Source organism: Marinobacterium sp. xm-a-152, from assembly GCF_013282965.1.
In the GTDB taxonomy this organism is placed as follows: domain Bacteria; phylum Pseudomonadota; class Gammaproteobacteria; order Pseudomonadales; family Balneatricaceae; genus Marinobacterium_E.
In genome coordinates this window covers 1-57,671 of sequence record NZ_WBYI01000005.1, presented here as the reverse complement: position 1 = coordinate 57,671, position 57,671 = coordinate 1, and the positions used below count along the sequence as shown (strand labels likewise).

55 protein-coding genes (1 of these 55 running past the window's edge) are annotated in these 57,671 nt (G+C 49.4%); 37 read left to right on the top strand and 18 right to left on the bottom strand.

Annotated features, from left to right (window positions below):
- Nucleotides 1-1,185, bottom strand: the 5' portion of a protein-coding gene (locus XMA152_RS05925; protein WP_173483030.1) for a CoA-acylating methylmalonate-semialdehyde dehydrogenase. 315 nt of this gene lie to the left of the window's left edge; only the first 1,185 of its 1,500 coding nucleotides appear in the window; it begins with the start codon at nt 1,183-1,185; its stop codon lies off the left edge, out of view.
- A gap of 111 nt (nt 1,186-1,296) precedes the next feature.
- Between XMA152_RS05925 and XMA152_RS05920 the strand changes: the two genes are divergently transcribed.
- Together XMA152_RS05920 and XMA152_RS05915 are read left to right on the top strand one after the other, a co-directional pair.
- On the top strand, nt 1,297-2,175 hold the full coding sequence (locus tag XMA152_RS05920) for a LysR family transcriptional regulator (protein WP_173483029.1): 879 nt from the start codon (nt 1,297-1,299) through the stop codon (nt 2,173-2,175).
- A 5-nt stretch (nt 2,176-2,180) separates the two neighbouring features.
- The gene (locus tag XMA152_RS05915; protein ID WP_173483028.1) at nt 2,181-3,122 is read left to right on the top strand and encodes a ketopantoate reductase family protein; all 942 of its coding nucleotides are present in this window, start codon (nt 2,181-2,183) and stop codon (nt 3,120-3,122) included.
- An 8-nt stretch (nt 3,123-3,130) separates the two neighbouring features.
- Here XMA152_RS05915 and XMA152_RS05910 read toward each other — a convergent pair whose 3' ends face one another.
- Entirely contained in the window at nt 3,131-3,322 is a 192-nt protein-coding gene (locus XMA152_RS05910) for a hypothetical protein (RefSeq protein ID WP_173481213.1), read from the bottom strand.
- 105 nt (nt 3,323-3,427) lie between these two features.
- Here XMA152_RS05910 and purU point away from each other — a divergent pair, with 105 nt between their 5' ends.
- Nucleotides 3,428-4,297 carry a formyltetrahydrofolate deformylase gene (gene purU, locus XMA152_RS05905; RefSeq protein WP_173481212.1) on the top strand — a complete coding sequence of 290 codons (870 nt, stop codon included), beginning with the start codon at nt 3,428-3,430 and terminating at the stop codon, nt 4,295-4,297.
- Nucleotides 4,298-4,306: 9 nt separating this feature from the next.
- On the opposite strand, the gene XMA152_RS05900 is transcribed toward purU, so the two are convergent.
- Nucleotides 4,307-5,374, bottom strand: a complete 1,068-nt coding sequence (locus XMA152_RS05900; protein ID WP_173483027.1) for a substrate-binding domain-containing protein — start codon at nt 5,372-5,374, stop codon at nt 4,307-4,309.
- Between the two features lie 85 nt (nt 5,375-5,459).
- On the opposite strand from XMA152_RS05900, the gene XMA152_RS05895 reads away from it, so the two are divergent.
- The 5 genes from XMA152_RS05895 to XMA152_RS05875 are packed head-to-tail and all read left to right on the top strand — an operon-like array spanning nt 5,460 to nt 11,430.
- Nucleotides 5,460-5,996 carry a formate dehydrogenase subunit gamma gene (locus tag XMA152_RS05895; protein WP_173483026.1) on the top strand — a complete coding sequence of 179 codons (537 nt, stop codon included), beginning with the start codon at nt 5,460-5,462 and terminating at the stop codon, nt 5,994-5,996.
- Nucleotides 5,989-7,539, top strand: a complete 1,551-nt coding sequence (locus XMA152_RS05890; protein WP_173483025.1) for an NADH-quinone oxidoreductase subunit NuoF — start codon at nt 5,989-5,991, stop codon at nt 7,537-7,539. Before XMA152_RS05895 ends, XMA152_RS05890 begins: the two co-directional genes overlap by 8 nt.
- Nucleotides 7,539-10,397: a formate dehydrogenase subunit alpha gene (gene fdhF / locus XMA152_RS05885; RefSeq protein WP_173483024.1), complete on the top strand. Its 2,859-nt coding sequence runs from the start codon at nt 7,539-7,541 to the stop codon at nt 10,395-10,397. Before XMA152_RS05890 ends, fdhF begins: the two co-directional genes overlap by 1 nt.
- 6 nt (nt 10,398-10,403) lie before the next feature.
- Entirely contained in the window at nt 10,404-11,204 is an 801-nt protein-coding gene (fdhD, locus tag XMA152_RS05880) for a formate dehydrogenase accessory sulfurtransferase FdhD (RefSeq protein WP_173483120.1), read from the top strand.
- Nucleotide 11,205: 1 nt separating this feature from the next.
- The gene (locus tag XMA152_RS05875; protein WP_173483023.1) at nt 11,206-11,430 is read left to right on the top strand and encodes a formate dehydrogenase subunit delta; all 225 of its coding nucleotides are present in this window, start codon (nt 11,206-11,208) and stop codon (nt 11,428-11,430) included.
- On the opposite strand, the gene XMA152_RS05870 is transcribed toward XMA152_RS05875, so the two are convergent.
- The 8 genes from XMA152_RS05870 to XMA152_RS05835 form a co-directional block, all read right to left on the bottom strand.
- A complete protein-coding gene (locus XMA152_RS05870) occupies nt 11,407-11,964 on the bottom strand; it encodes a molybdenum cofactor guanylyltransferase (protein WP_173483022.1) in 558 nt (185 codons plus the stop codon). The two genes, XMA152_RS05875 and XMA152_RS05870, sit on opposite strands and share 24 nt — an antisense overlap.
- Nucleotides 11,965-12,006: 42 nt before the next feature.
- Nucleotides 12,007-13,551 carry a cryptochrome/photolyase family protein gene (locus XMA152_RS05865; protein WP_173483021.1) on the bottom strand — a complete coding sequence of 515 codons (1,545 nt, stop codon included), beginning with the start codon at nt 13,549-13,551 and terminating at the stop codon, nt 12,007-12,009.
- Nucleotides 13,548-13,691 (bottom strand): DUF2256 domain-containing protein, encoded by a 144-nt coding sequence (locus XMA152_RS05860; protein ID WP_173481210.1) that lies wholly within the window; start codon nt 13,689-13,691, stop codon nt 13,548-13,550. The genes XMA152_RS05865 and XMA152_RS05860 overlap by 4 nt, the downstream gene beginning before the upstream one ends.
- Nucleotides 13,691-14,995: a DASH family cryptochrome gene (locus XMA152_RS05855; RefSeq protein WP_173483020.1), complete on the bottom strand. Its 1,305-nt coding sequence runs from the start codon at nt 14,993-14,995 to the stop codon at nt 13,691-13,693. Before XMA152_RS05855 ends, XMA152_RS05860 begins: the two co-directional genes overlap by 1 nt.
- A 67-nt stretch (nt 14,996-15,062) precedes the next feature.
- Nucleotides 15,063-16,025: an SLAC1 anion channel family protein gene (locus XMA152_RS05850; protein WP_173483019.1), complete on the bottom strand. Its 963-nt coding sequence runs from the start codon at nt 16,023-16,025 to the stop codon at nt 15,063-15,065.
- A gap of 57 nt (nt 16,026-16,082) precedes the next feature.
- Entirely contained in the window at nt 16,083-16,763 is a 681-nt protein-coding gene (gene tsaA, locus XMA152_RS05845) for a tRNA (N6-threonylcarbamoyladenosine(37)-N6)-methyltransferase TrmO (RefSeq protein ID WP_173483018.1), read from the bottom strand.
- Between the two features lie 4 nt (nt 16,764-16,767).
- Nucleotides 16,768-17,583: an SDR family oxidoreductase gene (locus XMA152_RS05840; RefSeq protein WP_173481206.1), complete on the bottom strand. Its 816-nt coding sequence runs from the start codon at nt 17,581-17,583 to the stop codon at nt 16,768-16,770.
- A 60-nt stretch (nt 17,584-17,643) separates the two neighbouring features.
- A complete protein-coding gene (locus XMA152_RS05835) occupies nt 17,644-18,342 on the bottom strand; it encodes a ComF family protein (RefSeq protein WP_173483017.1) in 699 nt (232 codons plus the stop codon).
- A gap of 99 nt (nt 18,343-18,441) precedes the next feature.
- On the opposite strand from XMA152_RS05835, the gene bioD reads away from it, so the two are divergent.
- Complete coding sequence (bioD, locus tag XMA152_RS05830; protein ID WP_173483016.1) at nt 18,442-19,104, top strand: dethiobiotin synthase; 663 nt, start codon at nt 18,442-18,444, stop codon at nt 19,102-19,104.
- On the opposite strand, the gene XMA152_RS05825 is transcribed toward bioD, so the two are convergent.
- Genes XMA152_RS05825 through xseA form a run of 4 tightly spaced genes read right to left on the bottom strand, consistent with a single transcriptional unit; the run spans nt 19,093 to nt 22,728 of the window.
- A complete protein-coding gene (locus XMA152_RS05825; RefSeq protein WP_173483015.1) occupies nt 19,093-19,851 on the bottom strand; it encodes an alpha/beta fold hydrolase in 759 nt (252 codons plus the stop codon). The genes bioD and XMA152_RS05825 overlap by 12 nt on opposite strands.
- Before the next feature lie 3 nt (nt 19,852-19,854).
- Nucleotides 19,855-20,481 carry an FKBP-type peptidyl-prolyl cis-trans isomerase gene (locus tag XMA152_RS05820; RefSeq protein ID WP_173481202.1) on the bottom strand — a complete coding sequence of 209 codons (627 nt, stop codon included), beginning with the start codon at nt 20,479-20,481 and terminating at the stop codon, nt 19,855-19,857.
- Between the two features lie 49 nt (nt 20,482-20,530).
- Nucleotides 20,531-21,343: a peptidoglycan DD-metalloendopeptidase family protein gene (locus XMA152_RS05815; RefSeq protein WP_173481201.1), complete on the bottom strand. Its 813-nt coding sequence runs from the start codon at nt 21,341-21,343 to the stop codon at nt 20,531-20,533.
- Nucleotides 21,344-21,372: 29 nt separating this feature from the next.
- Nucleotides 21,373-22,728, bottom strand: coding sequence for an exodeoxyribonuclease VII large subunit (gene xseA / locus XMA152_RS05810; RefSeq protein ID WP_173481200.1), 1,356 nt, complete (start codon nt 22,726-22,728; stop codon nt 21,373-21,375).
- 170 nt (nt 22,729-22,898) lie between these two features.
- On the opposite strand from xseA, the gene guaB reads away from it, so the two are divergent.
- The 7 genes from guaB to tadA all read left to right on the top strand — a co-directional run bounded on the left by guaB (nt 22,899) and on the right by tadA (nt 28,768).
- Nucleotides 22,899-24,368: an IMP dehydrogenase gene (gene guaB / locus XMA152_RS05805; protein ID WP_173481199.1), complete on the top strand. Its 1,470-nt coding sequence runs from the start codon at nt 22,899-22,901 to the stop codon at nt 24,366-24,368.
- A gap of 90 nt (nt 24,369-24,458) precedes the next feature.
- Nucleotides 24,459-26,039: a glutamine-hydrolyzing GMP synthase gene (gene guaA / locus XMA152_RS05800; protein ID WP_173483014.1), complete on the top strand. Its 1,581-nt coding sequence runs from the start codon at nt 24,459-24,461 to the stop codon at nt 26,037-26,039.
- Between the two features lie 3 nt (nt 26,040-26,042).
- The gene (locus XMA152_RS05795; protein WP_173483013.1) at nt 26,043-26,588 is read left to right on the top strand and encodes an NnrU family protein; all 546 of its coding nucleotides are present in this window, start codon (nt 26,043-26,045) and stop codon (nt 26,586-26,588) included.
- Between the two features lie 30 nt (nt 26,589-26,618).
- The gene (locus tag XMA152_RS05790) at nt 26,619-27,170 is read left to right on the top strand and encodes a hypothetical protein (protein ID WP_173483012.1); all 552 of its coding nucleotides are present in this window, start codon (nt 26,619-26,621) and stop codon (nt 27,168-27,170) included.
- A 2-nt stretch (nt 27,171-27,172) separates the two neighbouring features.
- A complete protein-coding gene (locus tag XMA152_RS05785; RefSeq protein WP_173483011.1) occupies nt 27,173-27,724 on the top strand; it encodes a hypothetical protein in 552 nt (183 codons plus the stop codon).
- A gap of 135 nt (nt 27,725-27,859) precedes the next feature.
- Complete coding sequence (locus tag XMA152_RS05780; RefSeq protein WP_173483010.1) at nt 27,860-28,162, top strand: hypothetical protein; 303 nt, start codon at nt 27,860-27,862, stop codon at nt 28,160-28,162.
- 102 nt (nt 28,163-28,264) lie between these two features.
- Nucleotides 28,265-28,768, top strand: coding sequence for a tRNA adenosine(34) deaminase TadA (tadA, locus tag XMA152_RS05775; protein ID WP_371731755.1), 504 nt, complete (start codon nt 28,265-28,267; stop codon nt 28,766-28,768).
- On the opposite strand, the gene mltF is transcribed toward tadA, so the two are convergent.
- The gene (gene mltF, locus XMA152_RS05770; protein WP_256368515.1) at nt 28,752-30,164 is read right to left on the bottom strand and encodes a membrane-bound lytic murein transglycosylase MltF; all 1,413 of its coding nucleotides are present in this window, start codon (nt 30,162-30,164) and stop codon (nt 28,752-28,754) included. The genes tadA and mltF overlap by 17 nt on opposite strands.
- 104 nt (nt 30,165-30,268) lie before the next feature.
- On the opposite strand from mltF, the gene purL reads away from it, so the two are divergent.
- Complete coding sequence (purL, locus tag XMA152_RS05765; RefSeq protein WP_173483008.1) at nt 30,269-34,171, top strand: phosphoribosylformylglycinamidine synthase; 3,903 nt, start codon at nt 30,269-30,271, stop codon at nt 34,169-34,171.
- Nucleotides 34,172-34,258: 87 nt separating this feature from the next.
- Here purL and XMA152_RS05760 read toward each other — a convergent pair whose 3' ends face one another.
- Nucleotides 34,259-35,218 carry an outer membrane protein assembly factor BamD gene (locus tag XMA152_RS05760; RefSeq protein WP_173481191.1) on the bottom strand — a complete coding sequence of 320 codons (960 nt, stop codon included), beginning with the start codon at nt 35,216-35,218 and terminating at the stop codon, nt 34,259-34,261.
- Nucleotides 35,219-35,345: 127 nt separating this feature from the next.
- Here XMA152_RS05760 and rluD point away from each other — a divergent pair, with 127 nt between their 5' ends.
- The 7 genes from rluD to XMA152_RS05725 all read left to right on the top strand — a co-directional run bounded on the left by rluD (nt 35,346) and on the right by XMA152_RS05725 (nt 43,551).
- A complete protein-coding gene (gene rluD, locus XMA152_RS05755) occupies nt 35,346-36,314 on the top strand; it encodes a 23S rRNA pseudouridine(1911/1915/1917) synthase RluD (protein WP_173483007.1) in 969 nt (322 codons plus the stop codon).
- A complete protein-coding gene (gene pgeF / locus XMA152_RS05750; RefSeq protein WP_173483006.1) occupies nt 36,311-37,051 on the top strand; it encodes a peptidoglycan editing factor PgeF in 741 nt (246 codons plus the stop codon). Before rluD ends, pgeF begins: the two co-directional genes overlap by 4 nt.
- A complete protein-coding gene (locus XMA152_RS05745) occupies nt 37,041-38,108 on the top strand; it encodes a nitronate monooxygenase family protein (protein WP_217364010.1) in 1,068 nt (355 codons plus the stop codon). Before pgeF ends, XMA152_RS05745 begins: the two co-directional genes overlap by 11 nt.
- Nucleotides 38,109-38,194: 86 nt before the next feature.
- Nucleotides 38,195-38,626 carry a translesion error-prone DNA polymerase V autoproteolytic subunit gene (gene umuD / locus XMA152_RS05740; protein WP_173481187.1) on the top strand — a complete coding sequence of 144 codons (432 nt, stop codon included), beginning with the start codon at nt 38,195-38,197 and terminating at the stop codon, nt 38,624-38,626.
- On the top strand, nt 38,626-39,891 hold the full coding sequence (umuC, locus tag XMA152_RS05735) for a translesion error-prone DNA polymerase V subunit UmuC (protein WP_371740264.1): 1,266 nt from the start codon (nt 38,626-38,628) through the stop codon (nt 39,889-39,891). The genes umuD and umuC overlap by 1 nt, the downstream gene beginning before the upstream one ends.
- 134 nt (nt 39,892-40,025) lie before the next feature.
- A complete protein-coding gene (gene clpB, locus XMA152_RS05730; protein ID WP_173483005.1) occupies nt 40,026-42,602 on the top strand; it encodes an ATP-dependent chaperone ClpB in 2,577 nt (858 codons plus the stop codon).
- Between the two features lie 109 nt (nt 42,603-42,711).
- Entirely contained in the window at nt 42,712-43,551 is an 840-nt protein-coding gene (locus tag XMA152_RS05725; RefSeq protein WP_173483004.1) for a 23S rRNA (adenine(2030)-N(6))-methyltransferase RlmJ, read from the top strand.
- Nucleotides 43,552-43,576: 25 nt separating this feature from the next.
- Here XMA152_RS05725 and XMA152_RS05720 read toward each other — a convergent pair whose 3' ends face one another.
- A complete protein-coding gene (locus XMA152_RS05720) occupies nt 43,577-43,846 on the bottom strand; it encodes a hypothetical protein (protein ID WP_173481184.1) in 270 nt (89 codons plus the stop codon).
- A gap of 419 nt (nt 43,847-44,265) precedes the next feature.
- Between XMA152_RS05720 and XMA152_RS05715 the strand changes: the two genes are divergently transcribed.
- From XMA152_RS05715 to XMA152_RS05655, 13 genes are all read left to right on the top strand, one after another.
- The gene (locus XMA152_RS05715; protein ID WP_173483003.1) at nt 44,266-45,981 is read left to right on the top strand and encodes an acetolactate synthase 3 large subunit; all 1,716 of its coding nucleotides are present in this window, start codon (nt 44,266-44,268) and stop codon (nt 45,979-45,981) included.
- Nucleotides 45,982-45,984: 3 nt separating this feature from the next.
- The gene (gene ilvN / locus XMA152_RS05710; RefSeq protein WP_173482278.1) at nt 45,985-46,476 is read left to right on the top strand and encodes an acetolactate synthase small subunit; all 492 of its coding nucleotides are present in this window, start codon (nt 45,985-45,987) and stop codon (nt 46,474-46,476) included.
- Between the two features lie 153 nt (nt 46,477-46,629).
- On the top strand, nt 46,630-47,634 hold the full coding sequence (locus XMA152_RS05705; protein ID WP_173482279.1) for a BMP family protein: 1,005 nt from the start codon (nt 46,630-46,632) through the stop codon (nt 47,632-47,634).
- Between the two features lie 20 nt (nt 47,635-47,654).
- The gene (locus tag XMA152_RS05700; RefSeq protein ID WP_371813284.1) at nt 47,655-49,241 is read left to right on the top strand and encodes an ABC transporter ATP-binding protein; all 1,587 of its coding nucleotides are present in this window, start codon (nt 47,655-47,657) and stop codon (nt 49,239-49,241) included.
- Nucleotides 49,238-50,353 carry an ABC transporter permease gene (locus XMA152_RS05695; RefSeq protein ID WP_173482280.1) on the top strand — a complete coding sequence of 372 codons (1,116 nt, stop codon included), beginning with the start codon at nt 49,238-49,240 and terminating at the stop codon, nt 50,351-50,353. The genes XMA152_RS05700 and XMA152_RS05695 overlap by 4 nt, the downstream gene beginning before the upstream one ends.
- Complete coding sequence (locus XMA152_RS05690) at nt 50,353-51,327, top strand: ABC transporter permease (protein ID WP_173483002.1); 975 nt, start codon at nt 50,353-50,355, stop codon at nt 51,325-51,327. The genes XMA152_RS05695 and XMA152_RS05690 overlap by 1 nt, the downstream gene beginning before the upstream one ends.
- Before the next feature lie 2 nt (nt 51,328-51,329).
- Nucleotides 51,330-52,289: a nucleoside hydrolase gene (locus XMA152_RS05685; protein WP_173483001.1), complete on the top strand. Its 960-nt coding sequence runs from the start codon at nt 51,330-51,332 to the stop codon at nt 52,287-52,289.
- A gap of 4 nt (nt 52,290-52,293) precedes the next feature.
- Nucleotides 52,294-53,139: an isopenicillin N synthase family oxygenase gene (locus XMA152_RS05680; RefSeq protein WP_173483000.1), complete on the top strand. Its 846-nt coding sequence runs from the start codon at nt 52,294-52,296 to the stop codon at nt 53,137-53,139.
- Between the two features lie 98 nt (nt 53,140-53,237).
- Nucleotides 53,238-54,101, top strand: a complete 864-nt coding sequence (locus tag XMA152_RS05675) for an A24 family peptidase (protein WP_173482284.1) — start codon at nt 53,238-53,240, stop codon at nt 54,099-54,101.
- A gap of 39 nt (nt 54,102-54,140) precedes the next feature.
- The gene (pssA, locus tag XMA152_RS05670; protein ID WP_173482285.1) at nt 54,141-54,905 is read left to right on the top strand and encodes a CDP-diacylglycerol--serine O-phosphatidyltransferase; all 765 of its coding nucleotides are present in this window, start codon (nt 54,141-54,143) and stop codon (nt 54,903-54,905) included.
- Between the two features lie 97 nt (nt 54,906-55,002).
- Nucleotides 55,003-55,995, top strand: a complete 993-nt coding sequence (msrP, locus tag XMA152_RS05665) for a protein-methionine-sulfoxide reductase catalytic subunit MsrP (RefSeq protein ID WP_173482286.1) — start codon at nt 55,003-55,005, stop codon at nt 55,993-55,995.
- Entirely contained in the window at nt 55,986-56,594 is a 609-nt protein-coding gene (locus XMA152_RS05660; RefSeq protein ID WP_173482287.1) for a sulfite oxidase heme-binding subunit YedZ, read from the top strand. The genes msrP and XMA152_RS05660 overlap by 10 nt, the downstream gene beginning before the upstream one ends.
- A 90-nt stretch (nt 56,595-56,684) precedes the next feature.
- Complete coding sequence (locus XMA152_RS05655) at nt 56,685-57,287, top strand: Yip1 family protein (protein WP_173482288.1); 603 nt, start codon at nt 56,685-56,687, stop codon at nt 57,285-57,287.
- The last annotated feature ends 384 nt before the right edge of the window (nt 57,288-57,671 follow it).

The following is a 57,671-nucleotide window of genomic DNA, read 5'->3' as shown; positions in this document are numbered from 1 at the left end:
AACACGAACAACCGAAAGCACAGGACCAAAGATCTCTTCGTTATAGATGAGCATGCCAGGCTTAACGTTATCGAACAGCGTTGGGCCAACGAAGTAACCATTGTCGTGATCAACCACTTTGAAGTTACGGCCGTCAACGACAAGCGTTGCTCCTTCTTCTACACCTGAATCGATGTAACCCAATACTTTGTCAGCGTGAACACGGCTAACTAGAGGGCCCATGTGTGGCTCTGGTGAAGACATACCGTTGCCTACAGACATCTTCTCGATCTCTGCAGTCATATCTTTGATCAGGTGGTCAGCAACCGCATCGCCTACACAGACAGCAACAGAGATCGCCATACAACGCTCGCCTGCAGAACCGTATGCAGCACCCATTAGAGAGCTAACAACCTGTGATGGCTCAGCATCTGGCATTACGATCATGTGGTTCTTAGCACCGCCAAGAGCCTGAACACGTTTGCCGTGTGCACTCGCTGTTGAGTAGATGTACTCAGCGATTGGCGTAGAGCCTACGAAGCTTACTGCCTGAACTGCTTCATCTGTAAGAAGAACGTCTACTGCCTCTTTGTCACCGTTTACGATGTTGAATACACCATCTGGTAGGCCCGCCTCTTTAAGCAGCTCTGCTAGACGCATAGTCGTTGATGGATCTTTCTCAGATGGCTTCATTACGAAGGTGTTACCGCAGGCAATTGCTACTGGGAACATCCACATTGGAACCATTGCTGGGAAGTTGAATGGGCTGATACCCGCACACACACCCATAGGCATCATCTGACTGTAGCTGTCTACGCCACGGCCAACGTTTAGGCTGTGCTCGCCTTTCTGAAGGTGAGGGATACCACAAGCAAACTCAACAACTTCAAGACCACGAGTTAGTTCGCCTTTCGCGTCAGAGAAGACTTTACCGTGCTCAGAAGTAATTAGCTCAGCAAGTTCATCAGCGTTAGCTTCTACTAGCTCTTTAAACTTAAACATGACGCGAGCGCGCTGAAGTGGAGTCACTTTGCTCCAAGTTTTAAAAGCTTCTTGTGCATTGGCAATCGCTGCACGAGTCTCATCTGCAGTTGAAAGCGCAACCTCTTTAGTTTGTGCGCCAGTCGCAGGGTTGTAGACAGGTGCTGTACGACCTGAGTTTGAAGCGACGTGCTGGCCGCCGATGTAGTTACCTACGATAGACATAGAACTTCTCCTTTATTGGTATGGAGTTATTAGACATCATCATATTTGTTGTAACAATATAAAATAATTAATGTATGATATATCAAAATTGATAGATCAATTGGGTGGGTTATGCGCAGTTCAACATTTAACTGGGAAGATGCTCGTTACTTTCTTGCCGTTGCTAGGGCAGGGCAGATGGGAAAGGCGGCTGAGAGCCTAAATATCTCGACGATTACACTGTCTCGTCACCTCTCTTATTTGCAACAGAGGACTGGAACTCCGCTCTTTATCCGCCTGAGTAAAGGACTGAAACTGACCGACGAAGGCGTGCGTTTGATGCATTACCTCGAGCGTGCAGAGGCCGAAATAGAAGCAGCCGGCGAAATCTTTGGTAGTGATAGCAGCTCCGTCAGTGGCACTGTGCGTGTCGCAGCGCCAGAGGGGTTTGCGCTGCGCGTGCTGACACCGCAGTTGTCATCTTTTCTTCAGGATAACCCAGATCTAAATATAGAAATTGTTCCTCAGTCACGCGGCTTTTCGTTATCAAGGCGTGAAGCCGATATTGCGGTGATGGTGGGTAAACCAACCGAACCCAAGCTGGACTCTATCTGCATAGGTAGCTATAGCCTTGGTCTCTATGCATCTCAACAATATATTGATCAATACGGTATGCCGGACTCTATTGAGGATTTATCGGAGCATCGTTTGATCGGTTATGTGGAAGACCTTCTTTTTTCGGACAAACTCAATACACCTCGCTCTGTATGGCCTCAGTGGCAATCACAAACAGCAATCTACTCTCCTATTGGTCAGGTTGAAGCAGTTAAAGCTGGTTTAGGTATCGGTATGCTGCACAGGTTTCTACTAAGAGAGAGTGATCAACTGGTACGTTTGATCCCTGAGATTGAGGTACAAAGAGAGTTTTATCTTGTATATCACCAGAGTACCGAGAAGGTACCTCGAATCGGTGCTACCCTCGAATTTATGAAGGGACTAAAAGCTGAGTAGTGTCTATGAATGATGTGATGATTTTAGGAGCTGGCGCACTGGGTGCATATGTCGGTGGGTGCATTGCTGAGGCGGGTTACAGTGTACAACTGGTCAATCGCTCAAGCAGTAATGCTGAAGTGGTAAACGCTCAGGGGCTCAAAGTTGAAACCAGTGATGATACCTTTGTTGTTCACCCAAGTGCGGTGCAGTTAGAGCACGCGTGCGATGCTCGTTTTGTACTGCTGTTCACTAAAACCTACCAAAGTGTAGAGGCTATCAAGGCCATTGAACCAAAACTATCACCTTCATCGATCATAGTAACGCTTCAAAACGGTTTGGGTAATGGTCTGCGAATCGCTGAACATGTTAAACAGTCTGTGATTCATGGCGTTACGATGATTCCCGCAACTCAGGTTGAGCCTGGCTTTGTTCGCTCGCACGGGTTTAGCGATACTTGGTTTGGCCCACTCAATCCCAATGATCAGCATGCGCTTTCTGCAGCGATTGAGTTGGAGAAAATATTAACAGAGGCGGGTATTACCGCTGCCAATGTCGATCAGCCTTTGAACAAGATCTGGCAGAAGGCCTGTTTCAATGTCGCTATGAACGGAGTTTGTGCTTTAACTGATGCCGGCCCGGGTATTGTTAATGACACTAAGGCGTTGAAGCGGGAAGCTCACGCGTTGGCCGATGAGGCTGTCAGCGTCGCGAACGCAATGAATGTGACTGTGGATACAGAGGCGCTGCATAACCTAATCAACTTCGCTTGTGCCGAACACCGCTTTCATCAGCCCTCTATGTTGCAGGACGTGCGGGCGGGCCGCTTAACAGAGGTCGATTCGTTGAATGGATTTGTTGTTGAACAAGCGAAGCGGTTGGGTGTTTCGGTTCCCAAAAATGAGCTAATGACGGCACTCATATTGGCACGCCAGATTTCATCTGAGTTCTGGTCAGGAGTGAAGTAACTGAGTGGCTACAACTCTTTAGGATAGGTGTGAATCAATCGCCAGTAGGTGTATCCAAACAGACCCGTAGCGAGTATTGACCAGAATGGGGCAGCACCCCAAAAGAACCACTCGGCTGCAGCCCAAAGTCCTGTAAATATGACAGTACCGTAGCGGCGCGCTTTGGGTTTGAAAAAAGCTAGGTCATCGTCGCGAATCACAATTTGTATCCTCAGGTGGATTGCATATAAAAATGAAGCGTTTATTCTAAACGCATATTAGATATTCGAGCTAATTGAGTTCGAACTGCACTATTAGGAAACAGCGTGTCTACGTCACATCATTACACACTCAAGGTTGAGTGTCCCGGCCGTACTGGATTGGTGGCCGCAATCACTACTTTTTTAGCGAATCGTGATTTTTTCATTGTCGAAATGAAGCAGTTTGATGACGAGGTGTCGGGTCGTTTTTTCAGCCGTTTAGAGTTTACTACTCACACGCCATTGGATTTAGACCTGATAGCCGACGAGTTTAATCGTGAAGTTGCGGATGCGTTAGAGATGAACGCTCAGTGGCGCAGCGCTAAAGCGCCCATGAAAACTCTGATACTGGTTTCGCAACACGATCACTGTCTGATGGAGCTGCTCTACCAGCAGAAACGTGGTGAGCTCAATATCGAAGTGACAGGCATTCTGTCTAACCACCCAGACCTTGAGCCTGTCGCCAATTTCTACGGCTTAGATTTCGAGTTGTTGCCTACCCTGGAGACAAAACTTGAGACCAAAGCTGCTCGTGAAAAGCGCATTCTGCAAGCGTTCAAAGAGACAGGTTCTGAGTTGGTGATACTGGCTCGATACATGCAGATTCTGTCGCCAGAGCTCTGTTCGGCGTTGGCAGGGCAGTGCATCAATATACACCACTCATTCTTGCCAGGCTTCAAGGGCGCTAGACCCTATTTCCAAGCCTATGATCGCGGTGTGAAACAGATTGGTGCGACCGCTCACTATGTTACTTCTGATCTTGATGAAGGTCCGATCATCGAACAAGAGGTGGGTCGTGTTGATCACAGTTTTGGCCCTGATGACTTGCGAGATATGGGTCGTAACATGGAGAACCTGGCGTTATCCAAAGCCGTTCGTGCTCACACCGAACAGCGCGTCTTTGTTAACGGTCTGAAAACTGTAGTGCTCTCATAGCTTTTCAAATTAGGTTATCGCTGCAAAGAGCTTATCAGTGCTCATTTGGGAGCCTATTCCATCCAACTGGTAACCTGGCAGGGCTTCGATGGCTGAGGTGAGTCCTGGGCTGGTGAGTTGCCCGATAAGTGCTTTAACCGGAGGGTGTTCAAGTCTGTTTGTTTTACAGACTAAAAGGTAGTGCTCCAGCGCAAGCGGGATAAAATCCAACCCGAAGTTTCGTGCCGGAGGTTCTACACCTAAGCCCACATCTGCCATGCCTGATGCCACATAGGCGGCAACGGCTGAGTGTGTGAACTCTCGAGTGGTGTAGCCATTAATCTTTTCCGGGTCCAGTTCTGCGCGATGAATCAACTCATTAAACAGTGCGCTGGTGCCGGAGCCCTCCTGCCGATTGATAAATCGAACATCAGAACGTATTAAATCGTTAAGCGACTTAATCTGTTTAGGGTTCCCTGATTGAACGATCAACCCCTGTTGGCGGGTAATATAGCGAATGACAGTAAGGTCATCACTTAACAGTTGTCGTTTGTGCTGTTCAATCAATTGGCTGCCGCCCACTCCCCTTGGAAGATGAAAGCCTGCAATATCACACTCCCCAGCGATCACAGCACGGATCGCTTGTTCGGCAGGCATGTATTGCAGATTAAGTTCTAGCTCTTCAATGTGTTCTGGGAGTAGTGCAACCGCGTAGCCGTGGCTGGCGTAAAGGCTTAGGATCGGGTTGTGTATCTCTAGCGCTTTATGGATCTCTAAATTCAATTCGGTTGCGAGGTTCTCCATCTGAGGTCCAAGTCTCGCTTGGACTCGCTCTTCGGCCCAAAGCAGTTTTTCCCCCAGTATTGTTAACTTCGCTCCACGACCTTTCTGCATCTCTACCAGAGGTGTTCCAAAAAAATCGGTCCACTGTTTGATCAGGTTCCAGCCGTGTCGGTATGAGATGCCAATCTGTTTAGCAGCGTCTGTCAGTTTCTCTGATTTTTTCAGTGCATGTAAGAGTGCAAAAAGCTGAGGACTTAGTTGCTGTCCGCTGCTGTCGGTAAATGTCCAGTTAGGCTCGACTTTGATCTTGTTCATATGAATAAAAATGCATATTTGTATAGGCTTTAACCAATGATAAGGTTCTTTAAACAAAAAATCAGCCAATATAGTGCGATTAAATATGAATAAAAATGCATATTCAGAGGCGTCCTCTCTACCTACGGGTTTTACAACAGAACAGTGGGTTGATGGCGTTGTCTCTCCAATTGAGCAGTTGAAAGATAAGCCAGGCGCGCTGTTGCCTATTCTGCATGAGATTCAAAACGCCGTGGGTTACATTCCGCCTGAGTCGATCGATCTCATAGCGGCTGCGCTCAATCAATCTAAAGCTGATGTTTATGGCGTGATTACCTTCTATCACCAGTTCAGAATGACACCGCCTGGGAAATATCAGGTCGAGATCTGTCGAGCAGAGTCTTGTCAGGCTATGGGTGGCCGCGCTTTAGAGGCTCACGCTAAACAAGCCTTGGGTATTAATTACCACCAAACGACCGCTGATGGCGAGATTACACTCGAGCCCGTTTACTGTTTGGGCAACTGTGCCTGTTCTCCCTCGATACGCATTGGCGATCAAACCTATGCTCGTGTCACGCTTGAACAGTTTGACGACCTGATGGATGGGCTTCGCACGCACAACTTGGAGCTAACCAATGGCTAAACTATTTATCCCGCAAGATATGACAGCAAAAGCCTTAGGTTCTGATGCCGTGGCTGATCTTATACTAGCGCTTGCCAGTGCATCAGGGCAGGAAATTGAGATTGTTAGGAATGGTTCTAGGGGCATGTTTTGGCTTGAGCCCTTAGTTGAGATCGAAACGCCAGAAGGGCGTGTTGGATTTGGCCCAGTAACAACTCAACAGGTTGATCAATCACTGGTAAATGCGATCTTGAATGCAGACAAATCTCACCCATTGTCTGTTGGGCTGACTGAAGAGATTCCCTATTTAAAACAGCAGCAGCGTTTTTCATTTGCCAGAGCTGGGTTGGATGATCCACTCTCAATCACATTTTACAAATCCACCGGTGGATTTGTCGGTTTGCGCCAAGCGTTAAATCTATCGGGGCAGCAGATTGTTGATGAGGTTAAAGAGTCAGGATTGCGTGGTCGAGGCGGTGCTGCCTTTCCAACGGGTATAAAGTGGCAAACGGTCCATGATGTGGATGCCGACCCTGGCCAAACGAAGTACATTGTCTGTAATGCGGATGAGGGTGACTCTGGCACATTTGCTGACCGTTTAGCTATGGAAGCGGATCCCTATCAGTTGATCGAAGGGATGACCATCGCGGCTCTGGCTGTGGGTGCTGAACAGGGTTACATCTATCTTCGATCTGAGTACCCTGAAGCGCACCGTATCCTTAATGCTGCGATTAACACTGCAGAGAGCGAAGGCTTCCTTGGCACTAATATCTGTGGATCGGGACGATGCTTCAATCTTGAGGTGCGTCTCGGTGCTAAAGCCTACATCTGTGGTGAAGAGACAGCGCTTCTAGAAAGCCTTGAGGGCAAGCGTGGTATGGTTCGTGCTAAACCGCCACTGCCTGCGATTAAAGGACTCTTTGGTCAGCCAACGATCGTCAATAACGTGCTTACGTTGGCTTCAGTTCCATTTATTCTTCGCGAAGGGGCTAAAGCCTATGCCGATGTTGGCTTTGGTCGTTCAAGAGGGACCCTGGCTTTTCAGTTGGCTGGAAACATTAAACGAGGCGGCCTCGTTGAACTCGGTTTTGGTCCTTCGTTAAAAACACTGTTGGACGATTTTGGCGGCGGTACCTTTACCGGCCGCCCTATGCGTGCTGTTCAAGTCGGTGGTCCTTTAGGAGCCTACCTTCCCGAATCACAATGGGATACGCCACTCGATTATGAATCCTTTGCTGCCAAGCAAGCCGTGTTAGGCCATGGTGGTGTTGTCGTGTTTGATGATCAAGTCGATATGTTGCAGCAAGCACGATTCTCAATGGAGTTCTGTGTCTCTGAGTCTTGCGGTAAATGCACACCCTGCAGAATCGGTTCTACCCGAGGGGTTGAGGTGATTGATCGAATTCAGCAAAACCAATCTCGTGAAGAGAATATGGCGTTGCTTGAAGATCTTTGCGAAACCATGGTGGATGGCTCGCTATGTGCCATGGGAGGAATGACACCCTTCCCCGTTATGAGTGCTGTACGTCACTTCCCTGAAGATTTTGCCAAGGTGGTCCACTAATGACCGTCCAATTTTTTGAAGCCGACAAAGATTACGGGACGCCTAAGCGTCAATCAGACAAAATGGTCTCTCTTTGGATAGATGACTTTCAGGTATCAGTTCCTGAGGGTACCTCTGTTATGCGTGCGGCAGCGGAGATCGGTATACAAATACCCAAGCTCTGTGCCTCTGATAATCTCGAGTCGTTCGGCTCTTGTAGACTCTGTGCCGTAGAGATTGAAGGCCGTCGAGGTAAACCTGCCTCCTGCACGACACCAGCAGAGGAGGGCATGCGTGTTACAACGCAAAATGACGCTCTGGCGAAGTTGCGTCGTAACATTATGGAGCTCTACATTTCTGATCACCCGCTGGACTGTCTGACCTGTCCGGCTAATGGTAACTGTGAGCTTCAAGATATGGCCGGTGCCGTTGGTCTGCGTGAAGTTCGTTATGGATTTGATGGTGAGAACCACCTTGAGGGTGAGAAAGATGAATCAAATCCATACTTCACCTTTGATCCGACCAAGTGTATTGCATGTTCTCGCTGTGTGCGGGCCTGTGGAGAAGTTCAGGGCACCTTTGCGTTAACCATGGGGCATCGTGGCTTTGAATCAAAGATCACCGCTGGCGCTGATGACAGTTTTATGGAATCAGACTGTGTCTCTTGCGGCGCCTGTGTCCAAGCCTGCCCGACCTCTACATTGATGGAAAAATCGGTCATTGATCAAGGTCAGCCTGAACATGCAGTTGTGACTACCTGTGCTTATTGTGGTGTGGGGTGCTCTTTTAAAGCCGAGATGAAAGGTAATCAGCTCATTCGCATGGTGCCTTACAAGGGTGGCGAAGCGAACATGGGACACTCCTGTGTTAAAGGTCGCTTTGCCTTTGGCTATGCAACACACAGTGATCGTGTGACCAAACCGATGATTCGTGACTCAATTGATCAGCCCTGGCAAGAGGTCTCTTGGGATGAGGCGTTCACTTATGCGGCTAACAAGATGCGATCTATTCAACAGAGATACGGTCGTGAAAGTATCGGTGGCATCACTTCATCACGCTGTACTAATGAAGAGACCTATCTAGTACAGAAACTGATCCGCGCTGGTTTTGGTAACAACAACACTGATACCTGTGCGCGTGTCTGCCACTCGCCGACCGGTTTTGGATTGAAAGTGACCTTGGGTGAATCGGCTGGGACACAGACATTTGAGTCTGTTTTGCACTCTGATGCTATTTTGGTGATCGGTGCCAACCCGACGGATGCACACCCTGTGTTTGGCTCGATGTTGAAGCGTCGTGTCCGAGAGGGTGCATCTCTGATTGTGGCAGACCCTCGCTCTACCAGTCTCGTCTCAAGTGCCCACATTAAAGCGTCACAACATCTTCAACTACTTCCCGGAACCAATGTTGCCGTCATTAATGCACTTGCTCATGTGGTGATTACTGAAGGTTTAGAGGATCGTGACTTTATTGCTTCGCGTGTCGATGATGGAAGCTATCAGCAGTGGCGTGAGCATATTTCAGATCCGAAACACGCACCCGAGGCCGTAGCAGAGATTACTGGTGTTGCAGCAGAGACACTTCGCGACGCTGCACGTACCTTTGCCAAAGCTCCTAATGGTTCAATCTACTATGGCTTAGGTGTTACCGAACACTCGCAAGGTTCCACAATGGTCATGGGTATTGCCAATTTGGCACTGGCGACCGGTAATATCGGCCGCTTAGGGGTTGGTGTTAACCCGCTACGTGGTCAAAACAATGTGCAGGGTTCCTGTGATATGGGTTCATTCCCACACGAGCTACCCGGTTACCAGCATGTGTCAGATGACAAGGTCAGAGCGAAGTTCGAAGCTGTCTGGAATGTGTCGCTTGATAACGAACCCGGTCTGCGTATTCCTAATATGTTTAATGCTGCGCTCGATGGTGACTTTAAAGGGATGTATGTGCAGGGTGAAGATATTGCCCAATCTGATCCGAATACGGCTCATGTTGAAGCTGCATTGAAGTCGCTTGAGTGCTTGGTGGTTCAGGATATCTTCTTGAATGAGACCGCCAAATTTGCCCACGTCTTCTTGCCGGGTTCTTCATTCCTAGAGAAAGATGGCACATTCACCAATGCTGAACGACGTATCAACCGTGTTCGCAAGGTGATGAAGCCGCTTGCTGGGATGGCCGACTGGGAGGTTACTCAGGCCTTTTCGAATGCTTTAGGCTACCCAATGAACTACCAGCATCCTTCAGAAATTATGGATGAAATCGCTCAATTAACACCCTCATTTGCAGGTGTGAATTATCAGCGTTTAGAAGAGCAGGGTAGCATTCAATGGCCATGTAATGATCAGCAGCCTGAAGGTACGCCGATTATGCACATGGATAGTTTTCCAATCGGAAAGGCTCAGTTCGCGATCACTGAGTATGTGCCGACTGAAGAGCGATCGAATCGACGTTACCCTCTGCTTCTGACCACTGGTCGAATCTTGAGTCAGTACAATGTCGGTGCTCAGACCCGTCGAACAGAGAACCAGCAGTGGCACCCTGAAGATCAACTCGAGCTCCATCCGATCGATGCCGAGGATCGCGGTATTCAAACAGGTGATTCGGTCAGTATTGCCTCTCGAATGGGCACCACTGTGCTCAAGGCGCTGGTCTCAGATCGTATGCAGCCAGGTGTGGTCTACACGACTTTCCACCACCCAGGTAGCGGGGCGAATGTGGTCACAACGGAAAATTCAGATTGGGCGACTAACTGCCCTGAGTACAAAGTGACAGCCGTGCAGGTTAATAAAGTCACCGGTGAGTCCGATTGGCAGTCTCAGTTTAAGCAGTTTGATAAACGTCAGAGAGACTTCTTGGCGTCAGCGACGGGTGAGAAAGCCTAACCCGTGATGAAGCAGAGTCGAACGCGACAGGTATCCCGATGGCAGGCTAATCAACCTGATGTTAGCCTGTCTGATGAGGTAGCCGAAGAGGTACCTACAGCGCTCGTCTATAACGGGCTTTCTTATGCGGTGATGATGACAACACCAGCAGATTTTGAGGCCTTTGCTTATGGCTTTTCATTAACCGAAGGGGTTGTGGAGTCGGCTGACGAAATATTGGGTATCGATGTTGAGTATCTGCCTGATTCGGCAGGTGTTTCAATTGAAATTGAGGTGACTCAACGTGCCGCTCGTCGTTTGGGAGAGACGCGGCGTAACCTTGCAGGACGCACTGGCTGTGGCTTATGCGGTGTAGAGTCGATACAGCAGGCGATTCGACCTATTGCAGCTGTATCCCAGACAGTCAATGTTAGCCCTGAATCGATCGACTTAACGGTTCAGCATTTGCAGTCACATCAAGCGCTGCAAACAGCAACCGGGGGAGTGCATGCTGCTGCATGGTGTTCTCTGTCGGGTGAGATCTTAAGAGTGTTTGAAGACGTTGGGCGTCACAATGCGATGGATAAACTGGTGGGTTATCTCATGCAAACAGGCGCTGAAGTGGAGAACGGATTTGTACTTATTTCCAGTCGAGGGAGTTACGAAATCGTTCAGAAAGCGGCCGTCATTGGCATTGCCCAGCTGGTTACTCTATCAGCTCCCACTGATCTTGCTTGTCGTCAGGCCGAGGCGGTTGGGATTCGTTTGATCGGTTTTGCTCGCCCCGGACGACAGGTGCAGTACACAAAGTTGAATAAGGAAATTTAGAATGTCACAGCATCAATTGGCATCGATGATCGAGATGGTTAATCAAATCGCCGCCAATATCACTTCTGGAGAGTCTCAAGATCAGGTGGCTGAGAAGGTCTCTGTGCACTTAAAACGCTTTTGGTCACGCGGTATGAAAGAGCAAATTTTTGCTTATCTAGAGGCGGATGGATCTGAACTGTCACACGCAGCGAAAGCCTCTTTAGAGCGATTGAAAGCGCTCTAATATCTCCTGCCACTCCTCTGGCGTATTGGCATTGAGTAGCTGTTGCTCGTCTATGCAGGGGATAGAGCGCTCTTCTCTTTCAGAAAAGAAACGCTTGAGAGAGAGTCTTTCACCCTCAACAAGTCGCTGCGTCAGTCCATCGATAAGAGATTCAGGATTCCAAATAAAGATGGGAATGTAGAGATCATCGAAGTGGCTAGTGCACTGATGGGTAAACCCCGCATCAATGAGTCGACTTAACTCGCTGCATTGCATTAGTGGCAGATCAACGGGTATCACTAAGGTTGGCCGTGATGAGTCTTCAGCCAGTGCTGCATGTATGCCACCTAGAGGACCGGAGTCTTTAAACTGATCTTGTATATGAGCTGGATTGTCATCATTTCGGCAAACCCTTACTTTACCTGCCCCACATTCAGATAATAGCTGTTGGGCACGCGCTAACAGCGTTTCTCCATCCAGTGTCAGTAGAGCCTTATCAGCCCCCATTCTTGATGAGTGACCGCCGGCTAGAATGACTCCATTGAACTTATGCATCTTGCTCATCTTTCTAAAGGTTGCGAGGTCGTTTAGTTTACCCTAGAGCTCATTTAGGTTCTGCAAATAGTGCTCGGCTGTTTGCAGAATCTCTGTTTTCTCCTCTTCAGGCTTTTTATCCCAGTTACGATAGACCATCGCGGTGCGTGGGTTGTTGCTGAAACGGCTGGCGTGGCGATGTTGGAAGTGCCAATAGAGGCTATTGAATGGGCAGCTGTTATCCCCCGAGCGTTGTTTCACATCGTAGTGACACCCTTTGCAGTAGTCGCTCATTCGATTGATGTACTGGCCTGATCCTGAATAGGGTTTGGAAGCTAGCAAGCCGCCGTCGGCAAACTGACTCATACCGTGGGTGTTGGGCATCTCTACCCACTCAATGGCGTCGATGTAGATGCCTAGATACCAGGCATCAACCTGTTTAGGATCAATGCCAGCCATTAAACAGAAGTTCCCTATAACCATCAGTCGCTGAATGTGGTGCGCGTAGGCGTACTCCAGTGACTGATCAATGCACTGGTGCATGCAGTTCATTTTGGTCTTACCATCCCAGAAAAAGTCGGGGAGATGCCTATCTGCATTCAGGGCATTCATGCTGGGGTATTCAGGTAGATTGATCCAGTAGATGCCACGAACAAACTCGCGCCAACCTAGAATCTGCCTGACAAAGCCCTCTATCTGAGCAAGATCGATACGTTCGGGTTGCTCGCGGTATGCTTGAATGGCTCGCTCAATCACCTGTGCCGGTGAGATCATTTTACAGTTCAGAGCGAAGGAGATTCGTGAATGGTAGAGACTCCATTTGTGCTCCGAGTTCGCCGTCATCGCATCCTGGAATTTTCCAAATAGAGGTAGGCAGTGAGTGCAGAAAAACTCCAGCAACTCCAGCGCTTCACTTCGTGTGATTGGCCAGACAAGTTGTGTGCCCATCTCACCAAAGTAGTTGATGCCGTGTCGATCTAAACGGTTTCGAATATCTTCTGTGTTGTGAGCAAACACCAGTGGTTCTGGAATGTCCGCAAGATCCGCTTTTTTAAACGCTTTTTGGTTCTCGGTATCGTAATTCCAACGACCGCCTTCGGGCTCTTTGCCCTGCATAAGGTAGCCATGTTTAACCCGCATGCGCCGGTAGAAGGCCTCCATACGGTGTCCAGTATTAGGTTTAAACTCTTTGCTGATCGCTTCAAATGGCAGTAGGAAGTGCTCGGTGTCGAACTCACGCAGACCGGTCCCTTCTGGTAGTGATAGGTTGCGACACTGTTCAAGAAGACGTATCTCATCAGGTCGCTGATACTCAATCTGTGTAAAACCGTGGCGTTTGATCAAATGGTTGATCAATGAGTCTAGGGATTCAAAATCGGCGGTCTCATCAAGCGTTAAATGAATGACCTGATGACCAGCGCTTTTAAGAGCCTCGGCAAAGCGCTGCATCGCCATAAAAAAAGCGGTGATCTTTTGCAGATGGTGTTTAACGTAGTTCTGCTCTTGGTGCAGTTCAGCAATGAGGTAGGTAACTTCGTCTGATTTGTCACGAAACCAGCTGTGTTTGGCGTTGAGTTGGTCGCCGAGTACCAGTCTAAGGGTGCTCATCGCTGTTGCTTAGCCTCGCGTCGACAGCGCTCCGAGCAGTACTTCACCTGCTCCCAATCGCGCTCCCACTTTTTGCGCCAGTTGAAGGGCTTTTGGCACTGCTCACAGATTTTGCTTGGTAGATTGAGTTTGTGGTGCATTATTTCATCTCGATGGGCCAGTCGTGGTAGTCGACACGATCGATTGGCAGCATCATCTCTTCACCGCCCCAACGCTGTATAAATAGCCCCTCAGGGTCATAGGTTTGTGTCTGCTTCGCCAGATTGAATTGTCGATGGCCGCGCGGGTCTGCACCAACTCCACCTAAGTACTGCCAGTTCCCCCAATTACTGGCCAGATCAAAATCGATCAGCGCCTCTTCAAAGTAGGCCGCACCGTAACGCCAGTCAATGCCAAGCTCATGCACTAAGCAGCTCGCCACCAGCTGTCTGGCGCGATTGGATTGATAACCCGTTGCTTTCAACTGACGCATGGCAGCGTTGACGATTGGGTAGGGGGTGGTGCCTTCAATCCAGGACTTCATTCGTTCTGGGTAGAAAGAGGTTAAGGGCTTACGATTAAATGGCCCAGTCTGGTGATAGATCTTGTTGCCCCACTTGTGGGCATACCACTGGAAATAGTCACGCCACAGCAGTTCAAAAAATATCCAGTAGGTCGAGTCATTTGCAACCACATCTTCCTCATAACGATTCAGCCTCTCAATGATGCGCTTGGGTGACAATACCCCTAGCGCTAACCAGGGACTGAATTTAGTCGAGCACGCCCACTCATCCAGACCATTCCTAGTCTCCTTGTAGGTGGCGGGTAGATCACTGGAGAAATAGTGTTCGAGATGGTCTAACGCGCTCTGCTCAGAACCGTTGAAGGCATTCTCGCTAGAGCAATCAATGTTGAATGTGGAACCCTGTTTATCGCCGAGAGGAGGTAGGCTGTCAGGTTCAGCAATACGGGCATCAACCTCGATCGACTCTATCTTCTTTCTAAAGGGGGTGAAGCTATCCGGCAGTTCCGCTAGGGCAAAGGGAAGTTGTCGCTCACCGTAAAGAGTGTGCGTCTCTAACACTGTTATCACTAGGTGCGGAAAGCGTGATGCGATCTCTTTAAGAGCGCTCTGCTCATAGCTGCCAGTGTGTCGAGAGGTGACTAAATGCTCGACTTGATCACGTAAAATGACCTGGCTTAACGCTTCGACGTAATCGCTTTCAATCACTTCTAACGCCTGGTTCAGCAGGCTAAGTTTGCTGTGCAAGCTTGACAGTGCTTGGTTTAAAAACTGTTGGCGATGCTTACCGATTCCTTTGAAACCAAATCGATTGGTGCGCTTATCCCTGGGGTGTTGGATGAAGAGACAGGTTAGCTGTTCGCTGTTACTGGCTTCATTAAAGACGGGGTTGTCATCCAGGCGTAAGTTGTTGGTGAACCAGAGCAGTGTGTGTCGATACATGGGGCGATCCTATGGTTGAATCTTTGATACGCACTGCTCTGGGCTTTAGAGCACGGAGTGACGGGAATCAATCGGGTTGGAAAATAGATCCTTTGATAGCCGCTTTAACCGTCTTCACAATTAGAATCGATAGCAAAATAGAGACCAGTGTCAGCATTAGGTGGCTCAATGTTTGATAGAAGAGAGTCTGGCTCTGCTCAAACATGATCAGTGTGCCAATGGTGAAGGCGGCAATTGGGAAAGAGTAGGCCCACCAAGAGACAAAGAAGGGGATTCTTGCAAAACGTGGGAGCTGCGACACAAGTAGCAGAACCAAGAACATCGCCGCGTAGTAGAGAATGTGTGCAAAGTTATCGACAACGCCCTGATTGAGTTTCAAATAGGCGATGAATCCTACCGCGGGGGGCGCGATCATGATGAACAGTGTCGGCAGTAACTTCTCTGGGAGTGGCTCGTGAAAAATGATGCGGTTAAAAACTAATACCTTTAACACAATCCAGTAGAGTATTCCGATCGCAAAGAAGAACCAGCTGACCTCGGTAAAGCCCAGCGTAACCCCCCCAATGGGCGCGATGATGTTGCCCACAATCGGGATGAACCAAGCAGGGGTTGTGTGTTGTACCTGCCAGCGAGCGTGGTGTATCCATTGATTCATCAAATAGAGCGTCAAGATCAGTTGGATTGAAGCGCCCATCCACCAGACGGCCGTTGCCAGAGGTGTCATGATCTCCGCCATTGCGACCGCGATCAGCATTAAGCCGATGGAAAAAGCAGGGAAGAAGCTGATTTTGATGGGGTGATTAAACTCAGCAATCACCTGATGAGCATGACGGCGCATCTTTAATAGGTAGCTGATTGCCAGTGTTGCTAATAGAACGGCCGTAATCACCAATAACACTTGCCACACTAGGTGAGTAACACCTAAAACCTCAGAGGCTTTTTTCCAAGCGAGGGTTAAGCCACCCATTCCCATTACCGTTGCGAACAGAGCAACCGGCATATGAGCTAGACGAGATGTCACATCATTCATTGTTTAATCCTGTGAAATTAGATGGTTCTAATATAAAGGCTAACCTTACTGGCAACATTAAGATTGATCAATTGATAAAACCTCTATTAGGTCGCTACTGATCGAAAACTGAATGTTGAAGTGCTCCAAACTGATTCCGTAAATACGTGTCTCATCAGAGTGAAAGGCTGGTCTAGGATCTTGCCTTAAGACCTCTTCAATGAGTGTCGATAGTTGTGGTTCTTTAGAGATAACCTCTAAGGCCTGATCAGAAAATTGAATAGGTTGTTGCAAGGGTTCGGGCTGTTCCATGCCGGGGTAAACGGCATCTGGCACTGAGTCGGAGTAGGGGATGTAGGGTTTGATATCAAAGACCGGGGTGCCATCGACAAGGTCGATGCCGGACAGATTCAGGTGAACCCCTTGGTTTGTATTGATTGAGTCGAGTTTCACAACCGATAACCCCATGGCGTTGGGGCGATGTGTGCTGCGTGTGGCAAACACGCCTAGCTTCTCGTTACCACCTAAACGGGGTGGTCGAGTTAAAGGCTTCCAGCCGGCATTCAGGTTCTCACTGAACTGAAAAATCAGCCAAACGTGAGAGCAGTTCTCTAACCCCCTAACGGCATCAGGATCGTTGTAGGGTGCGACTAATTCCAATACGGCTTTCGCGGAGGGTGCAAGGCCAGGCTGGCGCGGTGCTCCAAACTTCTCTTTGAATGGGGTTTTGATGAAACCGATCGGTTCAATACAGTGCATTCAGTTACATCTCTTCAATCGGTCTATCAGGAACGGCAGCGTCATCGTAGGCCCCCCAAATGGTTTGATCGAACTGAATGACGGATCCCGTCATCATGCCGCTGTCCTCTGAAGCCATCCATAGCACCGCTTTAGCGACCTCATCTGTCTGAAGAATTCTGCCTGCTGGTAGGGTGGCTGCTTTCCGATCAATAAATGAATCATCCCCCGTCTCTTGAGCGATCAGCTCTCGCTCGTGATCAGAGTTCATCCAGCCTATATCGAGCTGATTGACGCGAATTTGGTTTCTTAACAGGGCATAGCCAGAGTTTCTGGTGAGTGTCGCCAAGGCACCTTTTGATGCGCAGTAGGGGGATAGAAAAGGTTGTCCGGCATGTTCTGACATCGATCCAATGTTGATGATGGCTCCTTTGATCTTCTCGCGAATCATCACTTTGACACTCTCTTGCATGAGAAAGAAGGGCGCCTTTGTGTTGATGGCGAACATTTGATCGAACAGTTCTGGAGAGGTCGTCAGTAGGTTGCCTCTATCCGTTAATCCTGCCGCATTCACCAATAGATCAACCCGTCCAAACTGCTGATCGGTCTCGGCCACAATGTTGCGAACCTGGTCTATTTGATCGAGTTCAGCCGCAACAAAATGGGTTTTAATGCCATACTGTTCCGCGATCTCTGAAGAGACCTGTTTGCCTCTGATCTGGTTGCGGCCGGTGATAACAATTCCTGCTGCGCCTGCTTGGGCAAATTGGTGTGCGATGGCTGCGCCCAAGCCTTGAGTGCTGCCTGTAATGATTGCTACTTTTCCATCGATACGGTTCATCAATCTGTCCTAGTTTGATACTGACATCACCATACTGTTAAGAAAGGTTTGTGAAAAGTCTTATCGTCCTGGCGTTCTACAAATACTAATCGCTTCAATGTAAACCGTACCCGCTGCTTTGAGTGCTTCAGATGCTCGGTCAAAGGTGGTGCCGGTGGTATGAATATCATCGATCAATAGGACGTGACTGGGCGCTGGCTGATTGCAGTAGAAGGTCGAACCTAAATTGGTTTTACGTTCTGCACGATTGAGTGAGGCTTGATGGTCTGTTCGACGCTTTTTTTGAAGGGATTGTCGATCAAGGGGGAGCTTTAAATAGCGACTCAAATGTTGGGCAATGATCTCCGCTTGATTAAAGCCACGCAGTGCACAATCGATTGGGTGACTGGGTATCGGTATCAGTGTGGGTTGGGTGCCGAATCGAGAGAGATCGATCTGCTGTGCTAGCAGTTGGCTCATCCAGAAAAGGGGCTCTGGATTCTTTCCCTGTTTGATCTTCTGGAACAGCTCTCGCATGGGGAACTGGTAGATCAGTGGTGATTGTGCGGTATCAAAATGAAACCACTCGCCATAGCAGTCTGGGCAGGATTCGTCTGGTTGATTAAGAGGGTAAGCGCAGACCTGGCAGGGGGTGCTGTTTTTAGCAAGGTCTGCAAAGCAACCTAAACAGAGTGGCTGATTGAGCGGTTTGCTGAGTCTGCATAATGGACATTTTGCTGAGTCAAATAACCACTCAACGATCGACTCTATCTGAAACATCAGTCTGGCCTCCTTGCCTATGATAAATTTAGTTTAGTCAGCGTTTTTAACTCTGTAAAATAGCCGATCAAACATAAACTGAAAGGGGCAGTGCAAGGTATGAAACAGCGTTTTTTTGTAACAGGCACTGAGGTCTCTTCACCCGTCAATGAGTTCAGTTGCGCGCTTTTAAAGCAGACTAATCAGAAAGGATTTAGCTCTCTTGGCCTCAAGCCAGTTGCTATTGGATGCAGTGACGTGGATGGAGAGTTAAAGAGCCAAGAGGCGCTGAATTTAATGGCTTACTCCTCCATTGAACTCTCCTATCTTCAGGTCAATCCTTTCTCGCTTGCCGAAAATACTTCGCCACACATTGCTGCTGAGATGGCGGACGTTAGAATGAGTGCCGATCGAATTAAAGCCTACATGAGTGGCGCACTGATGCGTTCGGTTAACCTGGCATTGGTTGAGGGAGTCGGTGGATGGCGGGCGCCCATCAATGATCGTGAGTCGATGGCTAGCGTCGCCCAGGCTTTGGGCTTTCCAGTGATATTGGTCGTTAGTCTAAATGAGAATGCGATCAATCAGACCTTATTAACCGTCGAAGCGATCCGTCGCGATGGTCTCGCTTTGGCCGGCTGGGTCGTTTCACAGGCCCAGTGTGACTCTGATGAACGAGCAATCGAGTGGTTGCGCAGAGTGGTTCCAGCGCCTTATTTAGGTTCTCTCGCTAGCGAAGGGGGTGAGTCAGATCGGTTGGATTGGGCGCCACTAGGACTGTAAAAACCGCTCAACAATCTTTGTAAAAAGCGCAGGCTTCTCTGCGTGTGGCCAGTGCCCAGTCCCCTCGATGATTCTGAGTTGAACTTTGGGGAAGCGTTTAACCACCTCGTTTTGGTATTCAGTCTTGATGTAGTCTGATTCGCTGCCTTTGATGAAAAGAGTTGGGCCTAGGTATTCCCCCTCACTCATTGGGCTGGCGATCTGATCATACTCGCGCTCAAGTGCCTCTATGTTCATTCGCCAATCAAACCCAGCCTCTGTGCGATAGAGGTTCTTCAGAAGAAACGCTCGAATACTAGCATTGTCAATGTGATGACTTAGGTGTTGATCAGCCTCGGTTCGGCTTTTGATCTCGTTCAGTGGGACCTGTTTTAGCCCTTTGAACACATCGGTGTGGTGGTGAGGGTATTGCACGGGAGCAATATCAACCACGATTAATCGTGAGACTCGTTCGGGATTATTCAGTGCCAGCTCCATGGCGATCTTTCCGCCCATAGAGTGCCCCAATAGATTAAATTGCTGCAACCCAAGTTGGTCGGCCAGTGCCAGGACGGAGTCTGCAAAGGTGCTGTAGTTAAACTGATCAACCTGAGGAGAGCGGCCATGGTTCAGCATGTCGGGAGCGATGACATCAAACTGCTGTTGCAGTGCTTTGATGGGACCGCCAAGATTTTCCCAGCTGCCGAATAGGCCGTGTAACATCAAAAGCGGTTCACCAGAACCGCTTCGATGAAAGTGCAAGCTCATCGCTTACAGAACGTCCAGTAGCTCAACGTCAAATAGAAGCGTTGAGTAAGGAGGGATGCCGCCCGGAGAACCTTGCGCACCGTAGGCTAGGTTGTAAGGGATAAATAGGCGCCATTTAGAGCCTTTAGGCATCAACTGAAGGGCTTCAGTCCAACCTGCGATTACACCTGTTACGGGGAATTCGATCGGTTGACCGCGCTCGACAGAGCTGTCGAAGACAGAACCGTCTGTGAATGTGCCGTGGTAGTGAACGCGTACTTTGTTAGCCGTTGTTGGCTTTTCAGCATCCGCATCACCTGCTGATAGGATTTCGTATTGCAGACCCGATTCAGTCACCGTTACTTCATCACGCTTTGCGTTGTCGTCTAGGAACTGTTGGCCAGCAGCCGCTTTCTCTTTGGCTTCTGCTTCTTGTTTAGCGCGTAGGCGTTCAGTCAGCTCGTTGAATGCCGCTTGTAGATCTTCTGGTTCTACGTGCATCGCTTCGCCGGCGAAAGAGGCTTTAAGGCCAAAGGCAACTGCGTTGATGTCTACGCCGTCAAAACCGTTTTGTGCCAGTTGGTCACCCATCTGACGACCAATGCCGTAGCTGGCGCGCTGTTCAATTGTTTCTAATGTAATGTCGCTCATGATTATCCAAATGTTTCGTTTAAGAACGGCGCGCAGGGTAACATATTCGTTACTGTTGAACGAATAGCAGTGGGTCTACGCGTTGGTTATTCAGACTCACGCCCCAGTGTAGGTGGGGTCCCGTCACTCGTCCGGTGGCACCTACCAGACCGATCTGTTGTCCCAGATCGACTTGATCACCGACTTTAACGTCAATTTTGCTCATGTGGCAGTACATGGTGGATAGGCCATGGCCATGGTCGATGATCACGGTATTGCCATTGAAGAAGTAATCTCCTACGGCGGTTACTTTGCCTTTAGCCGCTGCTTTAATCGGTGATCGATCGGGTGCAGCAATGTCCAGTCCAGAGTGGGGTGCACGAGGCTGATCATTGAAAAAACGTTTAAGTCCAAAGGCGCTGGAGTAGGGGCCTTCAGCAGGCATAGCCAAAGTCAGTATTGGGTCTTCGTTTTTGGTAAACAGTTTGTAGGCGCTCTTTTGCTCAGCCGACTCTCGTTTCCAACGTGCAACCTGTTTGGGGTCGGGTTCGACGTATTTACGCTGCTTAATCTTCAAACGCTGTTCTGGATAGGCTTTATCGTCTAATTGAAAGGTTAGAGTCTTGCCACTGAATTTGAGCTCCTGTGCTTTGCCAACGGTTGCCTTAAGGCTAATGCCGGCAACGGCAGTCCACTGTCCCTCTTGATCGACAACCATCACTCGGTAACCGTCATACGTCACTTCAGGTGCAGGTTCGCTGCTGGGCAGGCCTAGGTCTACGATGGCGATACCGCCCGGTACACGAGACTCTGTGGGCAGTGCTTTTGCAGTTAGGCTGAATAGAGCCAGTGACAGTGTCATCAGAAACAGGGGTAATCGCATACTCTCTCCCTTAATTATTAGTGTGCTTATCAATCGTTGGTTTCGGTGTGGATATCTGTAACCGTTGATGTGATGGAGCCTTTTTGCAGTCGAATATTGATACTCTGCCCGGCCTTAACTTGGCGTGAATCGCGTATCACCTCGTGCTGATCAGTCGTCGCCAATGCATAGCCACGCTCAAGCGTCGCTAGCGGGCTAATGGCCTGAAGGCGGCCCACCTTTTCAGCCAGCTCCAGCTTTCGTCGATCAATTTTACTCTTCGTAAGACTCTCTAACCGACTCATCAGTTGTTTAACCTGTTCCTGATGAGCAGTAAGAGTTCTACTCGGATTGAGACGACTAAGCTGGCTTTGGTTCTGATTGAGTTGGCTGCGTTTGTCGCGCATCAATCGGTTCATCGCGCTGTGCAGTCTCAGCTCCAATTCGTCACTACGCTGAACCTGTTCGCGGATACGCTCTCCGGGGTGTCTAAGCCGCTGTTGTAGGCTCTTTAACTGTGCCTGTTTTGCTGACAATAACCAATCAAACCGCTGTTTAAGAGCGCGCTCAGCTCGATTGATGTTGGCTAATATCTCTGCGCCATTGGGGCTGAGTAATTCGGCTGCTGCTGACGGAGTAGGGGCTCTTAAATCCGCCACCATGTCGGCGATGGAGAAGTCGACTTCGTGCCCGACCGCCGAAACGGTCGGGATGTTTGAGTTGGCTAGACTGAGCGCAACGACCTCTTCGTTAAAGGGCCAGAGATCTTCAAGCGAACCGCCACCGCGACCCACAATGAGTACATCCGCGATCCCTTCGCGGTTTGCCAGTTCAATCGCCTTAACAATTTGCCCAGTGGCTTCATTGCCTTGAACCGCCGTTGGGTAAAGTCTGACGGGTAGTCCAGGGTAGCGACGTTTGAGTACCGTCAAGATGTCGTGAATCGCTGCTCCAGTGGGGGAGGTGATCACGCCTATGCATTTAGGGTGTTCAGGGATCGGTTTTTTGCGGTCCGCTTCAAATAGCCCTTGCGCTTGCAGTTTTAGCTTTAGTTTTTCGAATAGGACTTGGAGTTGCCCTTGGCCATCTTGCTCCATAGCGCTACAGATCATCTGATAGTCGCCACGCCCTTCGTAAAGACTCACGCGTCCGGTGACAACCACCTGGTCACCCTCCTTGGGGGCAAAGTTCACCCGCAAATTGTTACCACGGAACATGGCGCAGCGAACCTGAGCTTTCTGATCTTTAAGGGTGAAGTACCAGTGGCCAGAGCTTGGCTTGGCTAAGTTGCTGATTTCGCCAACGACCCTGATCGAAAGAAACGAGTTCTCCAACAGCGATTTCACCTGCTTATTCAGCTCGCTAACTGCGATGGCCGTTCGGTTTGAAGAGGTTTGAACATTCATCCGATCATGCTAGCGGTTGTTGCCGCTTTTTAACAGAAAAAATCCTTTTGTGCGGCGCAGAAAAAAGGGTAAAAAATGCCGCTATTTGCTGAGACTTTAGATTGATAAAAAAGGCGTATTTTAGTAATATATTGGGCTAATTTTTTGCCCATTTAGACAGGTTTTTTAGAATGTTACGAATTGTTGAAGAGGCTTTGACCTTTGATGATGTACTTCTCGTTCCCGCTTATTCAGAAGTGTTACCTAACGCCGTTAGTTTGAAAACACGTCTGACCAAGGGTATCGAACTCAACATCCCACTGGTTTCTGCGGCGATGGATACCGTGACTGAATCTCGTCTTGCGATAGCTATGGCGCAAGAGGGTGGTATCGGCATCATTCATAAAAACCTGACCATCGAACAGCAAGCTGAAAATGTTCGCCGAGTGAAAAAGTTCGAGGCGGGTGTTGTTACTGATCCAGTCACTTGTCAGCCGACTACAACGGTTCGTGAAATCATCGCGCTGTCTCGTGAAGTGGGCTTCTCTGGTTTTCCTGTTGTTGAGAACGGCGACCTGGTTGGTATCGTCACTAGCCGTGATGTTCGCTTTGAAGAGAACCTAGACACCCCAGTCTCTAACATCATGACACCCAAAGAGCGTCTAGTGACGGTGGGTGAAGATGCGACTCACAAAGAGATCTCTGACCTTCTGCGTAAACACCGTATCGAGAAACTTCTAACCGTAAACGAGCAGTACCAACTGACCGGTATGGTGACGGTTAAAGATATGAACAAGGCGCAGGCTTACCCTAATGCGGCTAAAGATTCTCGCGGTCGTCTACTGGTAGGTGCTGCGGTAGGTACTGGTGCGGATACAGAAGCTCGCGTTGCAGCACTGGCTGAAGCGGGTGCCGATGTCATTGTTGTTGATACGGCACACGGTCACTCAAAAGGTGTTATTGATCGTGTTCGTTGGGTTAAACAGAACTTCCCAGATGTACAGGTGATCGGCGGTAACATCGCAACAGCAGATGCTGCCATCGCGTTAGCGGATGCGGGTGCTGACGGCGTTAAAGTAGGTATCGGCCCTGGTTCTATCTGTACGACACGTATCGTCGCAGGTATCGGTGTGCCACAGATCAGTGCGGTAGCCAATGTGGCTGCGGCGATGGCTGAGCGTGGCGTGCCTCTGATTGCTGACGGTGGTATCCGTTTCTCGGGTGATATCTCCAAAGCGATTGTTGCGGGCGCCTCTGCCGTCATGGTGGGCTCTATGCTTGCCGGTACTGATGAAGCGCCAGGTGAAGTTGAGCTGTTCCAAGGCCGTGCATTTAAGTCATACCGTGGTATGGGTTCTTTAGGTGCGATGTCAGGATCAACTGGCTCTTCAGACCGCTACTTCCAAGATGCGAAAGCGGGTGAAGATAAGCTTGTACCAGAAGGCATCGAAGGTCGTGTACCTTCGAAAGGTCCGCTGGCAGGCGTTGTACACCAGTTGATGGGTGGTCTTCGCGCCTCTATGGGTTACACCGGTTCAGGTGATATCGACACCATGCGCACTAAACCAGAGTTTGTTCGTATTACCAATGCAGGTATGAGCGAGAGCCACGTGCACGATGTCAGCATCACTAAAGAGGCACCAAACTACCGCGTCGGTTAAGACTCGATAGTTAGAATTTCAGTGGGGTAACTCAGGTTGCCCCATTTTTAGTTTTAAGGGCAGCTTGCCCGCAGTTGGAATCAGAAAGAAATGAGCCAAGATATCCATTCGCAACGCATACTTATTCTAGATTTTGGATCGCAGTACACCCAGTTGATCGCACGTCGTGTTCGTGAAATCGGCGTCTACTCTGAGATCTATGCTTGGGATATGGACGAAGCTGACATTCGTGCCTTCAATCCAAAGGGTATCATTCTAGCCGGTGGTCCTGAGTCTGTGACGGAGTTGGATTCGCCACGTGCTCCACAGGTGGTTTTCGATCTGGGTATTCCGGTTTTGGGTATCTGTTACGGCATGCAGACCATGGCAGAACAGCTTGGCGGTAAAGTGGCTTCGTCGGACGAGCGTGAATTCGGTTATGCACGTGTCCGTTTGATGGATAACGCCAGTCGTCTACTTGAAGGTATCGAAGATCATATGGCAAACAACGGTGTCATGTCGTTGGATGTCTGGATGAGCCACGGCGATAAGGTCGTTGAGTTACCTGAGGGTTTCTCAATCATCGCTGCGACTGAATCAGCACCTGTTGCAGCTATGTGTGATCCTGCTCGTCAACTTTACGGCGTGCAGTTCCACCCAGAGGTGACTCATACGAAACAGGGTCTGCGTATTCTTGAGCGTTTTGTCCGTGACATCTGTGGTACTGAAGCACTTTGGACGCCGGCCAATATCATTGCGGATCTGGTTGAGCGTGTTCAAGCTCAGGTGGGTGACAATAAAGTATTGCTTGGCCTATCGGGAGGTGTCGATTCCTCTGTGGTTGCAGCGCTTCTGCATAAAGCGATCGGCGATAAGCTGACCTGTGTCTTTGTTGATAACGGACTTCTTCGCAAGAACGAGGGCGATCAGGTCATGGAGATGTTTGCGAACAACATGGGTGTTCGTGTTATTCGTTCTGATTCTGAAGATCTCTTCTTGGGTCGTCTTAAAGGTGAAGCGGATCCTGAGAAGAAACGTAAGATTATCGGTAATACCTTCATTGAAGTATTTGATGATGAGGCGGCTAAACTAACTGAGTGTCGCTTCTTGGCTCAGGGCACCATCTACCCGGATGTGATTGAGTCGGCTGCCTCGAAGACCGGCAAGGCGCATGTGATCAAGTCGCACCACAACGTGGGTGGTCTTCCTGAAGATATGGCATTTGAGTTGGTTGAGCCACTGCGTGAACTGTTTAAAGACGAAGTTCGCAAGATCGGTCTTGAACTGGGTCTTCCCTACGATATGGTCTACCGTCACCCCTTCCCAGGCCCTGGTCTCGGTGTTCGTATTTTGGGTGAAGTTAAGAAAGAGTATGCCGACATTCTTCGTGAAGCGGATGCGATCTTTATCGAAGAGCTGCATAAAGCGGATTGGTACCATAAAACGAGCCAAGCCTTTGCCGTATTCCTACCCGTTAAGTCCGTAGGGGTTGTGGGTGATGGCCGCCGTTACGAATGGGTCATTGCGATTCGTGCCGTTGAAACGATCGACTTCATGACCGCTCGTTGGGCTCACCTACCTTATGAACTGCTTGAAACAGTCTCTAGCCGTATCATCAACGAAATTCCGCAGGTCTCTCGTGTGACATACGATGTTTCGAGCAAACCACCTGCAACCATTGAGTGGGAATAATCGATGTTTCTTTTAAGTTCAGGTGTTTTTCTCTGGTCATTAGCGCACCTTCTTAAGCGCATAGCACCCGCTTTTAGGGCCTCTTTAGGCAATCTTGGAAAAGGCCTGATCGCTGTTGCGATTCTGATCTCAGTGTTAATGATGGTATTCGGCTATCAACAGGTTGAGACGACTCACTACTGGGGTCGCAACCCCGCGATGGTCGGTATCAATAACCTGTTGATGCTGTTGGCTGTCTACCTAATGGTCGTTTCAGTCGTTAAAAGTGCATTGGCAAATCGTGTGCGTCACTTGCAACTGAGCGCTGTTAAAACCTGGGCAATTGCGCACTTGATGGTTAATGGTGACAGCGCGTCGTTTGTTCTGTTTGGTGGTCTGCTCGCTTGGGCCGTAGTCAGCGTGATACTGATTAATAAAGCGGGTAAGCCTGAACTTGAAAAACGACCAACGAGTCTTGTTCGTGAACTGATTGCCGCCATCGTTACGGCTGTTCTGTTTGGTGCCATAGCCATGGCTCATATGAAACTGGGCTACCCAGTTTTTGGTTAAGGGTCGACTGAGCGTTTAGGGATGAAGCAGATGAAACCATTAATCTTTGGATATCTCATTTTAATGGTCTCTATGCTGCTTCAGTACCAGGTCATTTGGCCTGCTGAGGCTGTGTTGCTGTCTCACTGGTCAGAAGGTCCAGCCAGTCTTCTGTTTCTTCCTCATGGCATCAAAGCGCTGTTGATCGTTTTGGTCGGACCGGTTGCGGTTTTACCTATCGCTTTAGCTCATTTAACGACCGATATCCTGATCGGAGTCGATGCCGGAAGGGTTCTCTTCTCTGCGTTTGTTAGCTCGGTTGTCATGTTAATACCGATGTTGATGTTTAACTACGTCTCGCAACGTCCACTCTTATCGGGTGTAATGGGATCAGGGTTCTCATTGCCTCAAATGACTCGGCTGACCTTCTCGGTTGGTTTGATTGCTGCACTTCTTAATGCATTGGCGAATGCGGCCTGGTATAGCGAGAGCGGTGTAACGCTTTTGGCGTTTCGATATTTAACGGGTGATCTGTTGGGTATATTCGTGGCTCTTCTGCTTTGGAGTCTATTGTCTCGAATTGCTCATAGAGTGAGTGATTAGTTGTGCTGCAGATTACGTTGTTTGCGCTACTCTCTGTTGGATTGCTTATCCAATATGAAGTGATCTTTCCGTTAGAGTCCTATCTACTGCCTGCTTCAGCGGCTAGCTTTCTTTATATTCCGCACGGCATTAAAACGGTGATGGTGGTGTTGTCTGGTTATCGAGCGCTTCTACCGATTTTTACCGCCCATCTTATGGCCTATGTGATATGGGCGGTTCCGACACCGTCGATCGCTTTAGATGCCCTAGTTAGTACACTGGTGATGTTTATTCCATTGGTTATTTGGAACTTTAATCGACTTGCACCACTGTTGGCGCCCCTGCCCATTGCTGACGACTCTAAATTGGTTCTGTTCAGAATTGTTCTGGCTGTCGCTTTTGTATCATCACTATTTAATGCACTTTTGCATACTCTACTGTTCACTAATGAGTCGATCGGACTGTTGTCGTTTAGATTTTTGGTAGGTGACTTGCTAGGTACTCTGCTCGTACTGACTCTGTTGATGCTGTCTAAGAAACACCTAGTGAATCCTATTAAGAAGCAGGTAAACTGACTTTTTAGTCAATTTCGCGATGTGGAATACCTTAGTTGATTGCTAGGTTTAATAAGTCTGCTATAATGCACAAGTTGATAGCAGTGAGAGGCTGTTAAGGCCGAAGTTCCTGCTGAATAATTAAAGGAACTCTGTATGAGCACTTTGAAATTTTATCTAGGTTTGATCAAGCTAATTGATTCAACCTCAAAAGAGCTGGGTTTGGATTCGTTGACTGATTCTGACCGTCAAGTTCTTAACATGCTTTGGGAAGTGGCTGATCAAAATACGGCTAAAGCCTCTCTTAGCTACGAAGTCTTTGCTGACTCTGCGATTGCAAAAGGGATTAAAGTCTCTCGCTCGCAATTCTTTAAGTCATTGAAAAAACTTGAAGATGTTGAGTTGATTAAGCGTGTTGAAGGGCCTCGTAGCTCTACTTACCAGCTGAAAGCTGAGTAATCGCTCGTTAAAAGCAAAACATCAGATTAAAGCTGCACACTGTGCGGCTTTTTTGTTTTTGGGGTGCAAGTTACCATAGGGTTTTAAAATTTAGGACGTAATGTGGACGATCAGTATTGGATGAGGCAGGCGCTTGAGCTAGCGGCGCAGGCGGGTGAGCACAACGAAGTGCCTGTGGGTGCAATTGTTGTCCTTGATGATCAAGTCATAGGTCGTGGCTTTAATCGTCCAATCAGCGGCTGTGATCCATCAGCACATGCAGAGATCCAAGCCCTCAGGGATGCTGCTAATCGTCTTGAGAACTATCGCCTTGTGGATGCAACGCTCTATGTAACGATCGAACCCTGTTCTATGTGTGCTGGTGCCATTGTGCACTCTCGTATCAAGCGATTGGTGTTCGGAGCCTTGGAGCCCAAAGCGGGGGTGGCAACTAGCCAAGCTCAATTTTTTGTTCAGCCTTGGCTCAATCATCGTGTGGAAGTGCAGGGTGGGTTACTGGCAGATGAGTGCTCATCAATGATCAGTGACTTCTTTGCACGCCGTCGAGATGAAAAGCGACAAGCCAGGCTCAACAAGTTTGGCGAGGCCTCTAATCCAGAGGTTTAAGTTTGATAGAACGGTTTTGATTCAACCGCCTGAACGGTTCAATGATCTGCGTATACTTTTGAATGTTGTTCACATAGGTGACGGGTTCACTACCGCGAGCCTCTCCATGACGGGTTTTGGCCGCAATCTCTGGATCTTCAAGTAGTGGTAAAAACTGCGCTACATCCTCCCACCTGTCAGCATTTTTGCCGCCACGTTGAGTCAGTATGCGAGCATCCTCTAGGTGTCCAAAGCCAACATTATAACCGGCCATGGCTAACCAAAGTCGTTCGGGCTCTGGAATACGATCAGGCACTTTTTCTTCCATTTTTCTCAGGTATTTTGCACCCCCGATGATGCTCTCTCTGGGGTCTGTTCTCTCCTCAACCCCCATCTCTTCTGCTGTCGCTTGCGTGAGCATCATGATGCCTCGCACGCCTGTGCTAGAAACGGCATCCTCATCCCAGTGCGACTCTTGATAGCCCACCGCGGCGAGAATGTGATGATCGAGCCCAACCAACTCGCCTGCTTCAACGAAGTAGGGGTTTAAAGGCTTATAGCGCTCCTCAAGTGCCATGCGAAAAGCGTGTGTCTCGACAAAGTTAAGGGGATTTTTGGGTGGGGTAGAGTCTCTGTTGAGCTGCTCAATCAGCCTCTTGGATTCGGGTTTTTCTAACCAATCGCTTACGGCTTGGTTTAGAGTTTGATCTTCACTTTTTAGCGAGTACCAAACAGCAGGAGCATCGCTTTGGATCTCAAAGGCTTTTGCTAACTCGGGGTGATAGCTTTTCACGCGACTGAAAAGATCGGAAGGTACAACCGCGAAGGTGGCCTCTCGGTTCTGCAGCAGTGTCATCAGATCTAGATGATTGAGCTCCTCCAAAAGATCAACCTCTATATCGGGTTTGATGCTGAGCAGTTGGGCCGCCTCGGCGCTGCCATCCAAAGCAAGAATCTTGCCCTCTTTGATATCAGCGAATGATTTAGGGCGCTTGAATCCTTGGGTCTTTCTGTAGATGATCAGTGTGCGGCTGTCGCGATAGCTTGGATGGGGCTGGTATATCGACTCTCGAGATGGCGTTAGGTGAAGATTGGCAGCTGCAATATCGGCTCGACGATCACGCAGAGCCTGAAAAACATGTTGGTGATCCTCGGCAATGACGAATTCGATACCTAGACCTAGATGATCGGCAAAGTTAGTCGCAAGTTGATACTCAAAGCCTGTGCGAGTCTGATCAATATCGAGTGTGGATAGGGGGGCTGCAAGTGAAACGACACGTAGATAGCCTCTATCTGTTATCTGTTCGATCAGCGGTTTTCGGTTAGCACTGGTCAAGACAATCCAAACCGCCAGAAACAGAATGCCGGCAGTATAGATATACGGTCTTAATCTTGGTGCTTGTCGAAGGATAAACATTCGTATTGATTAGCTGCTAGCTCTCCCTAATTGCGTCAGTTTGCGCTAAAATTGCACGTTTTCCAACGCCTGATTCGCAGGATCACCAAGAGGCCTCTGAAACCATGCTCGTTTTGCGCGGAGCTCCAGCTCTTTCTGCCTTCCGTCACGCTAAGCTTTTTAACGCTGTTAGCCAAAAAGTTCCGTCAGTTACCGGACTTTATGCGGAGTTTGTTCACTTTGCCGATATGAACTCTGAGTTGAGTTCTGAGAAACACTCAATTCTTGAGCGTATCCTACGATATGGGCCAAAAGCGGATCAGCAAGATCCCAAAGGCAAACTTATTCTGGTTGTTCCTCGCCCAGGTACTATTTCACCTTGGTCTTCTAAAGCGACTGATATCGTACATAACTGTGGTTTGGATGCGATTGATCGTATTGAGCGCGGTACGGCGTTTTACGTTGAGAGTGCGGCAGAGCTAAGCGAGCAAGAGTTGAGCGATGTTCAGGCCGTGCTTCATGATCGCATGGTTGAAGCGGTCATGAGCGACCTAGAGCAAGCTAGCTCACTATTTAGACACGAACAGCCACGCGAAATGGGTCGTGTTGATATCCTGGGCGGTGGTCGTGAAGCCTTGGCTACCGCTAACCAAACATTGGGTCTAGCACTGGCTGAAGATGAGATCGATTACCTTGTCGATAGCTTCAAAGAACTAGGCCGTAACCCAGCTGACGTAGAGTTGATGATGTTTGCACAGGCGAACTCAGAGCACTGTCGTCACAAGATCTTCAATGCCTCTTGGGATATCGATGGAGAAGCGCAGCAGAAATCTCTGTTCGGTATGATCAAGAACACCAATGAGCTAGGCGGCGAAAAAGTTCTATCAGCGTACAAAGATAACGCGGCTGTTATCGAAGGTTGGCAGGCACCGCGTTTCTACCCGAACTCTGAATCTCAACAGTACGGCTACAATGATGAGCCTGTACACATCCTGATGAAGGTTGAGACCCACAACCACCCAACCGCTATTGCGCCTTTTTCGGGCTCTGCAACGGGTTCTGGCGGTGAAATTCGCGACGAAGGTGCAACAGGTCGTGGTGCTAAACCTAAAGCAGGTTTAACCGGCTTTACGGTCTCTGATCTAAACATTCCTGGTTTTGAGCAACCATGGGAGTCGAAATACGGTAAGCCTGAACGCATTGTGTCGCCACTCGATATCATGATCGAAGGTCCAATTGGTGGCGCGGCGTTCAATAACGAATTTGGTCGTCCAAACCTGAACGGTTATTTCCGCACCTTTGAACAATCGGTACCTGGCGCAAACGGTGAAGAGGTACGTGGATATCACAAACCGATCATGCTGGCCGGTGGTATGGGTAATATCCGTGCTGACCATGTTGAAAAAGGTGAGATCGAGGTTGGTTCTAAACTGATCTGTCTAGGCGGTCCTGCAATGTTGATCGGTCTCGGTGGTGGCGCTGCTTCCTCAATGAGTTCAGGCAGTTCATCAGCCGATCTTGATTTTGCGTCTGTTCAACGTGGCAACCCAGAGATGGAACGTCGCTGTCAGGAGGTTATTGACCGCTGTTGGCAGCTAGGTGAAGCCAACCCGATCGAGTTTATCCACGACGTAGGGGCAGGTGGTCTTTCGAACGCATTCCCAGAATTGGTAAAAGACGGTGGTCGTGGTGGTTACTTCCAGCTACGTAACGTCAACAACGATGAGCCAGGAATGGCTCCGCTAGAGATCTGGTGTAACGAAGCGCAAGAGCGTTATGTGATGTCGGTTAAACCGGCGGATCTTCCGCGTTTTGAAGAGATCTGTCAGCGTGAGCGTTGTCCTTATGCTGTAGTCGGTGAAGCGACAGAAGATCACCACCTCACTCTGAACGACACACACTTTGAAAATAAACCGGTTGATCTACCAATGAGCGTGCTCTTTGGTAAACCGCCTAAAATGCACCGTTCGGTTACTCGCGCACAGTACGAAGTGCCTGCGTTTGATAGCAGCAACATTAAACTGGCTGAAGCGGTTGAACGTGTTCTCAAGCTGCCAGCAGTTGCCTCTAAATCTTTCTTGATCACCATTGGTGACCGCTCGATTACTGGTCAGGTTGTTCGTGATCAGATGGTTGGACCTTGGCAGGTACCTGTTGCCGACTGTGCAGTAACCTCGACAGGCTTTGTCGGTTACACCGGTGAAGCGATGGCAATGGGTGAGCGTACACCACTGGCTGTGGTTGATGGCCCTGCATCTGGTCGTATGGCGATTGGTGAGACACTCACCAACCTTGCTGGCACACCGATTGAAGCCCTAAGTGATGTGAAGCTGTCAGCCAACTGGATGTGTGCTGCAGGTCACCCTGGTGAAGATGAGAAGCTGTACGATACCGTTCGCGCGGTAGGTATGGAGTTGTGTCCTGAACTGGGTATTACGATTCCAGTGGGTAAAGACTCGATGTCGATGCGTACTGTATGGCAGGATGCTGATGAGCAGAAATCTGTGACATCACCACTCTCATTGGTGATCTCTGGCTTTGCACCCGTCTCTGATGTTCGCCGTGTACTGACACCTGAGCTTCGCACGGATCAAGGTGAAACGGATCTGATCTTGTTGGATCTTGGGCAGGGTAAAAACCGCTTGGGCCTATCGGCACTAGCGCAGGTATTTAACGAAGTGGGCGCTGATGTTCCAGATCTTGATGATGCGGATCAGTTCTCTACCTTCTTTGCCGCCATTCAAGGCCTGAATGAGCAAGGTTTACTGCTGGCTTACCACGACCGTTCAGACGGTGGCCTCCTAGCGACCATTGCAGAGATGGCGTTTGCTGGTCGCACTGGTGTTGACTTGAGTTTAGATCTTCTAGCATCTGATAAGTCTGAAATTGCAGCGGCGCTGTTTGCGGAAGAGCTCGGTGCGGTCGTTCAGGTTAAGCGTGAAGATACAGAACAGGTACTGACTGAGTTGAATGCGGCTGGTATCGGTGAGATCGCATCAGTGGTTGGTGCTTTGAATCCTGATGATCTGTTGAACATCAGTTTCGATGATGAAGAGGTCTACTCTGAAAGCCGAGTGACACTGCAGCGTTGGTGGGCAGAGACCTCTTACCAGCTGCAATCGCTACGTGATAACTCAGACTGTGCCAAGCAGGAGTTTGACGCGCTGTTGGATGCTGAAGATCCTGGTCTGAATGCTGACCTTTCGTTCGATGTGAATGAAGATGTTGCCGCACCCTTTATCTCTACTGGGGTTCGTCCAGAGATGGCTGTTCTGCGTGAGCAGGGCGTTAATGGTCAAATTGAGATGGCTGCCGCGTTTGATCGCGCTGGCTTCAATACGGTTGATGTTCACATGAGTGACATCCTTGCGGGTCGTATTGAGCTGGATCGCTTCAAAGGCTTGGTCGCTTGTGGTGGTTTCTCTTACGGTGACGTACTGGGAGCAGGTGAAGGTTGGGCGAAATCGGTTCTGTTTAATGACCGTGCGCGTGATCAATTCAGTGCCTTCTTCGAGCGCCAAGACAGCTTCGCACTGGGTGTCTGTAACGGTTGTCAGATGCTCTCTAACCTACACGAACTGATTCCAGGTGCTGAGCTGTGGCCACACTTTGTGCGCAATGAGTCTGAGCAGTTTGAAGCTCGTGTGGCGATGGTTGAAGTGCAGAAATCGAACTCACTGTTCCTAGCGGGTATGGAAGGTTCGCGTATGCCAATCGCTGTTGCACATGGCGAAGGTCGCGCTGAATTTGCCGATGCGTCGCATCTGGCTAATCTAAGTGGTTCAGGTACCGTGGCGTTGCGTTATGTAAATAACCGCGGCGAATTGACGCAGAACTACCCAGCGAACCCGAACGGTTCACCAGAGGGGATTACCGGTGTTACCTCTGCCGACGGTCGTGTCACCATCATGATGCCTCACCCAGAGCGAGTGTTCCGTGCCGTACAGAACTCTTGGGCTCCAGATCATTGGAGTGAAGATGGTGCATGGATGCGTATGTTCCGTAATGCACGTAAGTGGGTTGGCTAAGCCACCCACTGTTAGCCACTCAATTTAGAGTGTCGAACGCATAAAAAAGGCGACCTAATGGTCGCCTTTCTTCTATCTTTTTTCTGACTATTCGAACAGTCCGAAGGTGATGCGATCGAATAGAGAACGCTCCTCATCTGCTTGCTCTGATGTGTCAGTCGCCTCTGTCGCTGGCGCTTCATCGGCACGCACCGGTTGAGCCAGTGAGCTGGTTGGTTGAATCGGCTCCGCCAGTTCTGTCCCTTCACCGAGCAGGCCAAAGCTTGCGGTGTAGATCAGATCATTGCGTGGTGCTTTGAATGAGCGAACCTGGTAGTCAGGGAAGTTGGTTGCCAAGACAGTACTCGCATCAGCGGCCAGTTCAGTCAGTCCAAGCTCAGTGTAAGCTTCTGCCATGATTGCCAAGGCATCCGGTGTTGCCGGAGTCTCTTGTAGGTTCTCAACCACGTAACGACCACGGTTTGCGGCTGCCAGCCATGCTTGACGTTTCATGTAGTAGAGTGCGACGTGGATTTCGTAGGTGGCTAGACGGTTTTTGAGGTACTGCATACGACGTTGCGCGTCGGCGGCGTACTCGCTGTCTGGGAAGCGGTTAATCAAGGTTGTAAAACTGTCGAACGAGTCGCGTGCTGCACCTGGATCACGCTGAGCCACATCAATGGGTAGGTATTTAGCAAAGAAAGAGCGCTCGGCTTCAAAGGCGCTTAACCCTTTCATGTAGTAGGCGTAGTCGACGTTGTCGTGATTAGGGTGCAGACGAATGAATCGATCGGCTGCGGCTGCAGCAGAGGTGTTTTGGTTCATTCTAAAGTGTGCGTAGATCAACTCTAGCTGTGACTGTTCAGAGTAACGGCCAAATGGGTAGCGCGCTTCAAGAAGTTGTAGTTTCTCGATCGCGAGCTGGTTATTGCCCGCATCAATTGCACTTAGCGCCTCTTCATAGAGCTGCTCCTCAGGAACATCTGGCTCTATTTTCTCCCCATTGCTACTACAACCCACCAGTAGGGTGGCAGCGAAAAGAGCGGGAATCAGTCGGTTAAAACGCATGTTTACATCCTAATCTATGCACAGCGGTTCAGCGCTGCGATCTCTATTGAGATATACTATTCAATATTCCTTATTTAAACACAGAGCTTAGCTCACCAAAACACTCTTAGAGCCAGATAGAGCAATAATGTCAGAACATATTCACCTTGAAGCCGTTGTACCCGATGAACTCTACGGTAAACGACTCGATCAAGCCGTTGCGCAGATCTTTCCCGACTACTCCCGTTCACGCCTGCAGGGGTGGATAAAAGAGGGGGAGTTGACCGTTGATGGCAAAGTGCTGCGTACGCGCGACAAGCTGACCGGTGGTGAAAAGATTGTCGTCGACGCTCAAATCGCAGTCATTGAAGAGCATAAGGGTGAGGATATCCCGCTCGATATCGTGTTTGAAGATGAACACATTCTTGTGCTGAACAAACCCTCGGGTTTGGTGGTACACCCTGCGTCGGGTCATGCCGAAGGAACACTGTTGAATGCTCTGTTGCATCACGCCCCAGAGGTAGCTCAGGTACCGCGGGCCGGTATTGTGCATCGCCTTGATCGTGAGACAACCGGCCTGATGGTTGTGGCTAAAACGATTCAAGCGCAAACAGATCTGGTTGAGCAGCTACAAGAGCGTTCGATGGGTCGCGAATACGAAGCGGTTGTTCAGGGTGTCATGATTGGTGGTGGTACCGTTGATGAGCCGATGGGTCGACACAGTAAGAACCGTCTTAAAATGGCGGTTGTGGGGCTGGGTAAAGAGGCGATCACACACTACCGCGTGTTGAAGAAGTTTCGTTCACACACTCACATTCGCCTGAAGCTTGAGACAGGTCGTACGCACCAGATTCGCGTTCACATGGCGCACATTAAATATCCATTGGTCGGCGATCCACTCTACGGTGGTCGTTTCCGTCTGCCAAAGAACTGCAGCGAGCGTATGGTGCAGACGTTGAAAGGGTTTCGTCGCCAAGCGCTGCATGCGAAAAAGTTGGAGCTTTGGCACCCTTACACCGGTGAACACTGCAGCTGGGAGATCGATCTTCCAGACGATATGCAGCGCCTGCTGAGCGTTCTTGATAAAGATGCGACGAAATACGATTACGAGCTATGAACTTAATCTGGGCTGACTGGCCGGCACCGCCGAACATTAAAGCACTCTGTACGACGCGCCAGGGTGGTGTCAGCTCAGCGCCGTTTGATCAGCTTAATTTAGGTGATCACGTTGGGGATGACCCCCAAGCCGTTTTGGATAACCGTCAGTCTCTTCTGAATTCACTCTCTCTAGTGAAACCGGCACAGTGGCTGAAGCAGGTTCACGGTGTTGAAGTGGTTGAGGCGTTCCCAGATCAACAGATTCGTCAAGCGGACGCCTGCTACACAACAGAGGCGGGCGTTGCGTGCGTCATCATGACGGCAGACTGCTTGCCTGTACTATTTACTAATCGATCAGGTAGCAAAGTGGCAGCTGCGCATGCCGGCTGGCGTGGTTTAGCGGAAGGTGTGTTAGAGCAGACTCTTTCGCAGTTTGATGATCCGTCTGAGGTCATGGTGTGGATGGGGCCGGCGATTGGTCCCGATGCGTTTGAAGTGGGTCAGGAGGTGTATGACCGTTTCGTCGACGATCTGGCCCAGTCGCCTGACGCGTTTAAGCCCAGCCCCTCGCATAATGAACGCTGGATGGCCGATATCTACCGCCTAGCTCGATTGCGTCTAAACAGAGCCGGTGTTCGCCAGATTTTTGGCGGCGGTTTATGTACTTACACCGATTCAGAGCGCTTTTTCTCTTACCGTCGCCAAGCTCAAACGGGGCGTATGGCTAGCCTAATTTGGATGGACGATGATGAATAGCTCCGGTTTGGCTGGGCTCGGTATTACCCATCCTATTATTCAGGCGCCGATGGCGGGTGTGTCGACACCTGAACTGGCCGCGGCGGTCTCTAATGCAGGGGCGTTGGGCTCTATTGCGGTTGGAGCTGTTAATGCTGATACCGCGCGTCAATTGATCCAGAGAACGCGGGCTTTGACGGATCAACCGTTCAACGTCAATCTGTTTTGCCATCAGCAACCTCAGCGTAGTGCTCAGGTCGAGCAAGCGTGGATTGAGCGCCTAACTCCGCATTTTGATCGTTTCGGCGCGAATCCACCCGCTCAATTGAATGAGATCTACCTAAGCTTCCTAGATGATCCCAATATGTTGGCGGTGCTGTTAGAAGAGCAGCCTGCGGTTGTCAGCTTTCACTTTGGTCTGCCCGAGGCCGCTTGGATTAAGCAGTTACAAAACAGGGGTGTCCTGACGCTGGCCTGTGTCACCTCGTTGAGCGAAGCGCAGTTAGCGATTGCTGCGGGTGTTGATGCTTTGGTGGCTCAGGGTGTTGAGGCAGGTGGGCATCGCGGTCTCTTCGATCCTCACCAGGATTCACGGCTAATGACAATGGATCTGGTCACTCAGTTGGCCTCTTTTGTTGAACAGCCAATTATTGCCGCAGGCGGCATTATGACAGGGGCTGATATTGCCGCCGCGTTGAGTGCTGGCGCTGTGGCTGTGCAGATGGGAACAGCCTTTGTGCTCTGCCCTGAATCTTCGGCCAATGCTGGATATCGAGCCAATCTAAGTCGTGGCGCTGCGGTTAACACCGAGATCACATCAGCCATCTCCGGTCGACCGGCTCGCGGCATTATCAATCGAGCCCATACAGAGATTGAGCCTGACAACAGAGAGGATATTCCCGATTACCCTCTGACCTATGATGCGATGAAGCAGTTGGCTACAGCCGCTGCTGCACAGGGCGACGAGGGGTATGCCGCACACTGGGCTGGCACGGGTGCTGGGTTGGCGAGATCCATGCCCGCTGCGCAGCTGGTCGAGACTCTCGTGTCAGAGCTGCAAGCCTCACTCAACTCATAAAATCCGATAATCAGATTGCCTAATTTTTAGTAGTCGATATATACTGTTTATCCATACAGTATATATCGATTGATTAGGTATTAACGATGGCGATTACGCAGATAGCTGATGCGGTCGATCTTACCGCTGACCATTTAAAAATTCCTTTCTATACAGAGAGTGTTCCGGCTGGGTTTCCATCACCGGCTCAAGATTATATTGATAAGACGTTGAGTCTTAATGAGCTCTGCATTAAGCACCCCAATGCCACCTATTTCGTCCGTGTCGATGGTGACTCTATGGACGGTGTGGGTATCTACAAGGGGGATGTCTTGGTGGTCGATCGATCGCTGACCGCTCAGCATGGTGACGTGGTGATTGCCAGTGTCAGCGGTGAGATGACGGTGAAGACGCTGCAGCTACGTCCACGCGTGCGTCTGGTTCCACAGAATCGACGCTACTCGCCCATCGAGTTAAAAGAGGGGAGTGAGCTGCAGGTGTTTGGTGTGGTGGTCAGTGTTGTCAGGGTGTTGAAGTAGTGTCGCAAGTGATCGCGCTGGTCGATTGCAATAACTTCTATGTCTCTTGCGAGCGACTGTTTCGTCCAGACCTGCAGGGAGTGCCGATGGTGGTGCTCTCTAATAATGATGGTTGTGCTGTTGCGCGCAGTGCCGAGGTGAAAGCCCTAGGCGTCAAAATGGGAGTGCCCCGGTTTCAGATTGAAGAGCTGATAGAGCAGCACGGTATCTGCACCTTCTCGTCAAACTACACACTCTACGGTGATATCTCTGCGCGTGTTATGAATACGCTGGAATCGATCGCCCCGCGAGTGTTTGTCTACTCAATCGACGAAGCCTTTATGGATCTGTCGGGGCTGCAGAAGAACTACTCACTGTTGGAGTTTGGTCGTTTCACTAAAAGCAAAGTGGAGAAAGAGGTTGGTATACCGGTATGCGTTGGCATATCGACCACTAAAACCTTGGCGAAGTTGGCCAATCAGGGGGCCAAAAAGTACCTCTCTACGGGCGGTGTTGTTGATCTAACCGAGGTCGAACGACAGCGTAAGTTGATGGCGATGACCGAGGTAGGTGATGTCTGGGGTGTCGGACGTCGTATCAGTCAACGTCTGGAGTCGATGGGCATTAAGAGTGCATTGGATCTTGCCGATGCTGACCCTAAATGGATACGAAAACACTTCTCGGTTGTGTTGGAACGGACGGTGTCTGAACTTAACGGGGTCTCTTGTATCCCCTTTGACGATACCCCGCCGGTCAAGAAGCAGATTGTCGTGTCGCGCTCCTTTGGTGAACGCATCACCGAGCTAGCGGAGATGCGCAAAGCGATTGCCGGTTTTATTACTCGTGCTGCAGAGAAGCTGCGTAAAGAGGGGCAGGTGGCTCAGCATCTGCAGGTCTTTTTGCGCACCAGTCCGTTTGCAAAGAGTCAGCCGCAGTATGCCAACTCCACCAGCGAACGACTGGTAGAGCCAACGGATGATACGCGACAGCTATTGGCCGCTTCGATGCGCCTGATAGAGCGTATCTGGTTAGGTGGTTATCAGTTTGCCAAAGCGGGTGTGATGTTGAGCGACTTTTACGATCCAAAGCTTCAGCAGCAGACGCTATTTTGTGCGGACGGGGAGAGTCGCAGTGAAGCGTTGATGACTACCCTGGATCAGATTAACTATAAAACAGGTCGTGTACAGTTTGCCCGTCGTATCGACCGAAATCCTTGGGATATGAAGCGTGAAATGCTCTCTCCGCGTTACACCACCAGTTGGTTAGAGTTACCGCGCGTCAAATAGAGAGGTGTTAAATAGTTAAAATAATGTCGTAAAAGTTTTATTAAGCCCCTTGAAATAGTCAGACTTACCCTCACATAAAAGATAGGAACATTCATAGGCCTTGCTTCGGGAGGCCGCTATCAGTGGAGGCTAAGATGCGCCCAGATAAATTTACTTCAAAATTGCAGGAAGCACTGTCAGATGCTCAGTCATTGGCCGTCGGTAAGGATCATAATCAGATTGAACCTATCCACCTGCTCGCTGCGTTGATCGATCAGAGTGGTGGATCAATTCGTCCCCTGCTCAAGCAGGCTGGTGCGGAGCTGCCGCAGTTAACCCGTAAAGTGGGTGAGGCGCTTGAGCGACTGCCAGTGGTCAGTTCGCCCGATGGTGATATTCGCCTATCTCAAGATATGGCTCGTCTATTCAATCTAACCGACAAACTCGCTCAGCAGCGCGGCGATCAGTTCGTGGCGAGTGAGCTCGTCATACTGGCTATGCTGAGTGATAAAGGTGATGCCGGGAAAGTCTTGCAGGCTGCGGGTCTTACACAAGAGAAACTGGTTGAAGCGATTAATGCGGTAAGGGGAGGTGAAGCGGTGATGGATCCTAATGCAGAAGAGAGCCGTCAAGCTCTGGATAAATACTGTGTTGATTTAACAGAGCGGGCAGAGAGCGGCAAGCTTGATCCGGTGATTGGGCGCGATGATGAGATTCGTCGCACCATTCAAGTGCTCCAGCGTCGCACGAAAAACAACCCTGTACTGATTGGTGAGCCGGGCGTAGGTAAAACCGCCATCGTTGAGGGCCTCGCGCAACGGATCATCAACGGCGAAGTGCCAGAGGGGCTGAAACATAAGCGAGTGCTGTCGCTCGATATGGGATCTCTAATAGCCGGTGCAAAGTTCCGCGGTGAATTCGAGGAGCGATTGAAGGCGGTCCTTAATGAGCTCTCTAAGCAGGAAGGGCAAATCATTCTGTTTATCGATGAGCTTCACACCATGGTCGGTGCCGGTAAGGGCGACGGTGCGATGGATGCCGGTAACATGCTGAAGCCTGCATTAGCACGCGGTGAGCTGCACTGTGTGGGCGCGACTACTCTGGATGAGTATCGTCAGTATGTAGAGAAGGACGCAGCGCTTGAGCGTCGCTTCCAGAAGGTGATTGTTGATGAGCCGAGTGAAGAGGATACGATTGCGATTCTACGTGGTCTTAAAGAGCGCTACGAAGTACACCACGGCGTCGACATCACTGATTCTGCGATCATCGCGTCTGCAAAGCTGAGTCAACGCTACATCACCGATCGTCAGTTGCCTGATAAAGCGATCGATCTGATCGATGAGGCGGCATCCCGTATCCGTATGGAGATGGACTCCAAACCGGAAGAGATGGACCGTCTGGAGCGTCGTCTAATTCAGTTGAAGATGGAGCGTGAGGCGCTGAAAAAAGAGAAGGATTCAGCGGCTAAAAAACGCTTAGAAGAGCTCGAAGAGACCATCAGTGCTCTAGAGAAAGAGTACTCAGATCTAGAAGAGATCTGGAAGGCGGATAAAGCGGTACTGCAGGGTTCTCAGCAGATTAAAGAGCAGTTAGACCAGGCCCGTATCGAGATGGAGCAGGCACGTCGTGCAGGCGATCTGGCGAAAATGTCAGAGATACAGTACGGCAAGATTCCAGAGTTAGAGGCGCAATTGCAAGCGGCCGATAGCGAAGATGAATCTGAGGCTCAAACGGAGTTGTTGCGCAATAAAGTCACCGAAGAGGAGGTGGCTGAAGTGGTCTCACGCTGGACCGGTATTCCAGTCAATAAAATGCTCGAGGGCGAGCGTGACAAACTGCTGCGCATGGAGCAAGAGCTGCACAAGCGAGTCGTCGGTCAGGGTGAGGCGGTTGAAGCCGTCTCGAATGCGGTGCGCCGCTCAAGAGCAGGTCTGGCTGATCCGAATCGCCCGAACGGTAGCTTCCTATTTTTAGGCCCTACTGGTGTTGGTAAAACTGAGCTGTGTAAAGCGCTAGCCAGCTATCTGTTTGATACCGAAGAGGCGATGGTGCGCATCGACATGTCAGAGTTCATGGAGAAACATTCGGTTGCTCGATTGATTGGTGCACCTCCAGGCTATGTAGGTTATGAAGAGGGCGGTTATCTAACCGAAGCGGTTCGTCGCAAGCCTTACTCAGTCCTACTGTTAGACGAGGTCGAAAAGGCGCATCCCGATGTCTTCAATATCCTGTTGCAGGTGTTAGAAGATGGTCGTTTGACTGATGGTCAGGGTCGTACCGTCGATTTCCGCAATACCATCGTGGTGATGACCTCGAACCTAGGCTCGGATCTGATCGCGGGTTACAGCGATGATCAGGATTATGAGCAGATGAAAGGTGCGGTCATGGAAGTGGTGGGTACCCACTTTAGACCGGAAGTGATCAACCGTATCGACGAAGTTGTCGTGTTCCACAGCTTGCGCAAAGAGCAGGTGGCAGGCATCGCAACCATTCAGTTGGAGCGTCTGCGTAAACGCCTTGCTGAGCATGATCTGGGACTCAAGTTGACATCAACGGCCATGGATAAGTTGGTGGAGGTCGGTTTTGAGCCAATTTATGGTGCAAGGCCACTCAAACGTGCGATTCAGCAGTGGATCGAAAACCCATTGGCGCAGCGTCTATTGGCAGGCGACTTCATGCCTGGAGCTGAAATTGCGGTCGATGTGGCGGACGGTGAATTCACCTTCCGCTAGCTCTACTACGGTGCTAAATCGGGGTCTGGCCTTCTGTCAGACCCCGTTATTGTGAAACCGCTATTTAAACCGCTATCATTGCGCTTCTACCAAATTTTGAGGCACCTCCTTGCTTAGCTATCAACACGGCTTTCACGCCGGAAACTTTGCCGATGTTCACAAACATCTCACCCTTCAACTTCTACTGAATGCGCTCAATAAAAAGGCGAAACCTTGGAGCTATTTAGAGACGCACTCGGGTCGTGGGTTATATGACCTCTCGTCAGAGCAGGCGCAGAAGACCGGTGAGTTTCGTGATGGGGTGGCCAAGCTGTGGGGGCAAAAACAGCCGGAAGCTGTTCAGCAGTACCTGTCAGTCATCGCTGAAGTGTCTCAATCTGATCAGCTTCTTCACTACCCTGGATCACCGACACTGACGGCCCTAAATACACGTGAGCTGGATCAGATTCATCTAATGGAACTGCACCCACAAGAGGTTAAAGAGTTAAAGCGCAATATGCGCCTGTTTGCCAATGTTGGGGTGCACCACCGAGATGGCTATGAAGGAGTCTTATCACTACTCCCCCCTAAACCTAATCGAGGACTTCTATTGATCGACCCCGCTTATGAGGTGAAAGAGGAGTATCAACAGGTGGCGAGCTTTGTCGGAGAGGCAATGAAACGCTGGCCCAATGGTCAAATTGCTGTCTGGTATCCACTGCTGGCAGCTAACCGCCATGAGAATATGCTGAAGGCGATGGTTCGACAGCTGCCGGATGTTGGAGTGTTGGATTCACAGTTTATCGTGGCAGAGCCCAAAGAGCGGGGTATGTACGGATCTGGAATGTTGCTGATCAATCCCCCTTGGCAATTCGATCAGCAGTTGGAAGAGCTGCTACCGGGTGTGTTGGCTCAGCTCAACGCAGAAGCGCCAGAGATGACGCTTCGTTGGCTGAAACAGGCCCCTTAAGAGGTTAATTTAGAAAAGAGCTGGGCTAGTAAAGCGCCTGCTCATCTTTTACCACTTCAATCAGCAACTCAATGAATAGCTCATCGGCTTCGCTGCGCTCTAAACCAATGTGAACGCTGGTGGTGTCGTTGAGCTCATCAGCGATTAACTGAACTGCATTCTCTTGGCCCATATGCTTGCGCGCAATCTCTTTGGCGGTAGAACAAATTTCAGGCTCCATCAGTACCTTTCGAGTGAAGCGAACCAGCTCTTCAATAACGCGATCTTTCTGTTTTACATCGGAAATCGAAACCATTGTTTTTCTCCCTATGACCTCCTTGAACTATAACTCGCACAATGAAGTCGCGCTAGCAGGAGGACGGATTTTTGTGAAATTGTCGAAATCGTTGAAAAGTTGCTCTTTTTTTAGACAATTTAGCCGCCACGACGGTTGAAGTTACTGCGCTGCAGTGCGAAAATTTAAAGCTTCCTGTTATATGCAAATAACCCCGCGTATAGCAGACGTTTAAAAGGCTTACTAAGCATTACCCAGCTCAGGTCTAACGCTGCTGATAGAGAGATCCTTGTTTCAGTGGTATCGAGTGCTTTTTGTGTTAGCGCACACCCGTATTGATGACGTTTTGGCGGACAATCCCGCTGGCGCTGCACCCACTCATTCATGAATCAGACAAAGACAGAGTGTTGAATAGACAACACAATATTGAGGGTAAAAAGGTGGAACTACTTTCAGGTGCGGAAATGGTCGTACGCGCTCTTCGTGATGAAGGCGTTAAGTACATCTACGGCTATCCTGGTGGCGCATTGCTACACGTTTACGATGCGATCTTCCAACAGGATGAAGTTGAGCACATTCTTGTTCGTCACGAACAGGCAGCAACACACATGGCGGATGCCTACGCTCGTGCAACCAATAAAGCCGGTGTTGCGCTAGTAACTTCTGGCCCAGGTGCTACGAATGCGGTTACTGGTATCGCAACGGCTTACATGGATTCTATTCCAATGGTCGTGATTACAGGTCAGGTTATGAGCTACCTGATCGGTGAGGACGCATTCCAAGAGACGGATATGCTAGGCATCTCTCGTCCGATCGTTAAACACAGCTTCAGTGTGCAACGTCCAGAGGATATCCCTTCGATTATCAAGAAGGCATTCCACATTGCACAGAGCGGTCGTCCAGGTCCAGTGGTTGTGGATATCCCTAAGGATATGACGACGCCAACTGAGCGTTACCCATACGACTATCCAGCAAACGTGAAAATGCGCTCTTACGGCCCTATCAGCCGTGGCCACAGCGGTCAGATTAAGAAAGCCGTTGATATGTTGCTTGCGGCTAAGCGTCCTGTGATCTACACCGGTGGTGGTGTCATTATGGGTGACGCAAGCGAAGAGCTGGTTAAACTGGCTCAAGAGCTTAACTACCCAGTGACTAATACCCTAATGGGTCTTGGCGGCTACCCAGGTACTGATCGTCAATCATTGGGCATGTTGGGTATGCACGGTAGTTACGAAGCCAACATGGCAATGCACCACTCAGACTTCATTCTTGCGGTGGGTGCACGATTCGATGACCGTGTTACCAATGGTACTGATAAGTTCTGTCCAACAGCGCGCATTGCACACATCGATATCGATCCTGCGTCGATCTCTAAGACGATCGATGTGGATGTGCCGATTGTAGGTCCTGCTAAAGCGGTTCTTAAAGAGATGCTTGAGTTGGTGGCTGAAGCGAAGACTCAGCCAGATGCTGAAGCGATCGCAAACTGGTGGAAACAGATCGATGAGTGGCGTCAGCGCCACGGTGGCCGTTTTGAGCTAGGCGACAAGATGAAGCCTCAGCAGGTTATCGAGATGCTCTCTAAAGTGACTAACGGCGATGCGTTCGTCTGTTCTGACGTTGGTCAGCACCAGATGTTTGCGGCTCAGTACTACAAGTTCAACAAGCCAAATCGTTGGATTAACTCTGGCGGCCTAGGCACCATGGGCTTTGGTCTTCCGGCTGCGATGGGGGTTAAGTTGAACTTCCCTGAAGCTGACGTTGCCTGTGTTACCGGTGAGGGCTCTATTCAGATGAATATCCAAGAGCTATCGACTTGTAAACAGTACGATCTGCCAGTGAAAATCATCAACCTCAATAACCAGTCGTTGGGTATGGTTCGCCAGTGGCAAGATATGAACTATGAGTCACGTCACTCGCAGTCTTACATGAAGTCACTACCAGACTTTATCAAACTGGTTGAATCCTACGGTCACGTCGGTATGAAGGTGGAGCGTTACGAAGATCTAGAAGGCGCAATGCGTGAAGCGTTCGCCATGAAAGATCGTCTAGTCTTTATGGACATCTATGTAGATCCATTTGAGCACGTCTACCCAATGCAGGTTCCACGTGGCTCTATGCGTGATATGTGGTTGAACAAAACGGAGAGGACTTAAACGATGCGTCATATCATTTCAGTTCTCCTAGAGAACGAACCCGGTGCACTGTCACGTGTTGTTGGCCTGTTCTCACAGCGCAACTACAACATTGAATCGCTCACGGTAGCTCCAACTGAAGATCCAACACTGTCTCGTTTGACGGTGACAACCATCGGTAATGACCGTGTTGTAGAGCAGATCACTAAGCAGTTGAACAAGCTAATCGACGTCGTGAAGGTTGTTGACCTATCGGAAGGCGATCACATCGAACGTGAAGTTATGATGATCAAGCTGAAAGCAAATGGTCAGATGCGTGCAGAGATTAAGCGTACTGCGGATATCTTCCGTGGCCACATCATCGATGTGACGCCGAATACTTACACCGTTCAGTTGATTGGTGATTCGGCTAAGCTGGATGCCTTTATTGCAGCCTTAGGTACCGCATCGATCCTTGAAGTGGTTCGTTCGGGCGTATCCGGTATTGCTCGCGGTGAGAAAGTACTGAGCGTTTAACGCATTTCATACTTCGAAAATCCCAGCGTTTGCTGGGATTTTTTTTGTCTAAAAATAGACTTGTTTGCCTCTCTGTTTAGGGATAAGGTTGACTGATCGGTCCAGATTTCTGATGACCAATCAAACTTCGATCACAAATAAGGAACACCAATAATGAAACGTGTAGTTTTGAAAACACTCGCTCTTTCAGTAGCGGTAGCTTCAGCATCGGCTCAAGCGGCAGACCTAAATCCAGCTGTTGTTTTTGACATGGGTGGTAAGTTCGATAAATCGTTTAACCAGTCTGTTTATAACGGCATGGAGCGATTTAAAGAGGAGAGCGGTGTTAACTACCGTGAGTTCGAGGTGACTAATGCATCACAGCGTGAACAGGCGATCCGTCGTTTTGCGCAGCGTGGTGCTAATCCAATCATCAGCGTTGGCTTCGCCCAAGCTGCGGCCGTTGATAAAGTGGCCGGTGAGTTTCCAGATGCACGCATCACTCTGATCGATATGGTGGTTGATAAGCCAAACGTTCAGTCTGTTGTCTTCAATGAGCACGAGGGTTCATTCCTTGTCGGTATGCTTGCCGCAATGAAATCAGAAACAGGAACTGTCAGCTTTGTCGGTGGTATGGATATCCCACTGATTCGTAAATTTGAGTGTGGTTATGCTCAAGGTGCTCAGTACGTTAACAAAGATATCAACGTGATTCGTAACATGACCGGTACGACGCCAAGCGCTTGGAATGACCCAGCGAAAGGTGCTGAGCTGGCTGTTAGTCAGTTCGACCGTGGTTCTGATGTTGTCTATGCAGCAGCGGGCGGTACGGGCGTTGGTGTCTACCAAGCTGCGGCTGACTCTGGCAAATACGCAATTGGTGTCGACTCTAACCAGAACTACCTGCAGCCAGGTACGATGCTAACCTCTATGGTTAAGCGTGTTGATGTAGCGGCGTATAACTCGCTTAAAGCGATGCAGGATGGCACTTGGCAAGCGGGTTTCCAAGCGCTTGGTCTAGCGCAGGGCGGTGTCGATTGGGCACTTGATGAGCACAACGAAGCGCTGATCACCGCTGAGATGAAATCGGCTGTTGAAGCTGCGAAAAAAGCGATCATCGCTGGTGAAATCAAAGTTCACGACTACATGAGTGACAACAGCTGTCCAGCACTCGACTAAGATAGAGGTCTAACCGAGTGGTGGCACAACCTATACAGGATCCCAATCGGGATCCTGTTTCTTATTCAATTCAGTTAGCGAAGATTAATAAACACTTCGGTGCCGTCAAAGCCAATGTCGACGTTGATCTGAATGTCGTTAAAGGTGAGATACACGCCATCGTTGGTGAAAACGGTGCCGGAAAGTCGACACTGATGAGTATCCTCTATGGGTTTTACGAGGCCGATAGTGGTTCTATCTATGTGGATGGCAAAGTGGTCAGTATCACTGACTCGAAACGCGCTATCGAGCTAGGGATTGGCATGGTCCATCAACACTTCATGTTGGTGGATAATTTCACGGTGCTTGAGAATATCGTGCTGGGCGCTGAAGGTAGCTGGTCTTTAACGCATTCACTCGCTAAAGCACGTAAAAAACTGCAAGAGATCTCAGACCGTTATGGGCTGAATGTCGATCTGGATGCGGTGGTTTCACATCTTCCAGTCGGTTTGCAGCAGCGTGTAGAGATTCTTAAAGCGCTCTATCGTGACGCCAAAATTCTGATTCTTGACGAACCTACTGGTGTTTTAACCCCTCAGGAGGTTGATCAACTCTTTGCGATTTTAAAGACACTGAAATCACAGGGTGTCAGCATTCTACTGATTACCCATAAGCTGCAAGAGGTGATTGCGATCAGTGATCAGGTCTCTGTTATGCGAGCTGGGGCCATGGTGGCGACCGTTAACACGGCGGAGACCAGCCGTGAAGCACTTGCTGAGCTTATGGTCGGCCGTAAGGTTCTGTTACGGGTAGATAAACAAGAAGCAAACCCGGGCGCAGCGCTTCTTAAAGTAGATTCGCTAACCTGGCGTGATGACACCAATGTGCCTCGTTTGGACGATGTGTCGTTCACGGTGAATGCGGGAGAAATCGTCGGTGTTGCCGGAGTGTCTGGTAATGGTCAAACAGAACTTCTAGGTCTGTTGTCAGGTATGCTCGATGTGCAGCAAGGGCAGATTAATATTGAAGGTGTCTGCATTGATGCTCAGCATCAAATGACGCCTAAACAGATTCGTCACCTCGGCGTCGGACATGTGGCAGAGGATCGGCACCGTGATGGCATGGTGGGTGCGTTTAGCGCAGAAGAGACGGCCATCATGGGCTTTCAAGATGAGCCGGAGTTCAATGGCTCGATTTTGCAAAATCGCTCTGCCATCACTGAGCACTGTCAGGAGTTAATGAGTACCTTTGATGTGCGCCCAGTGGATCCCAATCTCAAATCGGCCAGTTTCTCTGGCGGTAATCAACAGAAACTCTGTATCGCACGTGAGATGAACGCTAGACCTAAAGTGTTACTGGTGGGACAACCGACACGTGGCGTCGATATCGGTGCGATCGAGTTTATACATCAGCAGATTGTTGCGCTGCGTGATCAAGGAAGTGCTGTGTTAGTCGTCTCTGTAGAGTTAGAAGAGATCCTGTCGTTGTGTGATCGAGTGCTGGTGATGTCAGAAGGGCGCATCGTGGGTAATGTGTTGGCTTCAGAAACCGATGCGCGCTCGTTAGGGTTAATGATGTCCAGCTCAAGAAGCGGTGATCAAATGGCTCAGCAGGGGGGGCAATCATGAGTCGTCGTGCAAAGCTCCCTGCTTGGGCAGACATTGGACTAATTCCGTTAATCAATGTCTTGTTGGCGTTTTTGTCAGCCGGTGTTGTGGTGGCTCTGATTGGTGAAAGCCCATTAGAGGCGGTGCAAGTACTTATTCGTGGCGCCTTTGGATACGATGAAGGGGTTGGCTATACGCTCTACTACACAACCAACTTTATCTTTACCGGTTTGGCGGTAGCCGTCGCATTCCATGCGGGGCTATTCAATATCGGTGGGGAGGGGCAGGCGTATATAGGTGGTTTAGGTGTGGGACTGATCTGTCTCGCTTTAGATCATCTTTTGCCATGGTGGGCTCTGCTACCTCTGGCCATTATTGCTGGATCCTTATTTGGTGCTGCTTGGGCGTTTATACCCGGCTATTTGCAAGCTTATCGCGGTAGTCATGTGGTGATTACTACCATTATGTTCAACTTCATTGCGTCTGCATTGATGGTCTATCTATTGGTGAATGTGCTGATTCAACCGGGTTCCATGTCACCAGAGACACGAGCGATTGCTCCCGAATCGACACTGCCGCTGATGCATGAGTTCTTTGCGTTTTTTGGGATCAAGATTACTCAAACGCCGCTTAATCTGTCTCTTTTTGTTGCACTATTGGCTTGTCTGTTTGTCTGGGTGCTTATTTGGAAAACTCGTTGGGGCTATGCCATTCGCATGATCGGTTTCAATGAGTCAGCTGCGGTCTATAGCGGAATCAATCCAAAACGAATGGTCGTCATTGCGATGATGATTTCAGGCTCTTTGGCCGGATTGGTCGCAATCAATGAGGTGATGGGGGCACAAGAGCGTGTCGGTTTAGACTTCGTCTCTGGTGCTGGGTTTACTGGCATCGCTGTCGCCTTGATGGGGCGCAATCATCCTTTGGGTATTATCATTGCTAGCTTGCTGTTTGGCGCGCTATTTCAGGGTGGGGCAGAGTTGGCGTTTGAGTTTTCAACCATCACACGTGATCTTGTTGTGGTGATTCAAGGCTTGGTCATTCTGTTCTGCGGTGCTCTGGCCTACATGATGCGTGGACCGCTGGAACGACTCTTTGCATTGGTTTCCCGCTCAAGTCAGGAGGAGCGATAATGGAGTTTTCTGTTCAGTTAATCTCTGCATTAGATTCCACACTTCGTCTGGCGGCACCGTTAATTTTATGTGCCATGGCGGGTCTCTTTTCAGAGCGCTCGGGTATTGTAGATATCGGCTTAGAGGGCAAGATGCTAGCGGGTGCCTTTGCGGCGGCGGCAATGACGGCTGTAACGGGTTCGGTATGGTTAGGTCTGCTTGCTGCCATATTGGTCTCAATTATGATGGCGTTACTGCATGGTTTTGCCTGTATCACTCACCGAGGTGATCAGGTCGTCAGTGGTTTGGCTATCAATATCTTAGCGGCAGGTTTGACTGTTGTGTTGGGCATCGCTTGGTTCCGTCGCGGTGGGCAGACACCCTCTCTAACTTCAGAAGAGCGCTTTGGCCCTCTAACCTGGCCGTTGAGTGAGTGGTTGTCGGATGTTCCGCTACTAGGGCCCATCTATACAGAGCTACTCAGTGGACACAATCTATTGGTCTATGTCGCTTTGATGGCGGTACCGATGACGGCTTGGATCGTTTTTAAAACTCGTTTTGGGTTAAGGCTTCGTGCAGTCGGTGAGAATCCGCAGGCGGTTGATACCGCCGGGATTTCAGTCGCTTGGTTGCGTTACCGTGCCGTCATTATGGCGGGTCTGCTCTGTGGTTTAGCAGGTGCTTACCTCTCTATCGCGTTGGGTGCAGGTTTCATTAAAGATATGTCGGCCGGTAAGGGTTACATCGCCTTGGCCGCACTTATTTTTGGTAAGTGGCGTCCATTCCCCGCACTCTTCGCTTGTCTTCTATTTGGCTTCTTAGAGGCCGTTGCAACCCGCATGCAGGGGGTTCAACTGCCCGTTGTTGGCGAAATCGATGTGCAGTTGATGCAGGCACTTCCTTACATTCTTACCGTTATTCTGTTGGCGGGTTTCATTGGTCGGGCGATCGCACCTAAAGCGATTGGTACCCCTTACAGTAAAGATCGAGCATAACAATGGCACAGCACAAGATTATTTTAGACACAGACCCTGGTATCGATGATGCGATGGCGATTTTTACCGCGATGGCACACCCTGATATTGAGCTGTTGGGCCTTACAACAACCTTTGGCAATGTCTCTGTTGATCAGGCTACTCAAAATGCCCTTACGCTGGTTGAGATGGCCGGCTCTGAAACGCCCGTTGCACAGGGTGTTGCGACGCCGATGATCAAGCCTCTAGCGGAATTTCCAGACTTTGTTCATGGAGTCGATGGGTTTGGTAATCTCAATTTAGCACCCCCTAAGAGAACATCGCTCCCTCAATCGGCGGCTGAATTCATTGTCGATCAAGCGAATCAGAACCCGGGTGAGATCGTTATCGTTGCGATTGGTCCTTTGGGTAACTTAGCTCAGGCGCTGCAGCTGGACCCTGAATTACCTAGCAAGATTAAGCAGGTTGTTATTATGGGTGGCGTGATTGCGAGTGATGGGAATGTCTCTCCGGTAGCTGAGGCTAATATTCTCTCTGATCCGCACGCTGCCGATAAAGTGATGGCTGCGGCTTGGCCTTTGGTCATGGTAGGGCTCGATGTAACTCATCAGATTATGTTGCCTCGATCACTGTTTGATCGTATTGCTAAAGAGAACGCCAAGGTGGGTTCATTTATGCGGAGTGCGGCTAAATTCTACATCGACTTTTACTCTAGCGTGCGGAATATTGATGGCTGCTATTCGCATGACGTTTCGGCCCTCGCTTATGTTGTGCATCCTGAGTTATTTGAAACGGTTTCAGGCCCAATCTGTGTTGCGACAGAAGGCGTTGCTATGGGTCAAACCATCATGAGTCGATTTGGCATACCCTATATGCTGGATTATTGGAAAGATCGTCCTGATCAGATGGCCTGCATGGGTGTTGACGATGCTGGCGTGGTCGATTTTTTCGAAACAGCAATGACAAACAGTTACTGGAGCTAGTGGTATGTCGAATTTTTTAGAAGCGGTCGATTATCAATCGGAAGGTGCCAGCGAGGCGTTTGTGAAATCGCTGCATGAGACCGGCTTCGGCGTCCTCAAAAATCACCCTATTGCCGAAGCGCAGGTTCGAGCCATTTATGACCATTGGCAGGCCTTTTTTAATAGCGATCGCAAATCTGACTTTGACTATAACGTCGGTACTCAGGATGGCTTTTTCTCCAGCAAAATTTCTGAAGTGGCGAAAGATCATACAGTTAAAGACATCAAAGAGTATTTTCACTACTACCCCTGGGGGCAGTGCCCTGAAGATTTGCGGGAGGAGTTACAGGCTTACTATTCTCAAACCAGCTCATTAGCCTCTGAGTTGCTAGGCTGGGTCGAAGAGTTTAGCCCTGAAGAGGTGAAAGCAGGCTACCGTGAGCCACTACCCAACATGATCAATGGCAGTGAGCAGACGCTGCTCCGTGTGCTTCACTACCCTCCCTTTGATGGTAATGAAGAACCAGGTGCTATCCGTGCGGCCGCACACGGTGACATAAACCTGCTAACGATTTTGCCGGCGGCCAGTGAGCCAGGTTTGCAGGTTCTCAGCAAAACAGGTGAGTGGCTTGATGTACCGGCTGAGTTTGGTAATTTGATCGTGAACATAGGCGATATGCTGCAAGAGGCATCGGCAGGTTATTTCCCGTCGACCATACATCGAGTGTTCAACCCTGTTGGTGGCGCAACCAAAAAATCGCGCATCTCACTGCCGCTATTTCTTCACCCTAGACCAGATGTGGTTCTATCGGATCGATACACAGCGGATAGCTATTTAAAAGAGCGGCTCAAAGAGTTGGGCGTTATCTGATCCTAAACCCGGCAATGTTCGGGTTTTTTTAGCGCAAAAATATCTGGAATATTCTTTGCATGCTAGGATAACTGGATGATCAATTATAAGGCGATGCAATGAGCGCTTATCTATCGACCCTAGAGTCGATCTATCTCCCTGCAGTGGTTATGTTTTCTCTATTGGTTGGCAGCTTTCTGAATGTTGTGATTCATCGCCTGCCGATTATGATGATGAATAGCTGGCGCCGTGAAGCCGCTGAATTCTTGGATCAGCAGGAGATAAGCGATGATCAACCTATCTCATTGTCTCAGCCACGCTCACGCTGCCCTCAATGCGGACATGCAATACGCTGGTATGAAAACATCCCAATCCTCTCCTATCTGTTAATTTTGAAAGGGCGCTGTTCAGGATGTGCCAGTTCGATCTCTATGCGTTACCCAATGATCGAAGGGTTGACGGCTGTAGTGGGTCTCACTATTGCGCTCTATTTTGGCTTTACTCTTCAGATGTTGGTGATGCTGTTCGTCAGTTACTCTCTGATTGTCTTGATCTTTATCGATGCAGATCATCAGCTGTTGCCCGATCAGATCACCTTGCCCCTTCTTTGGGCGGGTCTACTGGTTAATCTGGTATTTGGCTGGGTCCCGTTGGACTCTGCAGTGACTGGTGCGATGCTTGGCTATCTGGTTCTTTGGCTGGTGTTCTGGCTGTTTAAGTTGGTAACAGGTAAGGAGGGTATGGGCTACGGCGACTTTAAGTTGCTGTCGGCTCTTGGGGCTTGGGGTGGCTATGCGATCCTTCCCGGAATTATTCTGATCTCATCCGTTGCGGGTGTTATCTATGCACTTGTCGGCGCGTTGTTTGGTCGTCAGGATCTCACTAAACCCATGCCGTTTGGCCCATTTTTAGCCTTAGCTGGATGGCTGATGTTGATTTGGGGTGATCAAATTAATCAATGGTATCTGTCGCTTCTTCTATAGATTCGTTAGACTTGCAGCATATTTTTTAAGGGCTTAAACATGACTGACCAGATTGACCCAGAGACGTCTGACGCGACCAGTGAAGATAGCGTAAAGCGACCTCGTGGTATCTATTTGTTACCAAACCTATTTACGACGGGAGCACTGTTCTCAGGTTTCTATGCTGTCATTTCGGGCATGAACGGTCATTTCACTGCAGCGGCAGTCGCCATTTTTGTTGCTATGATTTTTGATGGTTTAGATGGTCGTGTGGCTCGAATGACAAACACACAATCTAAGTTTGGCGCTGAATACGATTCGCTGTCAGATATGGTCTCTTTCGGTGTGGCTCCCGCTCTGGTTAGTTTTACTTGGGTATTACAGAGCTTAGGAAAGTTTGGCTGGGTGGCTGCCTTTATCTACTGCGCCTGTGCTGCACTTCGTTTGGCACGATTTAATACTCAGATTGGCTCTTTGGATAAACGCTACTTTATGGGGCTGCCGAGCCCAGCGGCGGCGGCAACCATTGCTGGATTGATCTGGTTTATGACTGAAAAGGGGATAGACCCAGCCCCATTTGCTTGGTTGATCGCACTCTATGTGGCGCTCATTGGTCTCTCTATGGTGAGTAATGTTCTCTACAACAGCGGTAAAGAGATCAACTTAAAAGGGAAGATCACCTTTGTAAAAATGATTGTGATCGTACTGGTTGTCGCCTTTCTAGCGACAGATCCTGATCTCTACCTGTGGCTTATCTTTCTTGCTTACACTGTATCAGGCCCTATTCAATGGCTGCTTAGAAGTAGAAAACGACAAGCAGAGTAATACATCATTAGAAAGCCACCTTCGGGTGGTTTTTTATTTGTAAGGCATTTGTCAGCTTAGCGACTAATATTAGAGGTATAGCGATAGGAGATTAATTATGTTGATCGGTAAGCCTTCCAAAATTCTAAGCAGTGAAATCACATCTGAATCGGTCTATTTTTCTAGGCGTTCGCTATTGAAAGGACTGGGTTTGGTCGCAGGTGCTGCTTCGATGCCTAGCTATGCGCTGACACAACCCAAGAGTTCCGATCTGCCACTCTATCCTGGTCCTGACTGGTTAAGACCGAAGCTCGAAAGCGCAAAGACAACTTGGAGCGTCGATGAAGAGTTAACGCCTTACGATTCGGTCATTACCTACAACAACTTCTACGAGTTCGGCCTCAATAAAGAGGATCCGTATGAGAGAGCTCAGAATTTTAAGACAGACCCCTGGCAGGTTGAGATAGTGGGTGAGGTAGAGCGCCCGGGTATCTATAACCTGGAGGATCTTCTTGCAAAAGTGGACATAGAAGAGAGGATCTACCGCTTTCGATGCGTAGAGGCATGGTCGATGGTCATTCCTTGGCTCGGTTTCTCTCTGGCTTCACTGATAAAGCAGTTGAATCCAACTTCAAACGCTAAATACGTTGAGTTTGTCACGCTTGAAGACCCAGAGCAGATGCCGGGTCAGCGTTCACTCTTCAGTACCATCGATTGGCCATACAGAGAAGGGTTAAGAATAGATGAGGCAATGCATCCACTGACGTTGTTAGCGGTCGGTGTTTATGGTCAAGCGATGCCTCCACAGAATGGCGCGCCGCTTAGGTTGGTAGTGCCTTGGAAATATGGCTTCAAAAGTATTAAGTCTATCGTGCAGATTCGATTCAGGGAGACCATGCCGCAAAATACTTGGCGCTTAACGGCTTCTCAGGAGTATGGCTTTTATGCCAACGTCAATCCGAATGTAGATCACCCCAGATGGTCGCAAGCGACAGAGAGAAGGCTACCATCATCACTGTTTAATCCGAGAATCATAGAGACTCAAATGTTTAACGGCTATGAAGAGGTCGCACCTCTCTATGCTGGGATGGATCTCTCTAAATGGTATTAACCAGCAGGGGCTTATCTAGACGGCTCATCTGGATAGCACTTTTTACGTCGTTGGCCTTGCCATTGATATGGCTGGTCTACTTGGCCTATAGCAATCAGTTGGGAGCTGATCCAGCGAAAGAGCTTGTCGATGAATTAGGGCAGTGGGCAATTCGGTTTTTGATCCTGACACTCTGTGCATCAACCTTCAGTCGGCGTTTGAATATAAAGTTTTTGCTGCAACATCGGAGAATGGTGGGGCTGTATGCACTCTTTTATGCGGTGCTCCATCTTTTGGCGGTATCGACCTTTATTCTTGGCTGGCGTGTTGATCTGCTGATTAGAGAGTTAACGGATAGGCCCTATATTATGTTGGGTATGGCTGGGCTTTTGTTGCTCATCCCTTTGGGAATTACATCCACAAAAGGGTGGCAGAAAAAATTGGGTCGTAAATGGACAACGCTTCATAAATTGATCTACCCAGCAGCTATGCTAGCGCTGTTACACCTGGTACTACTAATAAGGGCAAGCATTTTAGAGGCGATGATCTATACGCTTTTAATATCTCTACTTTTAATAGAACGATTGTTTAGAAAAAGAAAACCTAAAAAGAGAGAGTGAACTAACACATAAATCCCAGACGTATCCTATATTGAATGTGTTGAATCAATAAAAACAAACTCAAAGTTCAGCTTTGAAAGGAGTGTAACAATGATTCTGCAGCATCTTTCGGGTGTGTTCTATCACCCAGTAAAAGAGTGGAAGTCAATTGATAAAGACTCTTCACTAACACTAAACAATGTCATTATTCAGCTGGTACTGCTGGCACTTATACCACCTATATCGTTATTCATAGGAACTACCCAGGTGGGATGGAGTGTCTCCTATGGTGAATATCACCTGTTGGCGAGCGAATCCGCCTTTGGAGCCGCGGTAGCATTTTACATTGCTATATTAGGCGTCATCGCCGGGTTGACCTACAGCATACGTTGGATGGAGAAAACCTATGGTGCCAACGCGGGTGTTGATGAGTGTGCGCGTTTAGCGCTATACACTGCAACGCCGATGTTGCTGGCAGGGCTCATTGGCCTCTATCCAATGCTGTGGCTCTGCGTGAGTGTCGGAATGTTAGCGGTAGCTTTTAGTGTCTATCTGCTCTACACAGGAGTACCCGTCATAATGCATATTGAAGAGGAGAGAGCGTTTATGTTCTCTACATCAATATTGACGGTTGGTCTTGTAGCGCTTGTCACCATTATGGCTGCGAGCGTTATTCTGTGGAGTACAGTCGTACCGCTGACCATATTAAGTTAAATTTATTTCCCTCAAGGGTTGACGCTCTGTTCAACCTAAGTATAATTCGCGCTCTCGATTACGGAGTCACACCTGATTACAGGTTGATCAGTAACCGAGAGGTGCGAATTAACTGTTTGTTTTTTAAGCAAATAATTGAAAGTTTTTGACGCATAAGACAGTTTTTAATTTTTAAAAAAATATTAAAAACTTGTTGACATGTGATGATGCAATCAATAATATACGCACCTCGCTTGAGACGAGTACTCAAGCAGCCACCAAAAGATCGGTGGCACGCTCTTTAACAATTAATCAGGTAATGCGTGTGGGCGCTTGTTGAGGTTGAGCACAAAAGCTTAACAAGACAAGCAACCTATATGTGAATTCATTTAGCGTAATGTTTTT

Coding starts and splice junctions, on each gene's coding strand:
- XMA152_RS05920 (WP_173483029.1), top strand. CDS start 1,297: ATGCGCAGTTCAACATTTAACTGGGAAGATGCTCGTTACTTTCTTGCC.
- XMA152_RS05915 (WP_173483028.1), top strand. CDS start 2,181: ATGAATGATGTGATGATTTTAGGAGCTGGCGCACTGGGTGCATATGTC.
- XMA152_RS05900 (WP_173483027.1), bottom strand. CDS start 5,374: ATGAACAAGATCAAAGTCGAGCCTAACTGGACATTTACCGACAGCAGC.
- XMA152_RS05895 (WP_173483026.1), top strand. CDS start 5,460: ATGAATAAAAATGCATATTCAGAGGCGTCCTCTCTACCTACGGGTTTT.
- XMA152_RS05890 (WP_173483025.1), top strand. CDS start 5,989: ATGGCTAAACTATTTATCCCGCAAGATATGACAGCAAAAGCCTTAGGT.
- fdhF (WP_173483024.1), top strand. CDS start 7,539: ATGACCGTCCAATTTTTTGAAGCCGACAAAGATTACGGGACGCCTAAG.
- fdhD (WP_173483120.1), top strand. CDS start 10,404: ATGAAGCAGAGTCGAACGCGACAGGTATCCCGATGGCAGGCTAATCAA.
- XMA152_RS05875 (WP_173483023.1), top strand. CDS start 11,206: ATGTCACAGCATCAATTGGCATCGATGATCGAGATGGTTAATCAAATC.
- XMA152_RS05870 (WP_173483022.1), bottom strand. CDS start 11,964: ATGCATAAGTTCAATGGAGTCATTCTAGCCGGCGGTCACTCATCAAGA.
- XMA152_RS05865 (WP_173483021.1), bottom strand. CDS start 13,551: ATGAGCACCCTTAGACTGGTACTCGGCGACCAACTCAACGCCAAACAC.
- XMA152_RS05860 (WP_173481210.1), bottom strand. CDS start 13,691: ATGCACCACAAACTCAATCTACCAAGCAAAATCTGTGAGCAGTGCCAA.
- XMA152_RS05855 (WP_173483020.1), bottom strand. CDS start 14,995: ATGTATCGACACACACTGCTCTGGTTCACCAACAACTTACGCCTGGAT.
- XMA152_RS05850 (WP_173483019.1), bottom strand. CDS start 16,025: ATGAATGATGTGACATCTCGTCTAGCTCATATGCCGGTTGCTCTGTTC.
- tsaA (WP_173483018.1), bottom strand. CDS start 16,763: ATGCACTGTATTGAACCGATCGGTTTCATCAAAACCCCATTCAAAGAG.
- XMA152_RS05840 (WP_173481206.1), bottom strand. CDS start 17,583: ATGAACCGTATCGATGGAAAAGTAGCAATCATTACAGGCAGCACTCAA.
- XMA152_RS05835 (WP_173483017.1), bottom strand. CDS start 18,342: ATGTTTCAGATAGAGTCGATCGTTGAGTGGTTATTTGACTCAGCAAAA.
- bioD (WP_173483016.1), top strand. CDS start 18,442: ATGAAACAGCGTTTTTTTGTAACAGGCACTGAGGTCTCTTCACCCGTC.
- XMA152_RS05825 (WP_173483015.1), bottom strand. CDS start 19,851: ATGAGCTTGCACTTTCATCGAAGCGGTTCTGGTGAACCGCTTTTGATG.
- XMA152_RS05820 (WP_173481202.1), bottom strand. CDS start 20,481: ATGAGCGACATTACATTAGAAACAATTGAACAGCGCGCCAGCTACGGC.
- XMA152_RS05815 (WP_173481201.1), bottom strand. CDS start 21,343: ATGCGATTACCCCTGTTTCTGATGACACTGTCACTGGCTCTATTCAGC.
- xseA (WP_173481200.1), bottom strand. CDS start 22,728: ATGAATGTTCAAACCTCTTCAAACCGAACGGCCATCGCAGTTAGCGAG.
- guaB (WP_173481199.1), top strand. CDS start 22,899: ATGTTACGAATTGTTGAAGAGGCTTTGACCTTTGATGATGTACTTCTC.
- guaA (WP_173483014.1), top strand. CDS start 24,459: ATGAGCCAAGATATCCATTCGCAACGCATACTTATTCTAGATTTTGGA.
- XMA152_RS05795 (WP_173483013.1), top strand. CDS start 26,043: ATGTTTCTTTTAAGTTCAGGTGTTTTTCTCTGGTCATTAGCGCACCTT.
- XMA152_RS05790 (WP_173483012.1), top strand. CDS start 26,619: ATGAAACCATTAATCTTTGGATATCTCATTTTAATGGTCTCTATGCTG.
- XMA152_RS05780 (WP_173483010.1), top strand. CDS start 27,860: ATGAGCACTTTGAAATTTTATCTAGGTTTGATCAAGCTAATTGATTCA.
- mltF (WP_256368515.1), bottom strand. CDS start 30,164: ATGTTTATCCTTCGACAAGCACCAAGATTAAGACCGTATATCTATACT.
- purL (WP_173483008.1), top strand. CDS start 30,269: ATGCTCGTTTTGCGCGGAGCTCCAGCTCTTTCTGCCTTCCGTCACGCT.
- XMA152_RS05760 (WP_173481191.1), bottom strand. CDS start 35,218: ATGCGTTTTAACCGACTGATTCCCGCTCTTTTCGCTGCCACCCTACTG.
- rluD (WP_173483007.1), top strand. CDS start 35,346: ATGTCAGAACATATTCACCTTGAAGCCGTTGTACCCGATGAACTCTAC.
- pgeF (WP_173483006.1), top strand. CDS start 36,311: ATGAACTTAATCTGGGCTGACTGGCCGGCACCGCCGAACATTAAAGCA.
- XMA152_RS05745 (WP_217364010.1), top strand. CDS start 37,041: ATGATGAATAGCTCCGGTTTGGCTGGGCTCGGTATTACCCATCCTATT.
- umuD (WP_173481187.1), top strand. CDS start 38,195: ATGGCGATTACGCAGATAGCTGATGCGGTCGATCTTACCGCTGACCAT.
- clpB (WP_173483005.1), top strand. CDS start 40,026: ATGCGCCCAGATAAATTTACTTCAAAATTGCAGGAAGCACTGTCAGAT.
- XMA152_RS05720 (WP_173481184.1), bottom strand. CDS start 43,846: ATGGTTTCGATTTCCGATGTAAAACAGAAAGATCGCGTTATTGAAGAG.
- ilvN (WP_173482278.1), top strand. CDS start 45,985: ATGCGTCATATCATTTCAGTTCTCCTAGAGAACGAACCCGGTGCACTG.
- XMA152_RS05705 (WP_173482279.1), top strand. CDS start 46,630: ATGAAACGTGTAGTTTTGAAAACACTCGCTCTTTCAGTAGCGGTAGCT.
- XMA152_RS05695 (WP_173482280.1), top strand. CDS start 49,238: ATGAGTCGTCGTGCAAAGCTCCCTGCTTGGGCAGACATTGGACTAATT.
- XMA152_RS05690 (WP_173483002.1), top strand. CDS start 50,353: ATGGAGTTTTCTGTTCAGTTAATCTCTGCATTAGATTCCACACTTCGT.
- XMA152_RS05685 (WP_173483001.1), top strand. CDS start 51,330: ATGGCACAGCACAAGATTATTTTAGACACAGACCCTGGTATCGATGAT.
- XMA152_RS05680 (WP_173483000.1), top strand. CDS start 52,294: ATGTCGAATTTTTTAGAAGCGGTCGATTATCAATCGGAAGGTGCCAGC.
- XMA152_RS05675 (WP_173482284.1), top strand. CDS start 53,238: ATGAGCGCTTATCTATCGACCCTAGAGTCGATCTATCTCCCTGCAGTG.
- pssA (WP_173482285.1), top strand. CDS start 54,141: ATGACTGACCAGATTGACCCAGAGACGTCTGACGCGACCAGTGAAGAT.
- msrP (WP_173482286.1), top strand. CDS start 55,003: ATGTTGATCGGTAAGCCTTCCAAAATTCTAAGCAGTGAAATCACATCT.
- XMA152_RS05660 (WP_173482287.1), top strand. CDS start 55,986: ATGGTATTAACCAGCAGGGGCTTATCTAGACGGCTCATCTGGATAGCA.
- XMA152_RS05655 (WP_173482288.1), top strand. CDS start 56,685: ATGATTCTGCAGCATCTTTCGGGTGTGTTCTATCACCCAGTAAAAGAG.